Annotated in this window: 52 protein-coding genes and 1 pseudogene; 52 read left to right on the forward strand and 1 reads right to left on the reverse strand. The window is 68.8% G+C overall.

The window, feature by feature from the left end; genetic code table 11:
* Positions 1-90: 90 nt before the first annotated feature.
* From flgB to CEK69_RS13650, 31 genes are all read left to right on the forward strand, one after another.
* Positions 91-489, forward strand: a complete 399-nt coding sequence (flgB, locus tag CEK69_RS13500; RefSeq protein ID WP_017908569.1) for a flagellar basal body rod protein FlgB — start codon at positions 91-93, stop codon at positions 487-489.
* Positions 490-491: 2 nt separating this feature from the next.
* Entirely contained in the window at positions 492-899 is a 408-nt protein-coding gene (flgC, locus tag CEK69_RS13505; protein WP_017908570.1) for a flagellar basal body rod protein FlgC, read from the forward strand.
* Between the two features lie 41 nt (positions 900-940).
* A complete protein-coding gene (locus tag CEK69_RS13510; RefSeq protein ID WP_152246124.1) occupies positions 941-1,615 on the forward strand; it encodes a flagellar hook capping FlgD N-terminal domain-containing protein in 675 nt (224 codons plus the stop codon).
* A gap of 30 nt (positions 1,616-1,645) precedes the next feature.
* The gene (flgE, locus tag CEK69_RS13515) at positions 1,646-2,869 is read left to right on the forward strand and encodes a flagellar hook protein FlgE (RefSeq protein ID WP_152246126.1); all 1,224 of its coding nucleotides are present in this window, start codon (positions 1,646-1,648) and stop codon (positions 2,867-2,869) included.
* Positions 2,870-2,975: 106 nt separating this feature from the next.
* Complete coding sequence (locus tag CEK69_RS13520; RefSeq protein ID WP_017908573.1) at positions 2,976-3,731, forward strand: flagellar basal body rod protein FlgF; 756 nt, start codon at positions 2,976-2,978, stop codon at positions 3,729-3,731.
* Between the two features lie 102 nt (positions 3,732-3,833).
* Positions 3,834-4,619, forward strand: a complete 786-nt coding sequence (flgG, locus tag CEK69_RS13525; protein WP_017908574.1) for a flagellar basal-body rod protein FlgG — start codon at positions 3,834-3,836, stop codon at positions 4,617-4,619.
* 23 nt (positions 4,620-4,642) lie between these two features.
* Complete coding sequence (gene flgH, locus CEK69_RS13530) at positions 4,643-5,344, forward strand: flagellar basal body L-ring protein FlgH (protein WP_017908575.1); 702 nt, start codon at positions 4,643-4,645, stop codon at positions 5,342-5,344.
* 8 nt (positions 5,345-5,352) lie between these two features.
* Positions 5,353-6,471: a flagellar basal body P-ring protein FlgI gene (locus tag CEK69_RS13535; protein WP_017912877.1), complete on the forward strand. Its 1,119-nt coding sequence runs from the start codon at positions 5,353-5,355 to the stop codon at positions 6,469-6,471.
* Between the two features lies 1 nt (position 6,472).
* Positions 6,473-7,681 carry a flagellar assembly peptidoglycan hydrolase FlgJ gene (flgJ, locus tag CEK69_RS13540; RefSeq protein ID WP_152236877.1) on the forward strand — a complete coding sequence of 403 codons (1,209 nt, stop codon included), beginning with the start codon at positions 6,473-6,475 and terminating at the stop codon, positions 7,679-7,681.
* Between the two features lie 11 nt (positions 7,682-7,692).
* Positions 7,693-9,567 (forward strand): flagellar hook-associated protein FlgK, encoded by a 1,875-nt coding sequence (gene flgK / locus CEK69_RS13545; RefSeq protein WP_150411396.1) that lies wholly within the window; start codon positions 7,693-7,695, stop codon positions 9,565-9,567.
* The gene (flgL, locus tag CEK69_RS13550; protein WP_017915411.1) at positions 9,564-10,769 is read left to right on the forward strand and encodes a flagellar hook-associated protein FlgL; all 1,206 of its coding nucleotides are present in this window, start codon (positions 9,564-9,566) and stop codon (positions 10,767-10,769) included. The genes flgK and flgL overlap by 4 nt, the downstream gene beginning before the upstream one ends.
* 332 nt (positions 10,770-11,101) lie before the next feature.
* The gene (locus tag CEK69_RS13555) at positions 11,102-12,286 is read left to right on the forward strand and encodes a flagellin (protein WP_043091972.1); all 1,185 of its coding nucleotides are present in this window, start codon (positions 11,102-11,104) and stop codon (positions 12,284-12,286) included.
* Between the two features lie 829 nt (positions 12,287-13,115).
* Positions 13,116-14,300, forward strand: a complete 1,185-nt coding sequence (locus tag CEK69_RS13560; RefSeq protein WP_152246128.1) for a flagellin — start codon at positions 13,116-13,118, stop codon at positions 14,298-14,300.
* A 97-nt stretch (positions 14,301-14,397) separates the two neighbouring features.
* Positions 14,398-15,582 (forward strand): flagellin, encoded by a 1,185-nt coding sequence (locus CEK69_RS13565; RefSeq protein ID WP_148829021.1) that lies wholly within the window; start codon positions 14,398-14,400, stop codon positions 15,580-15,582.
* A 200-nt stretch (positions 15,583-15,782) separates the two neighbouring features.
* Positions 15,783-17,105 (forward strand): flagellar filament capping protein FliD, encoded by a 1,323-nt coding sequence (gene fliD / locus CEK69_RS13570; RefSeq protein WP_043091362.1) that lies wholly within the window; start codon positions 15,783-15,785, stop codon positions 17,103-17,105.
* A gap of 146 nt (positions 17,106-17,251) precedes the next feature.
* Positions 17,252-17,671, forward strand: a complete 420-nt coding sequence (gene fliS, locus CEK69_RS13575; protein ID WP_010341674.1) for a flagellar export chaperone FliS — start codon at positions 17,252-17,254, stop codon at positions 17,669-17,671.
* Complete coding sequence (locus CEK69_RS13580; RefSeq protein ID WP_150411152.1) at positions 17,668-17,967, forward strand: hypothetical protein; 300 nt, start codon at positions 17,668-17,670, stop codon at positions 17,965-17,967. The genes fliS and CEK69_RS13580 overlap by 4 nt, the downstream gene beginning before the upstream one ends.
* Complete coding sequence (locus CEK69_RS13585) at positions 17,964-18,542, forward strand: PilZ domain-containing protein (protein WP_152246130.1); 579 nt, start codon at positions 17,964-17,966, stop codon at positions 18,540-18,542. Before CEK69_RS13580 ends, CEK69_RS13585 begins: the two co-directional genes overlap by 4 nt.
* 92 nt (positions 18,543-18,634) lie before the next feature.
* On the forward strand, positions 18,635-19,267 hold the full coding sequence (locus CEK69_RS13590; RefSeq protein ID WP_017908534.1) for a response regulator transcription factor: 633 nt from the start codon (positions 18,635-18,637) through the stop codon (positions 19,265-19,267).
* A 267-nt stretch (positions 19,268-19,534) separates the two neighbouring features.
* Complete coding sequence (gene rpoN, locus CEK69_RS13595) at positions 19,535-20,938, forward strand: RNA polymerase factor sigma-54 (protein WP_152246132.1); 1,404 nt, start codon at positions 19,535-19,537, stop codon at positions 20,936-20,938.
* A gap of 15 nt (positions 20,939-20,953) precedes the next feature.
* Positions 20,954-21,337, forward strand: coding sequence for a response regulator transcription factor (locus CEK69_RS13600; RefSeq protein ID WP_010341669.1), 384 nt, complete (start codon positions 20,954-20,956; stop codon positions 21,335-21,337).
* Positions 21,334-22,818 carry a sigma-54 dependent transcriptional regulator gene (locus tag CEK69_RS13605; RefSeq protein ID WP_017916430.1) on the forward strand — a complete coding sequence of 495 codons (1,485 nt, stop codon included), beginning with the start codon at positions 21,334-21,336 and terminating at the stop codon, positions 22,816-22,818. Before CEK69_RS13600 ends, CEK69_RS13605 begins: the two co-directional genes overlap by 4 nt.
* A gap of 289 nt (positions 22,819-23,107) precedes the next feature.
* Positions 23,108-24,286: a DegT/DnrJ/EryC1/StrS family aminotransferase gene (locus CEK69_RS13610; protein WP_150411150.1), complete on the forward strand. Its 1,179-nt coding sequence runs from the start codon at positions 23,108-23,110 to the stop codon at positions 24,284-24,286.
* Positions 24,283-24,507, forward strand: coding sequence for an acyl carrier protein (locus tag CEK69_RS13615; RefSeq protein ID WP_017908530.1), 225 nt, complete (start codon positions 24,283-24,285; stop codon positions 24,505-24,507). The genes CEK69_RS13610 and CEK69_RS13615 overlap by 4 nt, the downstream gene beginning before the upstream one ends.
* A 1-nt stretch (position 24,508) precedes the next feature.
* Entirely contained in the window at positions 24,509-25,549 is a 1,041-nt protein-coding gene (locus CEK69_RS13620) for a ketoacyl-ACP synthase III (protein WP_152246134.1), read from the forward strand.
* 2 nt (positions 25,550-25,551) lie between these two features.
* A complete protein-coding gene (locus CEK69_RS13625) occupies positions 25,552-26,313 on the forward strand; it encodes an SDR family oxidoreductase (RefSeq protein WP_017908528.1) in 762 nt (253 codons plus the stop codon).
* Between the two features lie 14 nt (positions 26,314-26,327).
* Entirely contained in the window at positions 26,328-27,089 is a 762-nt protein-coding gene (locus CEK69_RS13630; protein ID WP_017908527.1) for an SDR family oxidoreductase, read from the forward strand.
* Positions 27,086-27,733 carry a NeuD/PglB/VioB family sugar acetyltransferase gene (locus CEK69_RS13635; RefSeq protein ID WP_026144293.1) on the forward strand — a complete coding sequence of 216 codons (648 nt, stop codon included), beginning with the start codon at positions 27,086-27,088 and terminating at the stop codon, positions 27,731-27,733. Before CEK69_RS13630 ends, CEK69_RS13635 begins: the two co-directional genes overlap by 4 nt.
* Positions 27,734-27,758: 25 nt before the next feature.
* Positions 27,759-28,898: an aromatic ring-hydroxylating dioxygenase subunit alpha gene (locus CEK69_RS13640; protein WP_152246136.1), complete on the forward strand. Its 1,140-nt coding sequence runs from the start codon at positions 27,759-27,761 to the stop codon at positions 28,896-28,898.
* Positions 28,895-29,512 carry an acetyltransferase gene (locus CEK69_RS13645; RefSeq protein WP_017912569.1) on the forward strand — a complete coding sequence of 206 codons (618 nt, stop codon included), beginning with the start codon at positions 28,895-28,897 and terminating at the stop codon, positions 29,510-29,512. Before CEK69_RS13640 ends, CEK69_RS13645 begins: the two co-directional genes overlap by 4 nt.
* A gap of 293 nt (positions 29,513-29,805) precedes the next feature.
* On the forward strand, positions 29,806-30,939 hold the full coding sequence (locus CEK69_RS13650; protein WP_152246138.1) for an FkbM family methyltransferase: 1,134 nt from the start codon (positions 29,806-29,808) through the stop codon (positions 30,937-30,939).
* 369 nt (positions 30,940-31,308) lie between these two features.
* Here the strand turns inward: CEK69_RS13650 and CEK69_RS13655 are convergent, their stop codons facing one another.
* Positions 31,309-31,758, reverse strand: coding sequence for a hypothetical protein (locus CEK69_RS13655; RefSeq protein ID WP_152239298.1), 450 nt, complete (start codon positions 31,756-31,758; stop codon positions 31,309-31,311).
* Positions 31,759-32,063: 305 nt separating this feature from the next.
* Here CEK69_RS13655 and CEK69_RS13660 point away from each other — a divergent pair.
* The 21 genes and pseudogenes from CEK69_RS13660 to flhF form a co-directional block, all read left to right on the forward strand.
* Positions 32,064-32,660: pseudogene (locus tag CEK69_RS13660) on the forward strand (leucine zipper domain-containing protein); the annotation flags it as partial.
* A 137-nt stretch (positions 32,661-32,797) separates the two neighbouring features.
* Positions 32,798-36,322 carry a glycosyltransferase gene (locus CEK69_RS13665; protein WP_152246140.1) on the forward strand — a complete coding sequence of 1,175 codons (3,525 nt, stop codon included), beginning with the start codon at positions 32,798-32,800 and terminating at the stop codon, positions 36,320-36,322.
* Positions 36,323-36,578: 256 nt separating this feature from the next.
* Positions 36,579-36,941, forward strand: a complete 363-nt coding sequence (gene fliE / locus CEK69_RS13670; protein ID WP_010341655.1) for a flagellar hook-basal body complex protein FliE — start codon at positions 36,579-36,581, stop codon at positions 36,939-36,941.
* Between the two features lie 12 nt (positions 36,942-36,953).
* On the forward strand, positions 36,954-38,675 hold the full coding sequence (fliF, locus tag CEK69_RS13675; RefSeq protein WP_043091960.1) for a flagellar basal-body MS-ring/collar protein FliF: 1,722 nt from the start codon (positions 36,954-36,956) through the stop codon (positions 38,673-38,675).
* Positions 38,676-38,685: 10 nt separating this feature from the next.
* On the forward strand, positions 38,686-39,675 hold the full coding sequence (gene fliG, locus CEK69_RS13680) for a flagellar motor switch protein FliG (RefSeq protein WP_017912588.1): 990 nt from the start codon (positions 38,686-38,688) through the stop codon (positions 39,673-39,675).
* On the forward strand, positions 39,672-40,295 hold the full coding sequence (locus CEK69_RS13685) for a FliH/SctL family protein (RefSeq protein ID WP_017908680.1): 624 nt from the start codon (positions 39,672-39,674) through the stop codon (positions 40,293-40,295). Before fliG ends, CEK69_RS13685 begins: the two co-directional genes overlap by 4 nt.
* Complete coding sequence (locus tag CEK69_RS13690; protein ID WP_152246142.1) at positions 40,292-41,668, forward strand: FliI/YscN family ATPase; 1,377 nt, start codon at positions 40,292-40,294, stop codon at positions 41,666-41,668. Before CEK69_RS13685 ends, CEK69_RS13690 begins: the two co-directional genes overlap by 4 nt.
* Before the next feature lie 3 nt (positions 41,669-41,671).
* Positions 41,672-42,133, forward strand: a complete 462-nt coding sequence (gene fliJ, locus CEK69_RS13695; RefSeq protein WP_010341649.1) for a flagellar export protein FliJ — start codon at positions 41,672-41,674, stop codon at positions 42,131-42,133.
* Positions 42,130-43,449, forward strand: a complete 1,320-nt coding sequence (locus tag CEK69_RS13700; protein ID WP_152246144.1) for a flagellar hook-length control protein FliK — start codon at positions 42,130-42,132, stop codon at positions 43,447-43,449. The genes fliJ and CEK69_RS13700 overlap by 4 nt, the downstream gene beginning before the upstream one ends.
* A 249-nt stretch (positions 43,450-43,698) precedes the next feature.
* Positions 43,699-44,217 carry a flagellar basal body-associated FliL family protein gene (locus CEK69_RS13705; protein WP_017909004.1) on the forward strand — a complete coding sequence of 173 codons (519 nt, stop codon included), beginning with the start codon at positions 43,699-43,701 and terminating at the stop codon, positions 44,215-44,217.
* A 13-nt stretch (positions 44,218-44,230) separates the two neighbouring features.
* Positions 44,231-45,238 (forward strand): flagellar motor switch protein FliM, encoded by a 1,008-nt coding sequence (fliM, locus tag CEK69_RS13710; protein WP_148830048.1) that lies wholly within the window; start codon positions 44,231-44,233, stop codon positions 45,236-45,238.
* Positions 45,235-45,573: a flagellar motor switch protein FliN gene (fliN, locus tag CEK69_RS13715; protein ID WP_148830047.1), complete on the forward strand. Its 339-nt coding sequence runs from the start codon at positions 45,235-45,237 to the stop codon at positions 45,571-45,573. The genes fliM and fliN overlap by 4 nt, the downstream gene beginning before the upstream one ends.
* Positions 45,570-45,998, forward strand: coding sequence for a flagellar biosynthetic protein FliO (gene fliO, locus CEK69_RS13720; protein WP_150411290.1), 429 nt, complete (start codon positions 45,570-45,572; stop codon positions 45,996-45,998). The genes fliN and fliO overlap by 4 nt, the downstream gene beginning before the upstream one ends.
* Positions 45,999-46,000: 2 nt before the next feature.
* The gene (gene fliP / locus CEK69_RS13725) at positions 46,001-46,831 is read left to right on the forward strand and encodes a flagellar type III secretion system pore protein FliP (protein WP_152246146.1); all 831 of its coding nucleotides are present in this window, start codon (positions 46,001-46,003) and stop codon (positions 46,829-46,831) included.
* A gap of 4 nt (positions 46,832-46,835) precedes the next feature.
* Complete coding sequence (locus tag CEK69_RS13730) at positions 46,836-47,105, forward strand: flagellar biosynthetic protein FliQ (RefSeq protein ID WP_010343869.1); 270 nt, start codon at positions 46,836-46,838, stop codon at positions 47,103-47,105.
* A 41-nt stretch (positions 47,106-47,146) separates the two neighbouring features.
* Positions 47,147-47,659 (forward strand): hypothetical protein, encoded by a 513-nt coding sequence (locus CEK69_RS21070; protein WP_193313988.1) that lies wholly within the window; start codon positions 47,147-47,149, stop codon positions 47,657-47,659.
* Entirely contained in the window at positions 47,659-48,450 is a 792-nt protein-coding gene (gene fliR / locus CEK69_RS13740; protein ID WP_017909008.1) for a flagellar biosynthetic protein FliR, read from the forward strand. Before CEK69_RS21070 ends, fliR begins: the two co-directional genes overlap by 1 nt.
* A gap of 222 nt (positions 48,451-48,672) precedes the next feature.
* Positions 48,673-51,573: a diguanylate cyclase gene (locus tag CEK69_RS13745; RefSeq protein ID WP_226975161.1), complete on the forward strand. Its 2,901-nt coding sequence runs from the start codon at positions 48,673-48,675 to the stop codon at positions 51,571-51,573.
* A 104-nt stretch (positions 51,574-51,677) separates the two neighbouring features.
* Entirely contained in the window at positions 51,678-52,808 is a 1,131-nt protein-coding gene (flhB, locus tag CEK69_RS13750; RefSeq protein WP_017909010.1) for a flagellar biosynthesis protein FlhB, read from the forward strand.
* A 17-nt stretch (positions 52,809-52,825) separates the two neighbouring features.
* Positions 52,826-54,886, forward strand: coding sequence for a flagellar biosynthesis protein FlhA (flhA, locus tag CEK69_RS13755; protein WP_026143395.1), 2,061 nt, complete (start codon positions 52,826-52,828; stop codon positions 54,884-54,886).
* 170 nt (positions 54,887-55,056) lie between these two features.
* Positions 55,057-56,384: flagellar biosynthesis protein FlhF (flhF, locus tag CEK69_RS13760; protein WP_152246150.1), on the forward strand; the 1,328-nt coding region annotated here is incomplete at its 3' end.

Genomic DNA, 56,384 nt, shown 5'->3' on the forward strand with positions numbered 1-56,384 from the left:
CCCGAGGCCCCCCTGATCTCACGGGCCCCCGCGCCCGCCTTTGGCACACGCCTTGCCTGTGGTTTCGGCAACGAACCGCGGGATCGTGCCATGTCCAATCCGATCACAGCCTACTTCGGCGTCCATGGCGACGCCCTGCCACTGCGCGAGCAGCGCATGAAGCTGATCGCCAGCAACCTCAGCAACGTCGACACGCCCGGGTACAAGGCCCAGGACCTGGATTTCGACGCGGCGATGCGTGCCGCGCAGGGACAGCGCGAAGGCACCCAGCTCGCGGTCGACGACAGCCGCCACATCGCGGTCGGCGGCGATGGGCTGAATCCGTTCCAGATCACCCGGGCCGCCAGCCAGCCCAGCATGGACGGCAACACGGTGGATCCGGACGCCGAACGCGCCGCCTACGGCCGCGCCGCGCTGGAGTACCGCGCCTCGCTGAGCTTCCTCGAATCCAAGGTGCGCAGCATGCTCACCGCGATCACGGGCCAATAAGCATGAGCAACCTGCCGATCTTCGACGTCGCCGGCTCCGCGCTGCAGGCGCAGTCGGTGCGCATGAGCACCATCGCCAGCAACCTGTCCAACGCCGATTCGGTGGCCGGTTCGGCGGAGGCGGCCTACAAGCCGATCGAGCCGATCTTCCAGGCCGTGCGCAACCCGCACGACAGCAGCCTGACCTCGGTCAACGTCAAGGAAATCGCCCAGACCAACGCACCGCCGATCAAGCGCTACGAACCCGGCCATCCGCTTGCCGACGCCGAGGGCTACATCTATTCGCCCGATGTGGACCCGGTCTCGCAGATGGTCAACCTGATCTCCGCCTCGCGCAATTACCAGGCCGGCGTGGAGGTGCTCAACACCGCCAAGGAACTGGCGCTGGCCACTCTGACCATGGGCCGCTGATCCGCCCTCCTTCCGCCGCGTCACGTCCCAGGACCGCTTCCATGAGCAGCGTCACCACCTCCACCGACACCTATTCCAGCCTGGGCCTGAGCGCCTCGGCCAACACCAGCACCACCAAGAACAAGGCGCTGCAGCAGGCGGACTTCCTGAAGCTGATGACCGAGCAGCTGCAGCACCAGGATCCGCTCAAGCCGATGGACAACAGCCAGATGGTCGCGCAGATGGCGCAGCTGTCCACGGTGCAGGGCATCGGCGACCTCAACAAGACCGTCACCGCGCTGTCCTCGTCGATGAGCACCGACCAGGTGCTGCGCGGCGCCAACCTGATCGGCCACAAGGTGCTGGTGCCGTCGGCGACGCTGCCGCTGGGCGCCGAGGGCAACACCGGCGGCCTGGTCGCGGCCAAGGCCGCCGGCGTGGTCGATGTCACCGTCAGCGACGCCACCGGCCAGCCGATCAAGAAGATCAGCCTCACCGCGGACAAGGCCGGCCAGCTCGATTTCGCCTGGGACGGCACCGACGCCAGCGGCAAGCGCATGCCGGCCGGCAGCTACAGCATCACCGCTGGGCAGACCGATACCCAGGGCAACCAACTGTCCCTGTCCACCTACGTCCAGGCGCCGGTCGAGAGCGCCATCATCGGATCGGACGGCATCTATCTCGATCTGACCGGGCTCGGCACCACGCCGCTGACCAACGTCCTCCGCGTCAGCTAACGCCACGCCGACAATCCACAGGAGTCCACCATGGGTTTCAATACATCGCTGTCCGGCCTCAGGGCGGCCAATACCGACCTCAACGTCACCGCCAACAACATCGCCAACGCCAACACCACCGGCTTCAAGGGCTCGCGCGCCGAGTTCGCCGACCAGTTCACGCTCAACGGCTACGGCCTGGCGCGCAACGCGGTGGGGTCGGGCGTGCGCGTCAGCAACGTCGCCCAGCAGTTCTCGCAGGGCACCATCGATCCGACCGGGCGCAGCCTGGACCTGGCCATTTCCGGCTCCGGCTTCTTCACCCTCTCCAACAACGGCGCCCGCGTGTATTCGCGCGCCGGCAACTTCCAGACCGACGCCAACGGCTATGTGGTCAATCCGCAGGGCGCGCGGCTGCAGGTGTTCCCGCCGGCGAGCAACGGCAACGGCTTCGCCGCCGGCACCCTGACCGACCTGCAGCTGCTGACCACCGACAGCCCGCCCAAGCAGACCAGCACGGTCAACCTGACCTTCACCCTGCCCGGCAACACCCAGCCGCCGACGGTGACCACGTTCGATCCGAACGACGCCAACAGCTACAACAACTCCAGCGGCGGCACCACGGTGTACGACTCGCTGGGCGTGGCCCACGTGCAAACCTCGTACTTCGTCAAGACCTCCACGCCCAACCAGTGGACCGTCTACAACTACGTGGACGGCGTCGCCGCCGGCGGTGCCAGCACGCTGCAGTTCTCCAACAGCGGCGCGCTGGTCAGCCCGGCCGACGGCAAGATCGCGCTGGGCACCTTCACGCCCTCCACCGGCGCCGGCACCCTCTCGCTGAACTTGAATGTGTTCGGGTCCACCCAGTACGGCGAAGCCTTCGCCCTGCGCGGCGCGACCCAGGACGGCTACGCCAGCGGCAAGCTCAACTCGATCAGCATCGACGAGAAGGGCATCGTCTACGCGCGCTACTCCAACAACGCCGACAAGGCGCTGGGCCAGATCGCGGTGACCAACTTCGTCAATCCGCAGGGCCTGAGTTCGCTCGGCGACAACGCCTGGGCGGAAAGCTCGGCCTCGGGCATCGCCCGCACCGGCTCGCCTGCGACCTCGGACTTCGGCAGCGTGCAGTCCGGCGCACTGGAATCCTCGACCGTCGACCTGACCGAGCAGTTGGTCAACATGATCGTGGCCCAGCGCAACTTCCAGGCGAACTCGCAGGTGATCTCGACCCAGGATCAGGTCACGCAGACCATCATCAATATGCGTTGATGACCGCCGGGAATCGGGAACGGGGAATCGGGAATCGTAAACGCGGTTCCCGCCACCGACCTCCCGCTTTCCGCCATTCCCGATTCCCCATTCCCGGTTCCCTCCAATGGACAAAGCCCTCTACGTCGCCATGACCGGCGCCCGCGCGTCGCTGCAGGCGCAGGCCACCGTGTCGCACAACCTGGCCAACGTCGAGACCTCCGGGTTCAAGGCGGCGCTGGCCAATACCGAGGCCTATCGGATTCCTGGCGCCGGTTATCCGTCGCGGATCGATGCGCTGCACATCGACCAGGGCTTCAACCGCGACGTCGGCGCGCAGCACCAGACCGGCAATCCACTGGATCTGTCGCTGGATGCCGATCGCTGGCTGGCGGTGCAGTCCGCCGACGGCAAGGAGGCCTATACGCGCGGCGGCGAATTGGCGCTGACCCCGAACGGCCAGCTGGTCACCGCCAGCGGCCATGCGGTGCTCGACGACCAGGGCAATCCGGTGGCGATTCCGCCGCACCAGTCGCTGGAGATCGGCAACGACGGCACGGTGTCGATCGTGCCGCTGGGCGAAGCGCCCACCGCGATGAGCACCATCGCCACGCTGAAGGTGGTGCAGGCGCCGGCGGACCAGCTCACGCGCCGGCCCGACGGCCTGATGCGCAACGTCAGCGACGATCCGGCCAAGGCCTTTGCGCCGGCCACCGGCAATTCGCTGCGAACCGGGGTACTCGAGGGCAGCAACGTCGATGCCGCCGGCGCGCTGGTGCAGATGATCCAGTTGCAGCGCCAGTTCGAAATGCAGGTGAAGGTCATCAAGAACGGCGACGAGAACGCGCAGTCGGCCAACACCCTGCTGCGTCTGAACGGCTAAGGCACGCCGCGGCGCCAGCGGCGCCGGTTTGGCACGGCACGTGCATCACTCCCTGCGCCCCCGGCGCGTCGTGCCGGGGCCACCATCAGAGGAACTCGGGTCATGAATCAGGCTTTGTGGGTCGCCAAGACCGGACTGGATGCGCAGCAGACGCGCATGTCGGTCGTCTCCAACAACCTGGCCAACACCAACACCACCGGTTTCAAGCGCGACCGCGCCAACTTCGAGGATCTGCTGTACCAACAGCTGCGGCAGCCCGGCGGCGCCAGCTCCTCGCAGACGCAGCTGCCCTCGGGCCTGCAGGTGGGTACCGGCGTGCGCGTGGTCGCCACCGCCAAGGATTTCGAGCAGGGCAGCCAGCAGCAGACCGATCGCGCCCTGGACGTGATGGTCAACGGCCGCGGCTTCTTCGAAGTGCAGATGCCGGACGGCACCTCGGCCTACACCCGCGACGGCAGCTTCCAGATCGATGCGCAGGGCCAACTGGTCACCAACAGTGGCTACCCGATCCAGCCGGGCATCCAGATCCCGGAAGGCGCGCAGTCGGTGACCATCGGCTCCGACGGCACGGTGAGCGTGCAAGTCGCCGGTACCGCTGCGGCGCTGCAGGTCGGCGCGCTGACCCTGACCGACTTCATCAATCCCTCCGGCCTGCAGGCCCAGGGCCAGAACCTGTACGTGGAAACCGCCGCCTCCGGGCCGGCGACGAACGGCACGCCCGGTCTCAACGGCCTCGGCAAGATCGCGCAGGGCGCGCTGGAAGGCAGCAACGTCAATGTGGTGGAAGAGCTGGTGAGCATGATCGAGACCCAGCGCGCCTACGAGATGAACGCCAAAGCCATCTCCACCACCGACTCGATGCTCGGCTATCTGAACAACAACGTCTGATCCCCTCGCCTCCGGAATCCGCCATGTCGCGCCTGTCCTCTCTCTCCTTCTCCGCCGCGCTGCTGCTGCCGGTCCTGCTCGGCGGTTGCGCCGGTCTGGGCGTGGCCGCCGGCGACGTGCGTCCGTACGCGCCGATGGCGCCGATCGTGCCGGTGATGGCGCCGCAGGCGCAGCCGACCGCGGGTGCGATCTACGCCGCCGGCCCCGGCCTGCAGCTGTACTCCGATCGTCGCGCCCGCGACGTCGGCGACCTGCTGACCATCACCCTGGTCGAAAGCACCAACGCCAGCAGCACCGCCAACACCAGCATCAGCAAAAAGGATGCGGTGACCATGGCCACGCCGACCCTGCTGGGCGCGCCGCTCACCGTCAACGGCACCAACATCCTCAACAACTCCACCAGCGGCGACCGCAGCTTCGCCGGCAAGGGCAACACCGCGCAGAGCAACACCATGCAGGGCAGCATCACCGTGACCGTGATGCAGCGCCTGCCCAACGGCAACCTGGTGATCCAGGGCCAGAAGAACCTGCGCCTGAACCAGGGCGACGAACTGGTGCAGGTGCAGGGCGTGGTCCGCGCCGCCGACATCGCCCCGGACAACACCATCCCCTCCAGCAAGGTGGCCGAAGCCCGCATCGCCTACGGCGGCCGCGGCGCGGTCGCGCAGTCCAATGCGATGGGCTGGCTGAGCCGCTTCTTCAACTCGCGCATCTCGCCGTACTGAGGCCCGCCATGACTCTCCTGTCCCTGCCCTGCCGCCTGCTCGCCGCCGTCGCCCTGTGCGCCGGCCTGGCCGCGCCGGCCGCGGCCGAACGCATCAAGGACCTGGCCCAGGTCGGCGGCGTGCGCAACAACGCGCTGGTCGGCTACGGCCTGGTCGTCGGCCTGGACGGCAGCGGCGACCGCACCAGCCAGGCGCCCTTCACCGTGCAGAGCTTGAAGAACATGCTCGGCGAGCTGGGCGTCAACGTGCCGGCCAACGTCAACCCGCAGTTGAAGAACGTGGCCGCGGTGGCGATCAGCGCGCAGCTGCCGGCGTTCGCCAAGCCGGGCCAGACCATCGACATCACCGTCTCCTCGATCGGCAACGCCATCTCGCTGCGCGGCGGCACCCTGCTGATGGCGCCGCTGAAAGGCGCCGACGGCCAGGTCTATGCGGTGGCCCAGGGCAATCTGGTGGTCGGCGGCTTCGGCGCGCAGGGCAAGGACGGTTCGCGGATCTCGGTGAACGTGCCCAGCGTCGGCCTGATCCCCAACGGCGCGACGGTGGAACGTGCGCTGCCGGACGTGTTCGGCAACACCGGCGAGATCACCCTGAACCTGCACCAGCCCGATTTCACCACCGTCTCGCGCATGGTCTCGGCGCTGGAAAGCACCTTCGGCCCCGGCAGCGCGCATGCGGTGGACGGGTCCACCGTGGCGGTGCGTTCGCCCACCGACCAGAGCGCGCGGATCGGCCTGCTGGCAAGGATCGAGAACGTCGAGCTGTCGCCGGGTGCGGCACCGGCCAAGGTGGTGGTCAACGCCCGCACCGGCACGGTGGTGATCGGCTCGCAGGTCCGGGTCAGCCCGGCGGCGATCTCGCACGGCTCGCTGACGGTGACCATCAGCGAAGGCACCCAGGTCAGCCAGCCGAATGCGCTGAGCGGCGGCCAGACCGTGGCCACGCCCAAGTCCACCATCACCGCCACCAACGAAGGCAGCCGCATGTTCAAGTTCGAGGGCGGCACCTCGCTGGATCAGATCGTGCGGGCGGTCAACGAGGTCGGCGCCGCGCCTGGCGACCTGATCGCGATTCTGGAAGCGCTCAAGCAGGCCGGTGCCCTGAGCGCGGAGCTGGAGGTGATCTGACATGCGTATCTCGGCCGCTCCCTTCGACCTGCACGCCTCTACCCAGAACGATCCGGCCAAGATCGACAAGGTCTCGCGCCAGCTCGAAGGGCAGTTCGCCAACATGCTGGTCAAAAGCATGCGCGAGGCCAGTTTCGGCAATTCGCTGTTCCCCGGCGAGAACCAGACCTTCCGCGACATGTACGACCAGCAGCTCGCCAAGGGCCTGACCGACGGCAAGGGGCTGGGCCTGGCGGCGATGATCTCCAAGCAGCTCGGTGGCGGCCAGCCGGCGGCGACCACGCCGGCCAATACCTCGCTGGGCGCGGCCAAGGCGGCCAAGGCCTACTCGCTGGTGTCCGGCCAGTCCGGCAACGGCCCGATGGCGCTGCAGGGCGAGGCCGCGCTTGCCGCCGGTGCCACGGCCGGCGCCGGCGTCGGCCCGTGGAGCGGCGCCGAGGCGACCGCCGCCCCGCAGCAGCAGGTGCTGGACATGATCGCCGGCCGCGAGAGCAGCGCCATGCACCAGGCCATCGGCAGCAGCCCGGCCGACGGCAGCGCCGGCCTGTCCTGGGCCGGTGCCGACGACCGCTGGTCGAACGTGCAGGCGGCCGCCGACAGCGGCACCGCCATCGATCCCAGCGCCGCCGCGGCCGCCAACGCCGCCGCGGCCAGCCTCGGCGAGCGCACCCCGGAAGGCTTCGTCGCCAAGATCTGGAACCATGCGCAGAAGGCCGCGCAGGAACTGGGCGTGGACGCGCGCGCCCTGGTCGCGCAGGCCGCGCTGGAGACCGGCTGGGGCCGCCGCGGCATTTCCCGCGGCGACGGCGCCAGTTCCAACAACCTGTTCGGGATCAAGGCCACCGGCTGGAACGGCGACCGCGTGACCACCGGCACCCACGAGTACGTGGACGGGGTCAAGCAGTCGCAGACCGCCGATTTCCGTGCCTATTCCTCGCCGGCGGAAAGCTTCGCCGACTACGTGCGCCTGCTGAAGACCAATCCGCGCTACCAGCAGGCGCTGAAGGCCGGCACCGACATCCGCGGCTTCGCCCAGGGCCTGCAGCGCGCCGGCTACGCCACCGACCCCGCCTACGCAGCCAAGATCGCCGCCATCGCCGGCGGCCCGACCATCGGCCGTGCGGTCGCCGCGATCGGCAGCGCCGCCGCCGGCGGCATCGAGCGCGTGCTGGCCAGCACCGTCGATCCGTCCGGCCTCGTGCGCCGTTGAGGTAGCCGTCCATGTCCATACTCTCCACCGGTACCGGCGCCCTGCTCGCCTTCCAGCGGGCCCTGTCCACGGTCAGCCACAACGTCGCCAACATCAATACCGACGGCTACAGCCGGCAGCGGACGACGTTCGCGACCACGGTCCCGAGCCAGTACGGCAGCGAGTTCATCGGCAACGGCACCCAGATCACCGACGTCTCCCGCGTCGCCGACCAGCTGGCGATCTCGCGCCTGTTCGACAGCACCGGCGAAGTCGCCCGGCTGAAGCAGCTCTCCAGCCTGTCCAGCCGCGTCGACGGGCTGTTCTCGGACAAGGCCACCAGCATCGCCGGACAGTGGTCGAACTTCTTCGACGCCACCACCGGCCTGTCCTCCAACGCCTCGGCCAGCGCCAACCGGCAGAACCTGCTGGACGCCGGCAATTCGCTGGTCACCCGCTTCAAGCAGCTCAACGGCCAGCTCGACTCGCTCGGCAGCGAAGTCAACAACGGCCTGCTGGCCGGCACCGCCGAAGCCAACCGCCTGGCCACCGAGATCGCCAAGCTCAACGGCCAGATCGGCTCCAACGCCAATGCCGCCGCACCGGACCTGCTCGATCGCCGCGACCAGATGATCGGCCAGCTCATCGGCTACACCGGCGGCAGCGTCATCCAGCAGGACGGCGGGATGATGAACGTCTACACCTCCGGCGGCCAGGCGATGGTGGTCGGCACCAATGCGTCGACCCTGGTCACCAGTCCCGATCCCTACCAGCCGGAAAAGCTGCAGATCGCGCTGAAGACGCCGGGCGGCTCGACGCCGCTCACCAGCAAGGCGCTGGGCGGGCAGATCGGCGGCTTCCTGGAGTTCCGCAGCAACGTCCTGGATCCGACCAAGGCCGAACTCGGCCGCATCGCCACCGGCGTGGCCAGCAGCTACAACCAGCAGCACCACGCCGGCATGGACCTGTACGGCCAGATGGGCGGCGATTTCTTCAACCTGCCGGCGCCGACCGTGGACGGCAACAGCGCCAACACCGGCACCGCGGCGTTCACCGCCAACGTCAGCGACTTGAGCAAGCTCGACGGGCAGAACCTGCTGCTGACCTACAACGGCACCGCCTGGAGCGCCAGCCGCGCCGACACCGGCGCCAGCGTCCCGATGAGCGGCTCCGGCACCAACGCCGATCCGTTCGTGGTCAACGGCGTGACCCTGCAGGTCTCCGGCACCGCCGCCAGCGGCGACAAGTTCCTGCTGCAGCCCACCGCCAATGCCATCAGCAAGCTGTCCGTGGCCATCAGCGACCCCTCGCGCATCGCCGCGGCGACGCCGATCCAGGCCAGCGCCACGCTCAGCAACCAGGGCACCGGCAAGGTCAGCAACGTCGCCGCGACCAACGCCAGCAATGCCAACCTGCTGACGCCGGCGAACATCGCCTTCATCGATTCCACCCATTACTCGATCAACGGCGGCGCGCCGCAGACCTACACCGCCGGCCAGACCATCAGCGCCAACGGCTGGAGCCTGACCATGGACGGCGTCCCGTCCGCCGGCGACAGCTTCGCGGTGGGCCCGACCGGGGTCGGCTCGAGCAACAACGGCAACGCCCTGCTGCTGTCCAACCTGGACGATGCCAAGGCCTTCAACGGCGGCACCATCACCCTCAACGGTGCGGTGGCCGGCCTGACCACCACGGTCGGCTCGGCGGCGCGCCAGGCCAAGTACGCGGCCGATGCGCAGGACGTGATCCAGAGCAGCGCCCAGGACGCGCGCGACTCGCTGTCCGGCGTCAACCTCGACGAGGAAGCGGCGGACATGTTGCGGCTGCAGCAGGCCTACCAGGCGGCCTCGCGCCTGATCTCCACCGCCGACACCCTGTTCCAGTCCATCCTGAGCGCGGTCCGATGAGCAATCGCATCTCCAGCGGCATGATCTTCAATCAGTCGCTCAATACCATGCTCGGCAAGCAGGCGACGATCTCGCACCTGCAGCAACAGCTCTCCACCGGTCAGCGCATCGTCAGTGCGGCCGACGATCCGGTCGCCGCGGGCACCGCGGTCAGCCTGGACCGCACGGTGGCCGCGCTGGCGCGCTTCGGCGACAACGCCAACAACGTGCAGAACCGGCTCAACCTGCAGGAAAACTCGCTGGCGCAGGCCGGCGACCTGATGGCGCGGGTCAAGGATCTGACGGTGGAAGCCAATAGTTCGGCGCTGACCACGCCCGACCGCAAGGCCATCGCCGCGGAGCTGAAGACCCTGCACGACAGCCTGCTGAGCCTGTCCAACAGCACCGACGGCTCCGGCCGCTACCTGTTCGGCGGCACCGCCGACGATGCGGCCCCGTTCGCCGTGGTCTCGGGCAACGTGGTCTACAGCGGCAACCAGACCCAGCGCAGCGTGGAAGTGGCACCGGACACCAAGGTCTCCGACACCCTGCCCGGCAGCGAGATCTTCATGCGCGTGCCCACCGGCGACGGCACCGTGGACGCGCATGCGGCCGCCGGCAACACCGGCACCGGCCTGCTGCTGGATTTCAGCCGCGACGGCTCCGGCAGCGCCTGGAACGGCAGCAGCTATAGTGTCGTGTTCACCGCCGCCACCACCTACGAGGTGCGCGACAGCAGTGGCGCGGTGGTCAATACAGGCACCTATGCCGCCGGCGAGAGCATCGGCCTGCCCGGCTTGAAGATGCGCGTGGACGGCGCCCCCGCCGCCGGCGACAGCTTCCAGATCGGCGCCTCGACCACCAAGGACGTGTTCTCCACCATCAGCAACCTGGTCAACCTGCTCAACACCGATCCGATCACCCCGGCCGCCAAGGCTGCCCTGCAGAATGGTCTGCAGTCGTCGATGCGCGACATCACCCAGGCCTCGTCGAAGATGATCGACGCGCGCGCCGCCGGCGGCGCCCAGCTCGCGGCGATCGACAACGCCACCGACCTGCGCGCCTCCAACGACGTCACCCTGAAGACCACCCTGTCCTCGCTGCGCGACCTCGACTACGCCCAGGCGATCTCCCAGTACCAACTGGAACAGTCGGCGCTGAAAGCGGCACAGACCATCTTTACCCAGATGCAAAGGATGTCGCTGTTCGACCGGCTCGGCTGATCGGCGATATACCGGATATACAGAAAGGCCCGGAGCGCGGCGACGCTTCCGGGCCTTTCGCGTTATACAAAGATCGTCATCGCCGCTGGATAGGTAGACAACGCGCAGGCAGCCCTAAAGTTTGCCGAAGTGCGGCCGAGAAAGGCTCTCCGCGGTGTTCCTGGTGTTTTGCGCATCGCCGGAACGGCAAATTTTCTGCAGTAAATCGCTAAAGGTTGCGAGCCCGTCGCCGTTACTTATATCACCAGCCGCACTGGCCAAATTGATGGCCCCCTGCGGAGACTCCAGGCACCAACCGGTTGCCGGACAAATCGCTTAGAGGAGATATCAAAATGGCACAGGTCATCAATACCAACGTAATGTCGCTGAACGCTCAGCGGAACCTCAACACCACCAGCGCCAGCCTGGCGACGACGATCCAGCGCCTGTCCTCGGGCCTGCGCATCAACAGCGCCAAGGACGACGCGGCCGGTCTGGCGATCTCCGAGCGCTTCACCACCCAGATCCGTGGTCTGGATGTGGCCTCGCGCAACGCCAACGACGGCATCTCGCTGGCGCAGACCGCCGAAGGCGCGATGGTCGAAATCGGCAACAACCTGCAGCGTATCCGCGAACTGGCGGTGCAGTCGGCCAACGCCACCAACTCCACCACCGACCGCGGCGCGCTGAACTCGGAAGTCAAGCAGTTGGCCTCGGAAATCGACCGCGTCTCCAGCCAGACCAACTTCAACGGCACCAAGCTGCTGGACGGCTCGTTCTCCGGCGCGCTGTTCCAAGTCGGCGCCGACGCCGGCCAGACCATCGGCATCAACAGCATCGTCAACGCCAGCGCCGCCTCGCTGGGCAAGGCCGGCTTCGCCGCTACCCAGACCACCACCAACGCCCTGGCCTCGGGTACCGCCACCGCCAGCGGCAGCTTCTCCGGCATGTCCGTCAACGGCGTCAGCATCGCCTCGGTCTCGGTGGCCGTCGGCGACGTGGACACCGATGTGGCCAAGAAGATCGCCTCGGCGATCAACGACAAGCTGGCCCAGACCGGCGTGTACGCCTCGGTGGACAGCAGCAACAAGCTGAAGCTGGAATCGGTCAAGGGCGGCCAGGACTTCTCGTTCACCGCGGGCTCGGCCACCGGCGCCACCGGCATCACCTTCGACCAGAGCGGCATCGCCGCCAGCGCCACTGCGGCCGCCGGCACCACCAACTTCCTGAAGGACGTGGACATCTCGACCTTCCAGGGCGCGCAGAAGGCGCTGAGCATCATCGACAACGCGCTGACCTCGGTGAACTCCTCGCGCGCGGACATGGGTGCGATCCAGAACCGCTTCACCTCCACCATCGCCAACCTGAGCTCCACCTCGGAGAACCTGTCGGCCTCGCGCAGCCGCATCCGCGACACCGACTATGCCAAGGAAACCGCCGAGCTGACCCGCACGCAGATCCTGCAGCAGGCCGGCACCGCCATGCTGGCCCAGGCCAAGCAGGCGCCGCAGAGCGTGCTGAGCCTGCTCCAGGGCTAAGCGTCGCCAGCTGCATTGCGCCACCGAGGCCCCTCCGCAAGGAGGGGCCTTTTTTGTTTCCTCTTCCCGCGACGGGCCGTCGCATCCCGGAGGAAGCGCCATCTCCGCGCGTTGCCGGTCCTCGACGCCGAAGGCGAACGCTGCCATGACTGGCAGGGCGACGGCCAGCTGACGGCGTGGCCATGCTATTCGCGGCGATCCCGTGCATGCGACCCGTTATGCGGGATCGACGGGAGACAGCCATGGCCACCGACCGCCTGCGCTGTCGCGCGACACGTGACCAGTGGGCTGGATGGCGGTCAGCAGTTGGCGATGACCGTGGCCGCACTTCAAGATCGCCTGTCATGCGTCATCAACGCAGTGCACGACCTGAAAGCGCGCCGGCATTGCCTACATCGCCGGACAACCGACGCTCCTTCTACTTCATAGTCATGGACGGCCGTAAGGCGATCAGACAGGTAGAGGGAGAGATGGCCAAGCCCTCGCGTCGCGATGCGCTGCGTACCGGCAGGTCAAGCGTTCGCGTCGTCGACGCGACACACGATCGAGAACATCGCGCGCATCGCCCTCGGCGCGATCCAGGCCGCTCTTTCCCCGACTTGTGCAAGACGCCTAAAGTTTGACGAAGCGCGGCCGAAACAAGCCTTTCGCCGCGTTTCTGGTGTCACGCAAATCGCCGAAACGCCAAATTTTCGGCAGTAAATCCCTAAAGGTTGCGCACCGACTGCCGTTACTTATACCAGCAGCGGCACTGGCCAATTGATGGCCCCCTGCGGAGGCTCCAGGCACCAATGGGTTGCCGGACAAATCGCTTAGAGGAGATATCAAAATGGCACAGGTCATCAATACCAACGTAATGTCGCTGAACGCTCAGCGGAACCTCAACACCACCAGCGCCAGCCTGGCGACGACGATCCAGCGCCTGTCCTCGGGCCTGCGCATCAACAGCGCCAAGGACGACGCGGCCGGTCTGGCGATCTCCGAGCGCTTCACCACCCAGATCCGCGGCCTGGACGTGGCCTCGCGCAACGCCAACGACGGCATCTCGCTGGCGCAGACCGCAGAAGGCGCGATGGTCGAAATCGGCAACAACCTGCAGCGTATCCGCGAACTGGCGGTGCAGTCGGCCAATGCGACCAACTCCACCACCGACCGCGGCGCGCTGAACTCGGAAGTCAAGCAGCTGGCCTCGGAAATCGACCGCGTCTCCAGCCAGACCAACTTCAACGGCACCAAGCTGCTGGACGGCTCCTTCTCCGGCGCGCTGTTCCAGGTCGGCGCCGACGCCGGCCAGACCATCGGCATCAACAGCATCGTCAACGCCAGCGCCGCCTCGCTGGGCAAGGCCGGCTTCGCCGCCACCCAGACCACCACCAACGCCCTGGCCTCGGGTACCGCCACCGCCAGCGGCAGCTTCTCCGGCATGGTCGTCAACGGCGTCAGCATCGCCTCGGTCTCGGTGGCCGTCGGCGACGTGGACACCGATGTGGCCAAGAAGATCGCCTCGGCGATCAACGACAAGCTGGCCCAGACCGGCGTGTACGCCTCGCTGGACAGCAGCAACAAGCTGAAGCTGGAATCGGTCAAGGGCGGCCAGGACTTCTCGTTCACCGCGGGCAGCGCCACCGGTGCCACCGGCATCACCTTCGACCAGAGCGGCATCGCCGCCACTGCCACTGCCGCCGCGGGTACCACCAACTTCCTGAAGGACGTGGACATCTCGACCTTCCAGGGCGCGCAGAAGGCGCTGAGCATCATCGACAACGCGCTGACCTCGGTGAACTCCTCGCGCGCGGACATGGGTGCGATCCAGAACCGCTTCACTTCCACCATCGCCAACCTGAGCTCCACCTCCGAGAACCTGTCGGCTTCGCGCAGCCGCATCCGCGACACCGACTACGCCAAGGAAACCGCCGAGCTGACCCGCACGCAGATCCTGCAGCAGGCCGGCACCGCCATGCTGGCTCAGGCCAAGCAGGCGCCGCAGAGCGTGCTGAGCCTGCTCCAGGGCTAAGCGCGCGGCAAGCCGCGACGCACCGCCGAGGGCTTCTACGCCATTAGGAGCCCTCGAGCGGAAACGATATCAAACACGTTAAAACCAAGGCGTACAAATGGCACAGGTCATCAATACCAACGTAATGTCGCTGAACGCTCAGCGGAACCTCAATACCACCAGCGCCAGCCTGGCGACGACGATCCAGCGCCTGTCCTCGGGCCTGCGCATCAACAGCGCCAAGGACGACGCGGCCGGTCTGGCGATCTCCGAGCGCTTCACCACCCAGATCCGCGGCCTGGACGTGGCCTCGCGCAACGCCAACGACGGCATCTCGCTGGCGCAGACCGCCGAAGGCGCGATGGTCGAAATCGGCAACAACCTGCAGCGTATCCGCGAACTGGCGGTGCAGTCGGCCAACGCCACCAACTCCACCACCGACCGTGGCGCGCTGAACTCGGAAGTCAAGCAGCTGGCCTCGGAAATCGACCGCGTCTCCAGCCAGACCAACTTCAACGGCACCAAGCTGCTGGACGGCTCGTTCTCCGGCGCCCTGTTCCAGATCGGTGCCGACGCCGGCCAGACCATCGGCATCAACAGCATCGTCAACGCCAGCGCCGCCGCGCTGGGCAAGGCCGGCTTCGCCGCCACCCAGACCACCACCAACGCCCTGGCCTCGGGTACCGCCACCGCCAGCGGCAGCTTCTCCGGCATGGTCGTCAACGGCGTCAGCATCGCCTCGGTCTCGGTGGCCGTCGGCGACGTGGACACCAGCGTGGCCAAGAAGATCGCCTCGGCGATCAACGACAAGCTGGCTCAGACCGGCGTGTACGCCTCGGTGGACAGCAGCAACAAGCTGAAGCTGGAATCGGTCAAGGGCGGCCAGGACTTCTCGTTCACCGCGGGCTCGGCCACCGGCGCCACCGGCATCACCTTCGACCAGAGCGGCATCGCCGCCACTGCCACTGCCGCCGCGGGTACCACCAACTTCCTGAAGGACGTGGACATCTCGACCTTCCAGGGCGCGCAGAAGGCGCTGAGCATCATCGACAACGCGCTGACCTCGGTGAACTCCTCGCGCGCGGACATGGGTGCGATCCAGAACCGCTTCACCTCCACCATCGCCAACCTGAGCTCCACCTCGGAGAACCTGTCGGCCTCGCGCAGCCGCATCCGCGACACCGACTACGCCAAGGAAACCGCCGAGCTGACCCGCACGCAGATCCTGCAGCAGGCCGGCACCGCCATGCTGGCTCAGGCCAAGCAGGCGCCGCAGAGCGTGCTGAGCCTGCTCCAGGGCTAAGCACGGACGCACCGCAACGCACCACGGGGCCCCTCCGCAAGGAGGGGCCTTTTTTTTGACGCCCTGGATGCGGCACAGGATTTGCATGGCAACGGGGAGCCGTCGCAACGCGCAGGCGCCGCTCAAGAAGCGCTCCCGCGCGCCGATACCCCCCTCAGCCGCTGGCGCACCGCGTGCCGGCCACCTCAAGGACCGCCACCATGTCCACCACTGGAATCGGCTCAGGCCTGGACATTCCCAGCTTCGTCGCCAAACTGGTGGCGAAGGAACGCCAGCCGCAGGAAGACCGGATCAACCGCGACGGTACCGCTTCCAGCGCGCAACTGTCGTCCTTGAGCACGATCAAGAGCGCGCTGTCCAACCTGCAGACGGCGATGAGCACGGTGTCCGACAGCGCCGACAAGGGCGCCTACAAGGCGACCATCGACGACGGCGCCGGCTATACCGCCACCGTGACCTCCAGCGCCAACGCCGGCAAATACGGCATCGAGGTGGTGAAACTGGCGCAGTCGCAGAAACTGACCTCGTCGGCCTACGCCAGCGGCGCCGTCGTCGGTGGCGGCACCCTGACCATCGCCTATGGCAGCACCACGCTCAACATCAACGTCGATGCCGGCAGCAAGCTCAGCGACGTGGCCGCCTTCATCAACAAGGCCGCTAACGGTGCCGGCGTGACCGCCAGCGTGGTCACCGCCGACGATGGCGACCATCTGGTGCTCAACGCGGTCGACACCGGCACCAAGGGCGCCCTGACCATCACCACGTCCGGTGGCGACGGCGGCCTGGCCAAGCTCACCTACCCGCCCGGCAACAACGGCGGGCTGACCCAGACCATCGCTGCCGCCGATGCGGTGGTGAAAGTGGACGGCTTCCAGCGCACCTCCAGCAGCAACACCATCGCCGATCTGGTACCCGGCGTGGCGATCAATCTCACCAAGGCGGTGGCCGGCACCAGCTTCAATCTCAACATCACCAACGACAACACCCCGCTGAAGGCCAATCTGACTGCCCTGGTCAGCGCCTACAACTCCGCCAACAGCGTGCTCAAGTCGTCCAGCGCCTACGACGCCACCAACAAGAAGGCCTCGCCGATGACCGGCGATGCGATGGTGCGCGGCCTGCAGCAGTCGCTGCGCCGGCTGGTCAGCGACAACGTGAGCGGCCTGATGGCGATGGGCGTGACCATCGACAAGGACGGGGTGATGAGCTTCGACAGCGCCAAGTTCGACACCGCGGCGGCCGCCGATCCGTCGGCGGCCAAGACCCTGCTCGGCAACAACGGCAGTTTCGGTACCGGCATGAGCACGCTGCTGAAGAGCAACCTGGACAGCACCAGCGGCACCCTGACCCAGCGCACCAACTCGCTCAACAAGCACATCTCCGACCTGACCGACCAGCTCAGCGATCTCGACAAGCGCATGCAGACCCTGACCGATCAGTACACCGCACGCTTCACCGCAATGAACCAGTTGGTCACCCAGATGCAGAGCGTGAGCGACAGCCTGACCAAGCAGTTCAGCTGACGCGCGCGGCCGCGCGGCTCAAGTCGAGACGCGTGGCGGCCGATAGAAAGAGTATCGACAGTCATTACGGATTGGCCGCAGCAACCGCAGCGTCGCCGCTCACCGGCGCGGCGCGGAGGCCAGCCGATCCACCCGAGGAGTTTTCCATGTACGGTTCCAGCCGCCAGTACGCCGAGCAATATCGCAAGATGGGCATTTCCACCAGCGTCACCGATGCCGATCCGCACAAGCTGGTCGCCATGCTGTTCGCCGGCGCCTGCCAGCGCATCCGCCAGGCCCAGGCCTGCCTCGCGCAGGGCGACCAGGCACGCAAGGGCAAGGCGATCGGCGAGGCCTGCGCCATCGTCGGCCATCTCAACGGCTCGCTCGACCACGAGGCCGGCGGCGAGATCGCCGGCAATCTGTCGGCGCTCTACGACTACGTGATGCACCGGCTGACCGAAGCCAACCTGCACAACGACGACGCCGCGCTGACCGAAGCGCTGGAACTGCTCAGCGAGATCGACGCGGCCTGGGCCGCCATTCCCGCGCAGCAGCGCGAACTGGCCACGGCGAACGCGTCGTGAGCATCCAGCTCGCCGACCTGCACAACGACCTGCACGAGTTGCGCGAGGTCCTGCGTGGCGACGACTACGCGCTGGCACAGGCCATGGTCGCCGACCACGCGCGGCACCTGCAGGCGTATCTGCAGCAGGACGGCGCCGACCGCTCGCGCGAGGCGTTGAAGCCGTTGCTGGCCCTGCAGCAGGCGGTGACCGCGCAGATGCGCATGGAGCGCGACCATGCCGCGGCCTGGCTGCGCAGCAGCCGCCAGTCCAGCCACGCCGCGCGGCTCTACTCGCAGGCCGGACTGCTGGGATGAACACCGGCTCGGACGGCGCGGCGCAGCACCCGGCCGACGCCGAGCTGTTCCACGACACCCTCAGTTGCGAACTGGCGCTGCCCGCGGATTTCCGCCTGGGCAACGGCGCCGGCCGGCTCGCTGCCGGCGAAGCGCTGTTGCGCAGCCTGGCGCAGATCGAGGATCTGCGCGGCGAGGACGGCAGCGACGACCGCAGCGAGTCCACCGCGCAGACCCAGCGGATGGAGGCCAAGCTCGACCTGATGCTGGTGCTGCTGGGCCGGCTGGCCCGCCAGCACGAGGATGCCCTGCCGCTGCGGCCGCTGTGCTGGTCGCGCCGGGGCGTGCGGCTGGAGTTGGGCGCGCGCTCGGGCGCCACGGCCGGCGCCTCCGGCCTGCTGCGCCTGCAGCCCTCGGACTGGCTCCCGGACCACCTGGAACTGCCGGTGCGGGTGCTGGCCGAGGCCGCCACCGCGGGCGTCGTGCAACTTTGGCTACGGTTCGAGACACAGCCGCCGGGCCTGGAAGAGGCCGTGGAACGCCACCTGTTCCGGCTGCACCGCCGGCAGATCGCCGACAGCCGGCGCGCGCGCTGAGCCGGCACACCGCCCCCCCGGACCGCCGCGGCGAGGTTGGCGGCGGCGGGCGGCTCGGCTAATGTGCGGCTCTGAATAGAAGGACCTGCACCGTGCGAGTCATCATCGTCGACGATCACACCCTGGTACGCGCCGGCCTGAGCCGGCTGCTGCAGACGTTTGCGGACGTCGACGTGGTCGCCGAGGCCAGCAACGCGCAACAGGCCGTGGACCTGGCCACCCTGCACCGCCCCGACCTGGTGCTGATGGACCTGTCCCTGCCGGGGCGCAGCGGCCTGGACGCGCTCACCGACGTGCTGCACAGCTCGCCCAAGACCCGGGTGGTGATGATGTCGATGCACGACGACCCGGTGCATGTGCGCGATGCGCTGGACCGCGGCGCCACCGGCTTCGTGGTCAAGGACGCCGCCCCGCTGGAGCTGGAGCTGGCGTTGCGCGCGGCCAGCGCCAACCAGGTGTTCCTGAGCCCGCAGATCTCCTCCAAGATGATCGCGCCGATGCTCGGCCGCGAGCGCCCGGTCGGCATCGCCGCACTGTCGCCGCGGCAGCGCGAGATCCTGCGCCAGATCGGCCGCGGCCAGAGCAACAAGGAAATCGCCTCGGACCTGGGCATCAGCGTCAAGACCGTCGAGACCCACCGCGCGCGGATGATGGAATCGCTGGGCTGCCGCCGCGCCAACGATCTGGTCCTGCTGGCCGCACGCCACCAGGGCGAGCTGAGCTGAACTGGGGACGGCATCCCGACACGGGACATTGGCATGGCGCTTGCCTTAATCGGTCAGCAGGCGTGACGCTTCCGCCGGACCACGCTGCATCAGGCATTTCGCCGTCGACTGTCCGGCGCCCACGCGCCGCATGTCGGGAAATCCCTGACACCCTGTCGGGAATTTGACTACCCTACTCAGGAACACCCCGATTCTGTTACCGTCGGGCGACAAGCACTATGCGTTCCACGGGCGCCAGAGGGTTGGCGCCGAACCGAGGAAGTCCGCATGAAGCCGACCGTTTCCGCCCAACTGGGCCAGCAACTGCATCTGACCCCGCAACTGCTGCAGTCGATCCGGCTGCTGCAGCTCGATGGCATGCAACTGGAACTGGAAATCCGCCGCGCACTGGAGACCAATCCATTGCTCGAGCTGGAAGAGCCCGAGGGCGTGATCGAGCCGGTGGTCAAGCATGAAGACGCCGCGCTGGAAACCGCGGCATTCGACGAACTGCCCGAATCCTCGATGTGGGACATCCCGGCCGCCGGCTGGAACGACGGCGAAGACGACCGCATGCAGCGCATCGCCGCGGGCGAGTCGACCGATCCGCACCTGCGCGTGCTGCAGCGGCTGGCCCTGGAACTGCCGGCGGCGGAACTGGCGGCGGCCGCGTTCTGGCTGGAACACTGCGACGATGCCGGCTACCTGGACGGCCCGCTCGACACCCTGCAGCAACTGGCCAGCGCCCGGCTGGGCCTGTCGGTGGCGCAGGCCGAAGCCGTCCGCCAGCGCCTGCTGCATGGCGACCCGGGCGGCCTCGGCGCCTGCGACCTGCGCGAGTGCCTGCAGGCGCAGCTGAGCGACCTGCCCGGCCGCGTGCCCGGCCGCCACCTGGCCGCGCGCATCCTCGCCGGCGACCTCGACCTGCTCGCCAGCCACGACTACGCCCTGCTCGGTCGCCAGCTCGACGCCGAGACCGACGACGTGCGCGAGGCGGTGCGGCTGATCCTGTCGCTGCAGCCGCGCCCCGGCGACAGCCTGCAGCCGCAGGATCTGGGCCATGTGCTGCCGGACGTGGTCGCCTGGCATGCCGACGGCACCTGGCGGGTGGCGCTGAACCCGGCCACCACCCACCGCGTCACCGTCAACCCGATGCACGAGCGCGCCCTGGCCGAGGCCGGCGACGCCGCGCAACCGCTGCGCGAAATGCTGCAGGAAGCGCGCTGGCTGACCCGCGGCCTGTCGATGCGCTACGAGACCCTGCTGCGCACCACCCGCGCCATCGTCGAGCGCCAGTCGGCGTTCCTGGTCAAGGGCGAGGAAGCGATGGCGCCGCTGACCCTGAAGGAAGTGGCCGAGGCGATCGGCATGCACGAGTCGACCATTTCCCGCATCACCACCGGCAAGTACCTGCAGACCCCGCGCGGCACGTTCGAGCTGAAGCACTTCTTCGCCGTGCGCCTGGAAGGCGCGGCGGTGTCCGGCCAGGCGGTGCGCGCCATGGTCCGGCGCCTGATCGAATCCGAGCCGGCGGGGCGGCCGCTGGCCGACGAGGCCATCGCCGGGCTGCTGTCGCGACAGGGCGTGAACGTGGCACGGCGCACAGTCGCCAAGTATCGTGAACAATTGGACATCGCTCCCGCACGCGAACGCCGCCGCGGCAGCAAACCGCTGCTGGCCCGTGCGGGCTAAGGAAAAACGACGCATATGAACAAACTGTCCGTGCTTCTGGTCGACGACCACGAAGGTTTCATCAACGCCGCCATGCGCCACTTCCGCAAGCTCGACTGGATGGAAGTGATCGGCAGCGCCGCCAATGGCCTGGAGGCCATCGAGCGGTCCGAGTCGTTGCGCCCGCAGGTGGTGCTGATGGACCTGGCCATGCCCGAGATGGGCGGTCTGCAGGCCACGCGCCTGATCAAGACCCAGGATCAGGCGCCCTACATCGTGATCGCCAGCCATTTCGACGATGCCGAGCACCGCGAGCACGCCATGCGCGCCGGTGCCGACAACTTCGTCAGCAAGCTGTCCTACATCCAGGAAGTAATGCCGATCCTGGAGGGGCTTCGGACCGAAGGAGTGCCGGCATGAGCGAATCGCGGATCCTGGTGATCGATGACGACGCGGTGCGCGCGGAGCGGACCGTCAGCCTGCTCGAATTCATGGACCTCAACCCGCGCTGGGTCACCGACGTGGCGGACGTCCAGCCCGGCCGGCATCGGCAGACCGAGTGGATGGCGATCCTGGTCGGCGGGCTCGACGACCAGGACCAGGCCGATGCCTTCTTCGGCTGGGTGGCGCGCAGTTCGCTGCCGCCGCCGGTGCTGCTGCTCAACGGCGATGCGCAGGCCTTCGCGCAGCGCCATGGCCTGCACGAAGCCAACGTGTGGCAGCTGGAAGCGCCGCTGCGCCACGCGCAGCTGGAAACCCTGCTGCGCCGCGCCAGCCTCAAGCGCCTGGATGCCGAGCACCAGGCCGGTGCCGCGCAGGACAACGGCCCGACCGGTACCAGCGCGGCGGTGACCCGCCTGCGCCGGCTGATCGACCAGGTCGCCGCCTTCGACACCACCGTGCTGGTGCTGGGCGAGTCCGGCACCGGCAAGGAAGTGGTGGCGCGGGCGATCCATCAGCAGTCGCCGCGCCGCGACGGTCCGTTCGTGGCGATCAACTGCGGCGCAATTCCGCCGGATCTGCTGGAAAGCGAACTGTTCGGCCACGAAAAGGGTTCGTTCACCGGCGCGCTGAGCGCGCGCAAGGGCCGTTTCGAGATGGCCGAGGGGGGCACCCTGTTGCTCGACGAGATCGGCGACATGAGCCTGCCGATGCAGGTCAAGTTGTTGCGCGTCCTGCAGGAGCGTAGCTTCGAGCGGGTCGGCGGCAACGTCACGATCCGCTGCAACGTGCGGGTGATCGCCGCGACCCACCGCAACCTGGAAGAACGCATCGCCGGCAACCAGTTCCGCGAGGACCTGTTCTACCGGCTCAACGTGTTCCCGATCGAGATGCCGGCGCTGCGCGAACGCAGCGACGACCTGCCGGCGCTGGTGCACACCATCGCCGCGCAACTGGCGCGGACCGGGCGCGGCGAAGTGCGCTTCTCCGAAGAGGCCTTGCAGGCGCTGCGCAGCTACGAGTGGCCGGGCAACGTGCGCGAGCTGACCAATCTGGTCGAGCGCCTGGCGGTGCTGCACCCGGGCGGCCTGGTGCGGGTGCAGGACCTGCCGGCACGCTACCGCGGCGACTTCGCCTCGTCCATCGACGTCTCGGCCCCGCCGGCGCCGATCGCAACGGATCCGCGGCGGGTACCCAACGTGGTCGACCTGCACGTCGGCGGCAAGCCGGGGACGGACGCGGATGCGCCGACCCAGGCCGTGGCGACGCTGCCGGAAAGTGGCCTGGACCTGCGCGGGCACATGGCCAACATCGAGCTGGCGCTGATCAACGAGGCGCTGGAGCGCACCCAGGGCGTGGTCGCGCATGCGGCGCAGCTGCTGGGCCTGCGGCGCACCACCCTGGTCGAGAAGCTGCGCAAGTACGGCATCGACCGCGACCAGACCGAACTGGCGAGCTAACTGGCGAGTTGAGCCGGCGCACGGCGTCGGGTGCGGCCGCACCCGACGCGCCCCTTGTCCCTCGGAACGCCACGCCCTCTTCCCTTTCCCCGCCACCTGCCGGCCCGACGCGGGCGCTGTCGCAGCGTGCGCGCTCGCGGCGGCCAAGCCAGGTTTCGCCTGCACCGCATCCCGATCGGCACCGCCGGCAGTGGACAGGCACCTTTGGCATGTGGCTTGCTTCACGTTTCCACAGCACCGGGCGGCACGTTCCGCACCGGGGACTTCCACCCGTCGCCAGGCAGGTCCCATGTCCATCCCCGTCACCAGTCCGCTGCTGCCGCCCCTGGAGGCGTTCGTCCCCTACCTGGAGCAGATCTGGCGCAGCCGCATCCTGACCAACGGCGGCGACATGCACCGCGCACTGGAGAAGGCGCTGGCCGAGTATCTGGGGGTCAACCACCTGGCGCTGCTGACCAACGGCACCCTGGCGCTGCTGACCGCGCTGCAGGCGCTGCGCATCACCGGCGAGGTGATCACCACGCCATACTCGTTCGTCGCCACCGCGCATTCGCTGCTGTGGCGCGGCATCAAGCCGGTGTTCGTGGACATCGATCCGCAGACCATGAACCTGGATCCGCTCAAGATCGAGGCGGCGATCACCCCGCACACCACCGCGATCATGCCGGTGCACTGCTACGGCACGCCTTGCGACACCGCCGCGATCGAGCGCATCGCCGATACCTACAACCTCAAGGTCATCTACGACGCCGCGCATGCGTTTGGGGTCAAGGACGCCGGCGGCTCGATCCTGCGCCACGGCGACCTCAGCGTGCTCAGCTTCCACGCCACCAAGGTGTTCAACACCTTCGAGGGCGGCGCCATCGTCTGCCCGGACGCCAAGACCTACCAGCGCATCAGCCGCCTGAAGAACTTCGGCTTCGTCGACGAGACCACGGTGGTGGCCACCGGCATCAACGGCAAGATGAGCGAGATCAACGCCGCCTTCGGGCTGCTGCAACTGCAGCACATCGACGACGCACTGGCGCAGCGCGGGGCGATCGACGCGCAGTACCGTCGGCGCCTGGCGCAGGTGCCGGGGATCCGCTGCCTGGCGCCGCGGGAACCGGGACTGTCCAACTACGCTTCGTTCCCGATCCTGGTCGAGGACGCCTTCCCGCTGGTGCGCGATGAACTGCACCGGCTGCTGCGCAGCCACGACATTCTGGTGCGCCGCTATTTCTACCCACTGATCAGCGACTTCCCGATGTACCGCGGCCTGCCCTCCTCGGCCCCGGCCGGCCTGCCGGTGGCGCGGCAGATGGCCGAGCGCGTGCTGTGCCTGCCGATCTTTCCCGGACTGGCGGCCGAGCAGGTGGACGCCATCGTCGACCTGATCGCCGCGGCGGGCGGCGTCATGCCCGCGTCCGATTCCCGTCGCACCCTGGTCCCTCCCTCCTTCGCCCAACCCGTGGAACCCGCAGCATGAGCCAAGAGACGTTTATCGAGAATTTCCTGTCGGCCACGGATTTCCAGAATCCGGTCGAGGTGACCATGGACACGGTGTTGCGCGAGCTGCCCGAATGGGATTCGCTGGCCGCGCTGGGCGTGATCGTGATGTTCGACATGGAGTACGGCAAGACCATCACCGGCGAGCACCTGGCCGCCGTGGTCACCCTGGGCGATCTCTATCAGCTGACCGAGGCATAGCATGCCGACCTCCACGTTGCACAACGTGCGCTTCGCCGGCATGGCGACCTGCGTGCCCAGGCGCGTCGTCTCCAACCTCACCGATTGCCGGCCGCAGATCCGCTCCGAGCGCGAGCGGCTGGTGCGCAACATCGGCATCCACACCCGGCGCATGGCCGCGGACTGGCAGTGCTTTTCCGACCTGGCCTTCGACGCGGCGCAGGTGCTGCTGGAGCGCCTGCAGTGGCAGCGCGAGGAGGTCGATGCGCTGATCGTGGTCACCCAGTCGCCGGACTACCCGATCCCGGCCACGGCGATCATCCTGCAGGACCGCCTGGGCCTGTCGCACGCCACGGTGGCGTTCGACGTCAACCTGGGCTGCTCGGCCTACCCGTTCGGCATCAACCTGCTCGGCTCGATGATCGCCGCCGGCGGGGTCAAGAAAGGCCTGCTGCTGGTGGGCGACCGCAGCGCCACCTTCGACGATCCGATCTTCTCCGATTCCGGCACCGCCACCGCGCTGGAGTTCAGTGCCGACGCGGCGCCGATGCATTTCGACCTCAACAGCGACGGCAGCGGCTATCGCGCGATCATCCTGCCGGTCGGCGGCCATCGCGAGCCGGTCGGGGTGCAGCACCTGATCCCGTATCGCGCCGACGAGAACGACCACTGGCACCGTGGCGTGGACCTGCAGCTGGACGGCGTGGCGGTGCTGAGTTTCTCCACCCAGCGGGTTCCGCCAGCGGTGCAGAAGCTGCTCGACTACAGCGGCGTGTCCAAGGACGAGATCGACTACTTCGTGTTCCACCAGGCCAACCGGATGATCAACGAGACCATCCGCAAGAAGCTCGGCCTGCCGCCGGAAAAGGTGCCCTCCACCCTGCACGATTTCGGCAACACCAGCGGCGCCTCGCTGCCGGTGACCATGACCGCGCGGATCAACAAGCAACTGGAAGAGAGCCGCAAGCGCGTGCTGCTGTGCGGCTTCGGCATCGGCCTGTCCTGGGGCACCTGCCTGGTCGATATCGACGGTGCGGTGTTCCCCGACCTGATCGAGTCCTGACGATGGCGCCTGTTGCAACGACCGATGCCTTCGGGCTGCAGGGCAAGACCATCCTGGTGACCGGTGCCTCTTCGGGCATCGGCGCCGCCGTGGCCGCGCTGTGCGCGCGCCTGGGCGCGACGCTGGTCCTCAACGGACGCGATGCGGAACGTCTGCAGGCGGTCGCCGCGGCGCTCCCTGGCGAGGGCCACCGTAGCGTCGTCGGCGACCTCACCGAGGACGCCACCCGCACGGCCTTGCTGGAAGCGGCCGAGCGCTACCACGGCCTGGCCTCGTGCGCCGGCATCGCCGCGCTGGTGCCGTTCCGGATGGCCGCCGAGAAGCACCTGCAGCAGATGCTGTCGGTGAACTACCTGGCGCCGGTCATCCTGACCCAACAGTTGCTGGCCAAGCGCCGGCTGCACGAGGGCGCCTCGCTGGTCTACGTCTCGGCGCTGACCGCGCGCGCGGCGCCGCAGGCCAGCGCCGGCTACGCCGGGTCCAAGGCCGCGCTGGAGGCCGCGGTACGCTCCTTCGCGCTGGAACAGGCCCGGCACCGCATCCGCGCCAACTGCATCGCTCCAGGCTACGTCGACACGCCGATGCTGAGCAGGCTCGGCAGCACCGCGGACATGGACGACAAGATCGCCCTGACCCCGCTGGGCCGCATCGACCCGGCCGACGTCGCCAATGGCGCGGTCTACCTGCTGTCCGACGCCAGCCGCTGGATCACCCGCAGCACCCTGACCATCGACGGCGGGCTGTCCCTGCCGATCCGCCTATGAGCCCGGAGACCCCCATGTCCGTTGCGGAAACGCCCGCCGCGCTGCTGCAGACGCTGTACGGCGTGCACGGCAAGCGCATCCTGGTGACCGGCGCCTCCAAAGGTATCGGCGAGGCGGTCGCCAAGGCCTGCGCCGGCGCCGGCGCACGCCTGCTCGTCGCCGGTCGCGACGTTGATCGACTGCAGGCCCTGCTCGACGCCTTGCCGGGCGACGACCACCGCCTGTTCGCCGGCGACCTGTGCGACGCCGCCACCGTGCAGCGCCTGGCCGCCGAGAGCGGGCCGCTGGACGGCGTGGTGCACAGCGCCGGCATCCGCGGCCTGTCGCCGATGAAGCTGGTCAGCGAGCGTTTCCTCACCGAGGTGATGACGATCAACTACGTGGCGCCGACGATGCTGACCCGCCACCTGCTCGCGCGCCAGGCGCTGCGCCCCGGCGGCTCCATCGTGTTCCTCGCCTCGATCGCCGCGCTGACCGGCACCGTCGGCGTCGGCCCCTACGCCGGCTCCAAGGCGGCACTGATCGGCATGCTGCGGCCGTTGGCGCTGGAACTGGCGCGGCGCCAGATCCGCGCCAACGCGCTGTGCCCAGGTCTGGTCGAGACCACTCTGATCAACGAGGACAAGGCCTGGTTCGAGGAGAGCCGCAAGCGCTATCCGCTGGGCATCGGCGACCCCGAGGACGTGGCCCTGGCCTGCCTGTACTTCCTCTCCGACGCCAGCAGCAAGGTCACCGGCCAGGCCTTCAGCATGGACGGCGGCGTGGAGTTCGCATGAGCGCTGCGCCTCCGCAACATGTCCTGATCGTCGGTGCCGGCGGTTTCGGCCGCGGCGTCGCGGCGATGGCCTGCAACGACGATCCAGGCCATGGCCAGGCCTGGGACATCAAGGGTTTCCTCGACAGCCGCAGCGCGCTCGGCGCCGGCCTGCGCTGGCCGCTGCTGGGCGACCCGGACACCTATCAGCCGGTGCCCGGCGACCTGTTCGTCTGCGCGCTCGGCGATCCGGCCGCGCGCCGCCGCTACAGCCAGCCGTTGCTGGCGCGCGGCGCCGACTTCATGGTGCTGCGGCCACGCCTGCGCGAGGCCTCAGAGACGCCGATCGGGCGCGGCAGCCTGTTCGAGGTCGGCGTGTCGATCGGCGCCGACAGCCGCATCGGCGAATTCGTCACCATCCTCGCCACCACCATCGTCGGCCACGACGTGGTGATCGGCGACTACGTGCAGATCGGCAACTTCGTGTTCGTCGGCGGCGGCGCGCGCATCGGCCACGATGTGGTCATCCACCCGCACGCCACCATCCTGCCCGGCATCGCGATCGGCGACGGCGCGGTGATCGGCGCCGGCAGCGTGGTGGTCAAGGACGTGCCGCCCAACGTCACCGTCGCCGGGAATCCGGCACGGACCATCTTCAGCCGTTGACCCCGCCCCCAGGACGCCGTTCCGCATGACCCGCCACGCCCTCGACGCCGAGCACTACATCAGCCCGCACAGCCTGCGCCTGGAACAACAGCGCCTGTTCGGCACACTGTGGATCTTCGCCGGCTTCGCCTCGATGGTGCGCGAGCGCAATCAGTTCTTCGCCAGGCAGATTGCCGGGGTGCCGGTGCTGGTGCAGCGCACCGAGGCCGGCATCCGCGCCTTCCTCAACCAGTGTCCGCACCGGCAATCGGCGATCCAGACCGAATCGCACGGCAAGCGCCCGCTGGTGTGCCCGTACCACGCCTGGTCGTTCGGCGCCGAGGGTGAGTTGCGAGGGCTGCCCAATTCCGGGCTGTACCAGTTCACTGCCGAGGAGAAGGCCGGCATCTGCCTGACCAGGCTGCATGTGCAGCAGGTCGGCGAACTGCTGTTCGTGAACATGGCCGAGCAGCCGCTTCCACTGGAGGAGCAGTTCGAGACGGCCTTCCTGGAGGATCTGCGCGCGGCGGCATCGCACGTGGACTCGCAGCTGATCTACAGCTGCCACCGGGTGCGCTACAACTGGAAGCTCAATATGGAGAACGTGAAGGATTACAACCATATCCCGTTCATCCATCCCAAGACCTTCAACCCGTTGATGACCGCCGCGCCCAAGCCCTCGGCGCATGTCGAGCGCTCCGCCGAGGTGCCCTCGGTGGTGGAACAACTGCTGCACGGCGGCGCGCCGATCCCCCTGCAGGCGCTGAGCTTCCCGGCCAAGGCCGAGATCGCGGTGCAGGATCACTGGTATCGGCCACTGTGCGAGCGCTACGGCGAGGACTCGGCGTTCTACAACTGGTTCCTGTATCCGAACGTGAACTTCTACAGCGTACGCGGCGACTCCTTCGTGCTGCAGCAATACGACCCGGTCTCGCCCGATGAGACCGACTACCACCTGTGGGTCGCCACCGCCCGGCGTAAAAGCGAGCGGACCGATTTCACCGCCCTGTTGAGCACGCTGATGCGCATCGAGCACCAGGTGATCGCCGAGGACACGGCGGTGCTGGAACGCCTGCAGGCTGGTTTCGGCCCGCATTCGCGCTCCTTCATGCATGGCGACTACGAGACCGAGCTGGTGCGCCAGCACCTGTGGTACCGCGCCAATGTGCTGGAGCAACCGGCATGAAGACGCTGGTGCTGATCGGCCAGGGCCATGCGCTGGAGCAGGCGCAACGCACCGCACAGGCCTGCGGCCTGGCGCACGTGGGCATCGCCCTGGAGTCGCCTGACCGCTACAACTTCGACCTGGGCGCCCTGCACGCCAGCCATGCGCCCGCCGCGACCGACGTGTTCGTCGCGATGGACGAGCGCGCAGTCAACCAGTCGCGGCACAAGCTGCTCGCCGACGTGCGCCTGGCGGGCTACGGCAGCGTCGATCTGGTGTGGCCGCAGTCGCATGTCGACGACGGCGTGCGACTGCTCGGCAACGTACACGTCGGACCGGGCTGCAACCTCGCGGCCGGCAGCAGCATCGGCGCCGGCAGCTGGCTGGAACGGCAGGTGATCGTCGAACAGGACGTCCGTGTCGGCGCCTGCGTCACCCTGCATGCCGGCGTCCACCTCGGCCGCGGCACCCAGATCGGCCAGGGCAGCACCCTGGGCGGCGGCAGCATGACCCGCAGCGACGCGAAGATCGGCCGGCACTGCGAATGGCTGCTGCCCGGCACCGTGCCGGACCTGCTGCCGGACCGCTGCTTCTATGACGCGCTGATGCCTGGCGGCGCCCGCATCCTGCGTTGATGCAGGCGCGCGCCAACGCGCGAGTCGCGGTGCCGTTCAACTATACGTTCCGCCAGTGACGGAAGCGGCGTCGCTGTGCCGACGTCTCCGATTCACTTTGCCAAAAGCGGCGCCACGTGCGACAGCACGCCGGGCTGGGATGCATGCACGCTTCCGGCGCAACTAGCTTCGCTAGGATCGCTCGCGGGCGGCAATCGCCGCGCGGCCTGATCGCGCTACCACGCGACATGCCCCTCTTATCCGTCTTTCCAGCATTCGCACGCCTCCTTTCGCGTGCCCTTTCGAGTGGACCCATGACCGACCACCTGGCCGCGCGTCAGCGCGAAGCCGACCTGATCGATGCCTGCAAGCGCGCCAGCGGCGCGATCTTCCTGGCCCCCAGTTCCAGTCTCGGCGGTCTGTACGCGGCCCGCGCCGCCGCGCTGTTGGCCGAGCGCGTCCCTGGCATCCGCATCGTCGCCCTGGACGATGTGTTTCACGAACGCCGCATCACCGATGCGGGCTTCGACGACGTGCGCCCGACAGCGACCTTCCTGCGCGACCCGGACCTGGCCGGATTGCCCACGATCAACTGCGCCTACATGCCGACCGCATGGCTGCACTTCGACCAACTGCAGCGCCTGGGCAGCGGTCGTCGCGTCGATCTGCCGCAGTTGATGTACGCCCTGGACATTCCGCTGGTGTATCAGAGCGGACAGGTGACGCGGGAACAGACGCTGGCGCACGCCGCGCAGTTCGACGCGATGCGCGGCCGCTTCGCCGATGCACTGAGCGTGCGTACGCTGGACGCGATCCTGCAGATGCGCATGGACGGCGACCGGCAGCCGCTGCTGGACGTCCTGTGCCCGATGGAGCAGGAGTACTACTCGGTGTATTCGGCCGTAGAGCATCCGCTACGCATTGGTGCGGGCGAACACTACGTGGATATCGGCGCCTATCGCGGCGACACGGTCAAGAAGTTTCGTGCGGCATCGCGCCACCGCTACGCCGCCATCCATGCCTTCGAGCCGGATCCGGAGAACTTCGCCGCCCTGCAGCAAGGGCTGGCAGACGATGACGGCCGCACGACCCTGTACAACGCCGCCGTCAGCGATGTCGCCGGGCCGGTGGCGTTCGACGCACGGGGCACCATGGGCAGCCGGATCGACGGCAGCGGCGCCGCGCGCGTGGACGGCGTGCGCCTGGACGATCTGATCGAAGAGGTCAGTGTCCTGAAGATGGATGTGGAAGGCGCCGAGGCCAGGGTGCTGCGCGGCGGCGCGGCGCTGATCGGGCGCTGCCGGCCGCGCATGGCCATCACCTGCTACCACCATGCGCTCGACCTGCTGGACATCGTCGCCGAACTCGACCGGATCCTACCGGACGCCAAGCTGCGCCTGCGTCAGTATGCTTTCTATTTCTACGACACCGTGCTCTACGTCGAATGACACGGCGATGCGCAGCGGCGCGATTGAGTCGCTCGGAGATCGCGCGGTCGCACCCTGCGGGTCTACCCGGCGCCGTTCAAGCGTAACTGAGCTACATCACCCATAGATGACGCGCCAGGCGGTCGTCGCGCTCGATCCTCCTCCGAGCGATGCGCAGGGCAGTACCGGTTGCTTGAGGCGATGGCGGCAAAGGGCAAAGCAGGCGATGCCAGCGATTGGAAAGGGTGTGCCTGTGTAACGTAACCCAGGCAACACCCCGCAAACGCGCCAGAAACGGCAAAAACTGAGGACCCGAGCGCCGTAAGCTTTTCCGAATGGCGTTGATCAGACCATCTTCAAAGGCCACCCAATGTCATAAGAAAATTAAAATCATTCAACGTACCAGCGCATGGCATACGTATATTTCGTATTCGACAGCAACTCCCCGTTCGAAACTCGGATATTTGCTTGAACAAACTGACCTGACGTATTAAGCAAAAAGTGCGCAGAATATGCAGGATTGCTCACAGCACCGAATTGCGAACCCATTGCCACATTCATTGACAAGTCCTGATCGCTCGAACACACCACGGCTTGCGACGAATCCAGCCTCAGCGAGGTATTCGTGCATAGCAAACCCCATACATGCTCCGGATTATTGTTTGGCGCCGTAATCAAAACTCTCACACTTGCCCCAGAATCCACCGCGGTGCGCAAGGTTTGCAGCGATCCGGACGATATGTTCCCGTTTGAATCGGTCGCGTAAACCAATGTCCATGCCTGCGCAGATCCGGCAGCCAAAGCGAGTGTGGCGATCGCTGCAATTTTACCAATGATCATTATTCCCCCTGTCGTTCAGTTGAAATTTCTCCGAAAAACTGCCATGAGCTGATCGTGCAAGCATGCCATGCAGCGCCCCATGCGAGCAGCCTCGCAAGCAGCATCAGGAGCGATGCGACTCATTGCGATGGAGCCCACGGATCGATCCTAGCAAAAATTTTTTTCAGAAAAATAGACCGCTTGCGACACATTCACTTCGATCAATAACATTAACAAGAAGCTCATGTAATCTCTCAGCAGGCTGTTCATCCGCGGCCGATCTGGAAGATGGGGTTACTAAGCCAACCCAGCCCCCGGAGCCCAGGATGGACCTGCATAAACATGCGGTTTGAGCCCGCGAGGTCGAGCATTGCTGGTGGACCGTATCCTGGTGCAGGGTTTGCGCGTGGCGGCGGCGGCGTATGCGGCAGGGGTCAGCGTGCGCACGGCCTACAAGTGGCTCAGGCGATTCAAGGAAGAAGGGACGCCAGGGCTGATGGATCGCCCCTCGCGGCCACGTCGTTGCCCGCACGCCACCCCGCAGCCCATTGTCGATCAGGTACTTGAGCAACGCCGCTGCCGGCAAAACTACCGTCAGATTGCCTGGCAGCTTCGAGCGTGTTCTAACCGAAAATGGTGCCTGCTACGAATCCCGTCGCTTCCGCGGCCTGGTACGCAGGCTCGGCATGCGTCACCTGCGCACCAAGCCCTATACCCCGCGTACCAACGGCAAAGCCGAGCGACTCGTACAGACCAGCCTGGGCGAATGGACCTACGCGGGGCCTTACCTCAACTCCCAACAGCGCGCCGATGCCTTCCCCGACTGGGCGCACCACGACAACTGGCAGCGCCCTCACGCCAGCCTCGGATACCTGCCGCCCATCTCCCGTATCCCAATGAACAACGTAGTGGGTTTACACACAGTGGATACGCCCAACCCGTCGGCGCGGACCGCGGCAAACATCTATCGGCATGCTTATTGCATCATCAGGGGATTGCTCCGCTCGATCGCGACTGCGCTCGCTGCCGAATCCGCCCCCTTCGACACGGTCCATCGTTCATGCCCCACCCGCCCCTGGTCAGCGTGGTCATGCCGGCCTACAAGCTGCGCTACTTCGAGCAGGCGCTCGACAGCGTGCTGGCCCAGACCTATCCGGCGCTGGAACTGGTCATCTGCGACGACAACCCCACCGAGGCGATCGCCGAGGTGGTGGAACGCCGCGCCGCGATGGCCCCGTTCCCGATCCGCTATCACCGCAATCCGGAGCGCTACGGCGAACTCGGCAGCACCGCGCGCGCCATCGCGCTTGCCCAGGGCGAGTACGTCAAGTTCCTGCACGACGACGACGTGCTGGCGCCGGATTGCGTGGCCGCGCTGGTCGCGGCGATGCAGAGTGCACCGAACGTCCTGCTGGCGTCCTCGCGGCGGCAGCGCATCGACAGCCACGGCGCGCCGCTGGAGGACATCCACGCCACTGCCTTCCCGTTCGCCGGCGATGTGCTGCTGGACGGGCCGGAGCTGCTGTCGTTCCTGGCCGACCACACCATCAACTTCGTCGGCGAGCCCAGCTGCGTGCTGTGCCGGCGCAGCGACCTGCTGGAGATCGGCGACGAACTGATGACGCTGGCCGGCAAGGTCATCAACTGGGTCGGCGACCTGGCGCTGTACGCCAAGCTGCTGCACCGCGGCCATCTGGCGCTGCTGGCAAAGCCGCTGACCGGCTTCCGGGTGTCTGAGGAGCAATACAGCCAGGCCGGCCGCGACCAGCCCGGCATTGGCGACCAGGGGCACGCCAATTTCCGCCAGGGCGTGCGCGCCATGGGCTGGTACCGCGGCGATGGCGACGTCCGCCAGGTCACGGTGACGCCGCTGGGCGGCGGCCCCGGCACGCCGGTGGACCTGCTGCAGGCGATCCAGGACGCCTACGCGCGGGTCTGCGTACAGGCGACGCTGCACGACTGGCAGGCGCGGCGGACGGTGACGCCCGCGCAACGCGACCTTCTCGACGCGCGCCTGGACGCCCTCGGCGGCGCGCCGCGGCTGGCCGTGCTGGTCGACGCACGCGGCGCCGACCGTGCCGCGCTGGACGCCACGCTGGACAGCCTGCTGCTGGAGGGCGCGCCGTTCGCGCAGGTGCAGGCGCTGGTGCTGGGCGACGCCCCCCTCCCCGCGTGGCCGGACCCGCGGGTCCGGATCCTGCCCCCGCTGCCGGCCGAGGCCGATGCCGCGGCGCTGTCCGCCGCGCTGGACGCCTCGCCGGCCAGCGACTGGTGCCTGCGCGTGGTCGCAGGCAGCCGTTTCTACGCCGGCGGCCTGCTGCGGCTCCTGCTGGAACTGGCGCAGCAGCCGCAGTGCAACGCACTGTATGCGGACGAATGGCTGGCCGTGGACGCGGACACCCTGGCGCCGCTGCTGCGGCCCGACCCGGACCTGGACCTGCTGTTGGGCAATCCGCTGGTCACCGCCGGGCACTGGGTGTTCCGCCGCGCCACGGTGCAGGCGCTGGGCGGCTTCGATCCGGCCTACGACGGCGCCAGCGAATTCGAGCTGATCCTGCGCCTGTTCCTGCGCGACGGCGGCGACGGCATCGTGCACCTGCCCGAGCCGCTGCTGGTCGCCACGCCGGCCAGCGCCGAGGCCGGCGGTCCGGCTCGCCAGCGCGCGATCGCCGCGCACCTGCAGGCCCGCGGCTATCCGCAGGCCACGGTCGAGCCGTTGCCGGGCGGCCTGTTCCGCATCGACTACGGCCACCCCGCGCAGCCACCGGTCTCGATCGTGCTGTTGGCGCAGGACAATCTGCCGTCACTGCAGCGCGCGGTGGTCAGCCTGCTCGAACAGACCGCCTACCCCGCCTACGAACTGCTGCTGGTGGACAACGCCAGCCACGCCCCGGAGATCACCGCGTGGATGCAGGCCGTGGCCGAGCTGGGCAACGGCCGCATCCGCGTGTTCGCGCTGGAACAGCGGGTGTGCCAGGCCGAGGCGCACAACCTCGCCGCCACCCAGGCGCAAGGCGAGTACCTCTTGTTCCTGGACGCCGACAGCGCCGCGGTGCAGGACGGCTGGCTGCACGCACTGATGAACCACGCGCAGCGGCCCGAAGTCGGCATCGTCGGCGCCAAGGGCGTGTCTGCCGACGGCCGCATCACCCATGCCGGCCTGCTGCCGGGCCTGCTGGCCGGCGCCGGCCACGCCTTCGCCGGCGAGGCGATGGCGCAGCCGGGCTACATGGGCCGGCTGCAGGTGGCACACCGCTACAGCGCGGTGTCGGCGCATTGCCTGCTGGTGCGGCGGGCGCTGTTCGAGCACCTGTCCGGCTTCGACACGGCCGGCTTCGCCGCCGGCGGCGCCGACGTGGACCTGTGCCTGCGCGCCGCGGCGACAGGCGCCTGGACCGTGTGGACGCCGCAGGCGCTGCTGCTGCAGCCGGCCCCGGCCACGCGCAGCGAGGCGGCCGACGAGGCGCTGCTGCAGCGCTGGCTGCCGGCACTGGCGCAGGATCCGGCGTATTCGCCGAGCCTGGGCCTGGACCGGCCCGGCGGTTTCCAGTTGACCGAGTCCGAATTCTCCTGGCAGCCGCTGGCCTGGAAACCGCTGCCGCGGGTGCTGGCCCATCCCGGCGACACCTTCGGCAGCGGCCAGTACCGGGTGATCCAGCCATTCCAGGCGCTGGCCGCGGCCGCGCAGATCGACGGCCTGTACTACGCGCGCCTGCTCGACCCGGTGGAGCTGCAGCGCATCGGCGCCGACGTGGTGGTGCTGCAGCGCCGCGTCGGCGACGCGGAACTGGCGCGGATGGAGCGCATGCGCCGTTTCGGCCCCGCCTTCATGGTCTACGAGCTGGACGACTACCTGCCGAACCTGCCGTTGAAGAGCGCGCATCGCGAGCACATGCCCAAGGACGTGCTGCGCTCGCTGCGGCGCGCCGCCACGCTGGTGGACCGGGTCACCGTCTCCACGCCGGACCTGGCCGAGGCGCTGGCCGGCCTGCACGGCGACATCCGCGTGGTGCGCAACCGGCTGGAGCCGCAGCTGTGGGGCGCGCTGGCGCCGCCGGCGGCATCCGCCTCGGCCAAGCCACGGGTCGGCTGGGCCGGCGGGCTTAGCCACACCGGCGACCTGGAACTGATCGCCGACGTGGTGCAGGCGCTGGCCGGCGAGGTGCACTGGGTGTTCATGGGCCTGTGCCCGGAGCGGCTGCGCCGGCATGTGCACGAGGTGCACGCGGGCGTGGACTTCGCCCGCTATCCGCAGGCGCTGGCCGCACTGGGCCTGGACCTGGCGCTGGCGCCGCTGGAAGACAACCTGTTCAATCGCTGCAAGAGCAACCTGCGCCTGCTCGAGTACGGCGCCTGCGGCTATCCGGTGGTGGCCAGCGAGCTGCCGCCCTACCGCGATGGCGCGCTGCCGGTCACCCTGGTCAAGAATCGCTTTCGCGACTGGGTCAATGCGATCCGCGCGCACCTGGCCGACGCCGACGCACGCACCGCCGCCGGCATGGCCCTGCGCGCGACGGTGCAGCGCGACTGGTTGCTGCAGGGCGCCAATCTGCAGGAGTGGCGGGCGGCCTGGCTGCCGGACTGAGTCGGCCCCCTCGTCCACCGTGAGGCCGCCGCGCGGCACCCGCGTCCGACCGTGACGCGGCGCACGGCGTCAACCTGCCGACACCTTGCCGGCGCGCGGTCCGTGCCGGCCGTGCCGCCGGCGCCAGGAACCCGTCACCGGGTGCCGGCCTTCCCCGCGCATGCCTGTCCGGAGGCTGCGCGACAGGTGAGTGCCGTTTCGGCACACCGCTTGCATTGCATACGGGCAAGCCGTCTCCCGGCAGGGACTTCACCGTATGAGCGACTCCATCAGCTCCATCCTTTCGCAGATCCGCAGCTACCAGGGCCAGGTCGGCCAGGCGGCGCAGACGCGGGTGGGCGATGTCGGCCGCAGCAATGCGATCGAAGGCCTGGGCGGCAGCCAGGGCGTGCAGGGCCCGAGCTTCACCGAGACCCTGCGCAACGCGATCGGCGGCGTGAACGAGGCCCAGCAGAAGTCCGGCGACCTCGCCAAGGCCTTCGAACTGGGCGACCCCAGCGCCGACCTGGCCAAGGTGATGCTGGCCGCGCAACAGTCCCAGGTGGCGTTTCGCGCTACCGTGGAAGTCCGCAACCGACTCGTCCAGGCGTACCAGGACGTGATGAACATGCCGCTGTAAGGGTAGAAGACGATGGCGCTTGCGATCAGCAAAGACACATTCAACAGCGAAAAGGCCGGGGCCTGGTTCGACCGCCTGCAGAGCCTGCAGCTCACCCGGCGCATCGGCCTGATGGCGATGATCGCGGTGGCCGTGGCCGCCGGCCTGTTCGTGTTCTTCTGGTCGCAGAAGCCGGCCTACACGCCCCTGTACACCGGCCTGGACGAGAAGGGCACGGCCGAGGCCACCGATCTGCTGCGCACCGCGCAGATTCCGTTCAAGCTCGACCAGGCCACCGGTGCGATCACCGTGCCGGAGGACAAGCTGTACGACGCGCGGCTGAAGCTGGCCGGCGCCGGCCTGACCGACAACGGCAACATGGGCTTCGAGGTGATGGAGAAGGATCCCGGCTTCGGGGTCAGCCAGTTCGTGGAGAACGCGCGCTACCAGCACGCTCTGGAAACCGAACTGGCGCGCACCATCGCCAGCCTGCGCCCGGTGCGCGAGGCGCGGGTGCACCTGGCCATCCCCAAGCCGAGCGCGTTCACCCGCCAGCGCGAGGCCGCCAGCGCCTCGGTGGTGCTGGAACTGCGCGGCGGCACCACCCTGGAACGCAACCAGGTCGATGCGATCGTCAACATGGTCGCCTCCAGCATCCCCGACCTGGCGCCGGACCGCGTCACCGTGGTCGACCAGAGCGGGCGCATGCTGACCATCGCCGACCCCAACAGCGACGCCGCGCTCAACGCCGCCCAGTTCGACCAGGTGCGGCGCCAGGAAAGCGCCTACAACCAGCGCATCCGCGAACTGCTGGAGCCGATGACCGGCCCGGGCCGGGTCAACCCGGAAGTGAACGTGGACATGGACTTCTCGGTGGTCGAGGAAGCGCGCGAGCTGTACAACGGCGACCCGCCGAAGCTGCGCAGCGAGCAGGTCAGCGACAGCAGCACCAGCACCAGCGGTCCGCAGGGCGCGCCCGGCGCGACCAGCAACTCGCCGGGCAGCGCGCCGGGCCAGCCGGGCGCCACCGGCGCCCCGCCCGCCGCGGGCACCGCCGGCACCCAGCAGGCCGCCGCCGCGACCCCGACCGAAAGCTCCAAGAGCGCCACCCGCAACTACGAGCTGGACCGCACCCTGCAGCACACCCGGCAGCCGGCCGGGCGGATCAAGCGCGTCTCGGTGGCGGTGCTGGTGGACCACGTGATGCGGCCGGGCGCCAAGGGCAAGATGACCGAGCAGGCGCTCAGCGCCGCCGAGCTGACCCGCATCGAAGGCCTGGTCAAGCAGGCGGTGGGCTTCAACGCCGAACGCGGCGACACCGTCTCGGTGATGAACGCCCCGTTCGTCCGCCAGGCCCCGGAAGCGGCCGACAAGCCCGGTTGGTGGGAAGATCCGCGGGTGATGAACGTCGCGCGTCTGGTGCTGGGTGCGGCGGTGGTGCTGGCGCTGCTGTTCGGCGTGCTGCGCCCGGCGCTGCGCCAGATCGCCGGTCCGGCGCCGGCCGCGTCGGTGGGCCACGACCGCGACGGCAACGAGCCGCGCGACGCCAAGCTGTCGATGCTCGACGACGACAACCCGCTGCTGCCGTCGCTGGGCGAGGACACCGCCAGCCTCAGCGGCGGCGCTGGCGGCAACCCCGCCATCGCCCTGCCCGACGCCTACGAGGAACGGTTGCGTCAGGCCCGCGAAGCGGTCAAACAGGATTCCAAGCGCGTGGCGCAGGTCGTGAAGGGATGGGTCGCCAGTGAAGCCTGATGCGAATGCAATGAATGGCACCCAGCGCGCTGCCGTGCTGCTGCTGTCGCTCGGCGAGGCCGACGCGGCCGAGGTGCTCAAGCACATGGACCCCAAGGAGGTGCAGAAGATCGGCATCGCCATGGCGACGCTGAGCGGCATCTCGCGCGATCAGGTCGAGAAGGTCATGGAGGAGTTCAACGCCGAGCTGGGCAGCAAGACCTCGCTGGGCGTGGGCGCCGACGACTACATCCGCAACGTGCTGGTGCAGGCGCTGGGCGCCGACAAGGCCGGCAGCCTGATCGACCGCATCCTGCTGGGCCGCAACACCACCGGCCTGGACACCCTGAAGTGGATGGACCCGCGCTCCATCGCCGACCTGGTGCGCAACGAGCATCCGCAGATCATCGCCATCGTGATGGCGCACCTGGACAGCGACCAGGCCGCCGAGGCGCTGAAGCTGCTGCCCGAGCGCACCCGCGCCGACGTGCTGATGCGCATCGCCACGCTCGACGGCATCCCCCCGCACGCGCTCAACGAGCTCAACGAGATCATGGAGCGGCAGTTCTCCGGCAACCAGAACCTGAAGTCGTCCAACGTGGGCGGGGTCAAGGTCGCGGCCAACATCCTCAACTTCCTGGACAGTGGCTCGGACCAGGGCGTGCTGTCGGCGATCAGCAAGATCGACGCCGACCTGGGCAGCCGCATCCAGGACCTGATGTTCGTGTTCGACAACCTGGTGGAGCTGGACGACCGCGGCCTGCAGACCATGCTGCGCGAAGTCAGCGGCGACCGGCTCGGCCTGGCCCTGCGCGGCGCCGACATCAAGGTGCGCGACAAGATCACCAAGAACATGTCCCAGCGCGCCGCCGAGATCCTGCTGGAAGACATGGAAGCGCGCGGCCCGGTGCGCCTGTCCGACGTGGAAGCCGCGCAGAAGGAGATCCTGGCGATCGTGCGGCGCCTGGCCGACGAAGGCGTGATCAGCCTGGGCGGTAGCGGTGCGGAGGCCATGGTATGAACGGCAACGTGGTGCGCTGGCTGGCGCCGGAACTCGATGCCCCGTCCGCGCTGGCGGCGCTGCCCTACGAAGACGCGCTGCCGGACGAGCCGGTGCTGCGTCCGCCGAGCCTGGAGGAGATCCAGGCGATCGAGGCCGCGGCCCAGCACGAAGGCTTCGAACGCGGCCACGCCGAGGGTCTGGCCCAGGGCCAGGCCGAGATCCGCCGCCTCACCGCACAGATCGAAGGCATCCTGGACAACTTCTCGCGGCCGCTGGCGCGGCTGGAGAACGAGGTCGTCGGCGCGCTCGGCGAGCTGGCCGTGCGCATCGCCGGCAGCCTGGTCGGCCGCGCCTACCAGGCCGACCCGGTGCTGCTGTCGGAACTGGTCGCCGAGGCGCTGGACGCGGTCGGCGGCGCGCGCCGCGACGTCGAGGTGCGCCTGCACCCGGACGACATCGCCGCGCTGACCCCGCTGCTGACGCTGATGGATCAGGGCATCCGGCTGGTGCCGGACCTGAGCCTGAGCCGCGGCGACCTGCGCGTGCACGCCGAATCGGTGCGCATCGACGGCACCCTCGAGGCGCGCCTGCGCGCGGCCCTGGAAACGGTGATGCGCAAGTCCGGAGCGGGCCTGTGAGCGCGCTGTCCGGCACCCACCCCGCCGACTGGCTGGATGCGCGCAACCTGCGCCTGGCCGGCCGCCTCGGCAAGCTCGATCTGGACGTGGCCGCCGGCCGCGGCCTGATCCGCGAAGGCATCCTGCGCCGCGCGGTCGGCCTGACTCTGGAAGCGGTCGGTTGCGAGGCGCCGATGGGCGCCACCTGCAAGGTCGAGGTCGACGGCGGCTGGGTCGACGCGGAAGTGGTCGGCTTCTCCGGCGACCGCACCTCGCTGATGCCCAGCGCCGAAACCCACGGCCTGCTGCCCAACGCGCGGGTGGTGCCGCTGCACCGCCGCGGCGGCGTCGAAGTGGGCGAAGGCCTGCTCGGCCGGGTGATCGACTCGGACGGCGTGCCGCTGGACGGCAAGGGCCCGATCCGCGCCGAAGGCTCGGTGGGCATGGCCGGCGTGTCGATCAACCCGCTGGCGCGCGAACCGATCACCACCCCGCTGGACGTGGGCGTGCGCGCGATCAACGCGCTGCTGCCGATCGGCCGCGGCCAGCGCGTGGGCCTGTTCGCCGGCTCCGGCGTCGGCAAGTCCACCCTGCTGGGCATGATGACCCGCTACACCGCCGCCGACGTGATCGTGGTCGGGCTGATCGGCGAACGCGGCCGCGAAGTGCGCGATTTCGTCGAGACCACCCTGGGCGAGGAAGGCCTGCGCCGCGCCGTGGTGGTCGCCGCCCCCGCCGACCGCCCGCCGCTGGCGCGCCTGCACGGCGCTTACCGCGCCACCGCCATCGCCGAGTGGTTCCGCGACCAGGGCCTGAACGTGCTGCTGCTGATGGACTCGCTGACCCGCTTCGCCCAGGCCCAGCGCGAGATCGGCCTGTCGGTGGGCGAGCCGCCGACCACCCGCGGCTATCCGCCGTCGGTGTTCGCCAAGCTGCCGGCGCTGGTCGAACGCGCCGGCAACGGCGCCAAGGGCCGCGGCTCGATCACCGCCTTCTACACCGTGCTCACCGAAGGCGACGATCCGCAGGACCCGATCGCCGATGCCGCGCGCGCCATCCTCGACGGCCACATCCTGCTGTCGCGGCGCGTCGCCGACAGCGGCCTGTACCCGGCCATCGACGTCGAGTCCTCGGTCAGCCGCGTGGTCCAGGACATCGCCGACGAGCCGTGGCGCCTGCGCATCCGCTCGCTGAAGCGGTTGGTGGCCGCGTACTCGGCCAACCGCGACCTGATCACCATCGGCGCCTACCAGCGCGGCAACGATCCGGCCGTGGACGAAGCGCTGGAGCGCTGGCCGGAGATCATGGAATTCCTCGGACAGGACGTCGCCAAAGCCGCAGATCTGCCCCACAGCCAGGCCGCCCTCAAGCGCCTGGTCGACCGCGAGAACTAAGCCATGATGCAATCGCAACGTCTCGATCCCCTGCTCCGCCGCGCCCAGCAGCACGAAGACGAGGTCGCGCGCGATCTCGCCGAGCGCCAGCGCGCCCTGGCCACCCACGAGTCGCGGCTGGAGGAACTGCGCCGCTACGCCGAGGAGTACGCCAACAGCCAGATGGCGGCGACCAGCCTGGCGCAACTGGCCAACCGCCGCGCCTTCCTGGACCGGCTGGAGAGCGCGGTGCAGCAGCAGTGCCAGACCGTGGACCGCAACCGCGAAAAGGTGGAGATGGAGCGCAGCCGGCTGCTGCTGGCCAGCCGCGACAAGCAGGTGCTGGAACAGCTCGCGGCCAGCTACCGCGCGCAGGAACGCAAGGTCGACGACCGCCGCAGCCAGCGCGAGATGGACGACCTGGGCGCGCGCCGCGCGCGCCTGGCGGCCACCGCCGACGAACACGATGACGGAGACGGACGATGAACAACGCGCTTTCCGCGCTGGGCGGCAGTGGCCGCGCCAGCCAGATCGGCGGCGGCAACGACACGCAGGGCACCGACCGCGCCGGCGGCAAGGACAAGGACTTCGCCAAGCTGCTCGGCGGCGGCGGCGGCTCGGCGCGTACCACCGCGCCCAAGCCCGCCGCCCGCGAGACGCCCAAGCCGGCGCAGAACGCCGGCAAGGACCAGGCGGACAAGCGTCCGGCCGCCGCGGACGACACCGCCAGCGGCCCCGCGCGCACCGCGCAGGCCGGCGACAAGGTCGCCCAGGACGCCGAGAAGAGCAGCACCGAGACCAAGGCCTCGGGCAGCGACAAGGGCAAGGCCAAGACCGAAGACAAGCACGAGGACGCCAAGCCCGACGACAGCGCCTGGCCGCCGGCCGGGCTGGCCGGCATCGGCCTGGGCCTGCTGCCGGCGATCGGCGCGGCGGTGCTGCCGGCGGCCACCGCGACCCCGCTGGGCGCAGCGGCCGGGCTGGCGGTCGGCGTCGCCGGCGCCGTGGCCAACGGCGTGGGCGCCCTGCTCGGCGGCGACGCCGCGGCCCAGACCGCGGCCGGCGCCACCGATCCGACTGCCGCCACCGCCGGCACTGCCGCGACGGCCGGCACCGCCCCGGCCTCCGCGGCCGGCGGCTTCGGCGCGATGCTGTTGGCGCAGGCCGGGTCCGCCGACAAGGCGAGCGGCGCCGACACCGCGGCGCCGTTGGCGGCGCTGGCCGCCATCGCCGCCGCGGCCGGCGGCAAGAGTGGCGAGAGCGGCGACGCCGCGCCCGCCGCCGATCCCAGCGCGATCGTGCCGACCGCGGCGGCGGCCCCGCTGCACGCCACGGCGCGGCTGGCCGATCCGCAGCCGTTCACCGGCTCGCCCACGCCGACCCCGAACCTGCACGGCAACCAGTTCGACGAGGAACTGGGCGCGCGCATCAGCTGGCTGGCCGACCAGAAGATCGGCCACGCCCACATCAAGCTCAATCCGGCCGAGCTCGGCCCGGTCGAAGTGCGCCTGCACATGGCCGGCGACCAGGTCAACGCCAGCTTCAGCAGCAACCAGGCCGACGTGCGCCAGGCCCTCGAGAACAGCCTGCCGCGCCTGCGCGACATGCTCGGCCAGCACGGCTTCCAGCTCGGCCAGGCCGACGTCGGCCAGCAGCAGCCGCAGCAACAGCAGGCCAATGCGCAGGGCACGCCGCAGGGCGGCGGCCGCAGCGGCGGCGAGCTCGCCGACGACCTGTCCGGCAGCGTCGGGATTCCGGCGGTGGTGTTGCGCCAGCGCGGTCTGCTCGACGCCTACGCCTGACGATCCGGGGCGCGCCGCCGCCCCTTCACGGCGATCGAGGGAGTGGGACGGGTCTCGGCCTCGACGTTCGTCGGAAGGATACGTCGGGGTTGAGGCCCCTCCGCTGGGCCCGATCCCCTCTCCCACAACGGTCTCGGCCCGCGCCGGCATGGCGCGCAGCGGCGCCGTCAAACACCCGGCGCGCCAGGCGCCCGGTTTCGGCACGGCGATTGCATCCTCAGGGGCAGACCCCCTTCAGGAGCCCGCTCAGTGTCAGCCGCCGACAAATCCAAGAAAGACGCCAAGGACGCCCCGGAAGGCGGCAAGTCGAAGAAGAAGCTGCTGATCATCGTCGTCGCGGCGGTGCTGGTGCTGGGCGGCGGCGGTGCCGGCGCGTTCTTCTTCCTGAAGAAGCCCGAGGGCGGCCACGCCAAGGCCGAGGAAAAGACCGCCGAGATCCCCAAGCCGGCGCAGTACTTCGCGATGGACCCGGCGTTCGTGGTCAATCTCAACGGCGGCGCGGAAGACGGCCCGCATTACCTGCAGCTGGAAGTGCAGCTGATGACCCGCGACCCGGAAGAACTGAAGCTGATCACCGAGAACGCCCCGGCGATCCGTGCACACCTGCTGATGCTGTTCTCGCAGGTGCAGGCGCAGGACATCGCCAACATCGATGGGCGCAAGAAGCTGCAGGCCGCGGCGCTGGCCGACGCGCAGAAGCTGATGACCGCCGAGACCGGCAAGAAGTGCGTGGAAGAACTCCTGTTCACCAGCTTCGTCACCCAGTAAAGGCGCTGCCGCGATGACCGACCTGCTCTCCCAAGACGAGATCGATGCCCTGCTGCATGGCGTCGACGCGGGCGTGGTGGACACCGAGCCGGCGCCGCCGGAGCCGGGCGAAGCGCGCAGCTACGACTTCTCCAGCCAGGACCGGATCATCCGTGGGCGCATGCCGACCCTGGAGATGGTCAACGAACGCTTCGCGCGCCTGTGGCGGATCGGGCTGTTCAACCTGATCCGGCGCTCGGCCGACCTGTCGGTGCGCGGCATCGACCTGATCAAGTTCAACGACTACATGCACTCGCTGTACGTGCCGAGCAACCTGAACCTGATCAAGTTCAAGCCGCTGCGCGGCACCGGCCTGATCGTGTTCGAGCCGACCCTGGTGTTCACCGTGGTCGACAACTTCTTCGGCGGCGACGGCCGCTACCCCACCCGCATCGAGGGCCGCGAGTTCACTCCGACCGAGATGCGGGTGATCCAGCTGATGCTCAAGCAGACCTTCGCCGACCTGGCCGAAGCCTGGGCGCCGGTGATGGAGGTGGAGTTCGAGTACCTCAATTCCGAGGTCAACCCGCACTTCGCCAACATCGTCACCCCGCGCGAGTACGTGGTGGTCAGCCGCTTCCACGTGGAGCTGGAAGGCGGCGGCGGCGAGATCCACGTGACCCTGCCGTACTCGATGCTGGAGCCGATCCGCGAACTGCTCGACGCCGGCATCCAGAGCGACCGCGTGGACCGCGACGAGAGCTGGAACATCATGCTGCGCGAGCAGCTGTTCGGCTCGGAGGTGACCATTTCCAGCGTGCTGGCGCAGAAACAGATGAGCCTGCGCGAGCTGACCCGGCTGAAGATCGGCGACGTGCTGCCGATCGACCTGCCCAAGCAGGTTCCGCTGTGCGTGGAGAACATCCCGGTGTTCACCGGCGAGTTCGGCATCTCGCACGGCCAGAACGCGGTGAAGATCACCGCCACCCATCCCCCCGGCGCGCTGCGCCGCCGCCCCGCTCCCCAGGAAGACCTGCCATGACCCAGACCGATCCCACCCAGCCGGCGCCGGCCCAGTTCGACAGCCTGCAGCCGGACGCCGTGGCCGAATCCAACGACCTGAACCTGGACGTGATCCTGGATGTGCCGGTGACGCTGTCGCTGGAAGTCGGCCGCAGCCGCATCCCGATCCGCAACCTGCTGCAGCTCAACCAGGGCTCGGTGGTGGAGCTGGAGCGCGGCGCCGGCGAGGCGCTGGACGTCTACGTCAACGGCACCCTGATCGCGCACGGCGAAGTGGTGACCATCAACGACCGCTTCGGCGTGCGCCTGACCGACGTGGTCAGCCCCAGCGAGCGCATCCGGAGACTGCGGTGAGCCTGCTGCTCGCCGTCGCCGCGCAGGCTGCCACGCAGACCGCAAGGCACGGCACGGGCGTCGGCAACGCGGCGCCATCGGCGCCCAGCCTGCTCGGCGCGGTGTTCGCGCTGCTGCTGGTGCTGGGTCTGATCCTGGCCATGGCCTGGGTGCTCAAGCGCCTGCCCGGCAGCGGCTTCCGCCCGGCGCAAGGCCTGCGCGTGGTCGCCAGCCTGGCGGTCGGCGCCAAGGAGCGGGTGGTGGTGGTCGAGGTCAACGGCGAACAGCTGCTGCTCGGCGTCTCGCCCGGCGGGGTACGCACCTTGCATCAGCTGCCCGAGCCGCTGCCGCAGGCGCCTGCGCCGACCCTGCCCTCGATCAAGCCGTTCAAGCAGCTTCCCGATTTCGCCCAGCTTCTGGCGCAGAAGCTGCGCAAGGACAAATGACCATGCCGTTTTTCTGGAACCGCAACGCCCGCCGGCTGCGCCTGCTGCTGATCCTGCTGACGCTGAGCCTGCTGCCCGCCTTTGCCTGGGCGCAGGCCGCGCAGGCGCCCGCCGCCACGCCGACCGCGCAGAATCCGCAGAACGCCGCGCCCACCCTGCCCTCGCTGCCGGAGGTCAACGTCGGCAAGATCGGCGGGCAGCCGGTGAGCCTGCCGCTGCAGACCCTGCTGCTGATGACGGCCATCACCCTGCTGCCGTCGCTGCTGCTGGTGCTGACCGCCTTCACCCGCATCACCATCGTGCTCGGCCTGCTGCGGCAGGCGCTGGGCACCGGGCAGACGCCGTCCAACCAGGTGCTGATGGGCCTGGCGCTGTTCCTGACCGCGCTGGTGATGATGCCGGTGTGGGAAAAGGCCTGGGGCCAGGGCATGAGCCCGTATCTCAACGGCCAGATCGATTTCCAGACGGCGTGGACGCTGACCACGCAGCCGCTGCGCGCGTTCATGCTGGCGCAGGTGCGCGAGACCGACCTGATGACCTTCGCCGGCATGGCCGGCAACGGCACCTACAGCGGCCCGGATGCGGTGCCGTTCCAGGTGCTGGTGGCCTCGTTCGTGACCAGCGAGCTGAAGACGGCGTTCGAGATCGGCTTTCTGATCTTCATCCCGTTCGTGATCATCGATCTGGTGGTGGCCAGCGTGCTGATGTCGATGGGCATGATGATGATGTCGCCGATGCTGATCTCGGCGCCGTTCAAGATTCTGCTGTTCGTGCTGGTCGATGGCTGGGTGCTGACGGTCGGCACGCTGGCCGCCAGTTTCAACGGGGTCTGAGGCCATGAGTCCGGAACTGGCGCTGACGGAGTTGCGTGGCGGGTTGATCACGGTGTTGTGGGTGGCGGGGCCGTTGTTGCTGGCGATGTTGGCGGTGGGTGTGGTGATCGGTGTGTTCCAGGCGGCGACGCAGCTCAATGAGCCGACCATTGCGTTCATCGCGAAGGTGGTGGCGTTGACGGCGATGTTGTTTGCGACGGGGAGTATGTTGCTGGCGCATCTGGTGGAGTACACGACGATGCTGTTTCAGCGTATTCCGCATTTGATTGGGTAGCGGGGATGGCTGCGTCTGCCGCTACGCTTTCCAGCGTTTTGATGTCCTTCGTTGTTGGACAGAATCAGCAACGGCTTTCGCATTACGGCGAGCCGTTTGAAAAACAAAAGCTTTCGCCTGGCGGCGAGTCACTTTTCTTTGCTTGTGCAAAGAAAAGTAACCAAAAGAAAGCACACCCCGCCGCAGCGCCCGCTACGCGGGTTCGCTCCGCTGACGGGATTTTCGGACGGGGCATCCTGCCCCGGCCGAAAACGGCGCACATCCTTGTGCGCCGCCCCCCTACGGGGGGTTTTGCCCGCCATCTCCACCGCTGCGGAGGGGACCCGGTGGATCAAGGGCAAAACAACAGCAAAAACAACGGCAAAAACAACGGCAACGGCAACGGCAAAAGCGATAGCTGCGGGCATGGCGGCTATATCTTTGGCCGCGCTACCCGTCGTGCGGTGTCTGGTGCCGTTCGCGTGTTCGTCGGTCCGCCTTCGGCTGCAAACCGCTCGCGTCTGGCAGTTGGTGCTGGCCGTTCATTCGTGATGTCTGCCGGGGTCTCGGGCTGATGGATGCCGCCACGCAAATGGTCGTCGATGGGTCGCGGGCGTTCGCGATGATCGGGGCGGTGCTGTGGACGATGCTGCGGATCGGGGCGATGTTGACGGTGATGCCGATGGTCGGGAGCAAGGCGGTGCCGGGGCGGGTGCGGGTGATCCTGGCCGGGACGCTGGCCATCGCGCTGGCGCCGATCCTGCCGCCGGTGCCGGATTGGGACGGGTTCAATGCCGCGGTGGTGCTCAGCGTGGCGCGGGAGCTGGCGGTGGGGGCCAGCATGGGCTTCATGCTGCGGATGATCTTCGAGGCCGGGGCGATGGCCGGGGAACTGGTCTCACAGAGCACCGGCCTGGGCTTCGCGCAGATGGCCGATCCGCTGCGCGGGGTCAACTCGCCGGTGATCGGCCAGTGGTTCTATCTGGCCTTCGGCATGATGTTCTTCACCGCCAACGGGCATCTGGCGGTGGTGTCGCTGCTGGTGGACAGCTACAAGGCGCTGCCGATCGGCACCGCGCTGCCCGATGCGCAGGCCATGGCCTCGGTGGCGCCTAACTTCTTCATGAGCATCATGCGCGGGGCGGTGACCCTGGCGCTGCCGGTCATGGTGGCGATGATGGCGGTGAACCTGGCCTTCGGCGCGCTGGCCAAGGCGGCGCCGTCGCTGAACCCGATCCAGCTCGGCCTGCCGGTGGCGGTGGTGCTGGGCCTGGCGCTGCTGGCGGTGCTGGTCGGTGAGATGGGGGCGCCGGTGCAGCGGCTGTTCGATGCCGCCTTCAACGCCGCGCGCGCGCTGACCGCCTAGCCGGCGCTCAAGCTGCGCCGCGACGCGGCCGATACCGACGGCAGGCTACCGTTGGCGGGCCAGGATGGGCGGCGGCAGCGCCGACCGTCCCGGATCCCGTCGATCGCCGCGGTCCGTCCTTCCTTCCATCGCTCGCCGTACGCCATGCCCTATCGCCTGCCAGCGCCCGCTCGTGCCTGCCATCGCCGTGTCCCACGGCGGTGCAGCGGCGGCTGAGCGCGCATGCGCACGATCATGGGTCGATGCCTGTGGGGGCCGCTGTGGCTGCTGCTGTCGGCACTGACCTGCACCGGGGCGACGCAGGCCCAGGTGATCCCGTTGCGGCACTATGCGCAGGAACAAGGCCTGCTCGGCCTGGCCGGCACCTGTCTGCTGCAGCGTCGCGACGGCAGCCTGCTGGTCTGCAGCGAAAGCGGCCTGTATGCCTTCGACGGCGACCAGTTCCAGCAAGTGAAGCTGCAGGGCCACGGCGGCCATTACATCTCCGATGCCGCCGAGGACGCCCAGCGGCGGCTGTGGGTGGCCACCTTCGATGCGATCTACGTGGACGATGGCTCGCCGGCCGGCTGGATGCCGCTGGAGCACGGCAGCCTGCCCTCGCATCGCCCGCTCAACCGCCCGCGCCTGGCCGCGCCGGCCTGGGGCACGGTGGTGCTGGACGACCACCGCCTGCTGCGCGCGGTGCGCAAGGCCGATGCGAAAGGATGGGAGCTGCAGCCCCTGTTCGATGCGGCGACGATGGCGCGGCAACCGGAACTGGCCGACATCCACGACCTGTTCGTCGTCGACGACACACTGTGGCTGGGCTGCGCCAAGGCCTTGTGCCGCATCGATGCCGACGGTCGCGCCACCCGTTACGACCAGGCCCAGGGCCTGCCCCCCGAATTCTGGCGCAATGCGGTGCGCGACCGCGACGGGAATCTGTGGGTCGTCGGCAGCCGCAAGGTGATGCGGCTGCAGGCCGGCGCGACGCGCTTCCAGGAGCAGACACCCCCCGGGCTGGACGGACCGGCCCTGGTGACCTGGCGCACGCCGATCCTGCTGGACCCGCAGCACCGCGTGCTGGTGCGGACCAACCAGGGCCTGGCGCGCTGGGAACAGGGGCGCTGGCGCAGTTTCGACCGTCGCAACGGCCTGCCCGAGGGCAGCATCGTCGCCATGCACTTCGACCAGGCCGGCGACCTGTGGCTGAGCATGGATGGCGAAGGCGTGCTGCGCTGGAACGGCTACGGCTGGATCGAGAACTGGGATGTGTCGCAGGGCATCAGTCGCGCGCCGACCTGGAGCATCCAGCGCACCCAGCGCGGCGACCTGCTGGTCGGTAACGAGGGCGGCGTCGACCGCCTGCGCGAGGATGGCCGCTTCCAGCGCTGGCCCAGCGACAACGGCACGCAGATGATCGGCCTGCAACGCGCCGCGGACGGCACGCTGTGGAGCATCGGCTCGGTCGGTGCGCTGCGCCGATACGACGCGCAGGGCCGGCTGCTGCGCGCCTACCCGCCGCTGGACGGCATCGCCAAACAGCTGTTCGTGGATGCGAGCGGCCGGGTGTGGATCCTCAGCAACCGCGGGGTGTATCTGCTGGCGGCGGCCGACGCCGACGCGGTGCCGCAGAAGGTGCAGGCGCTGCCCGGTGGCGAGTATTCGGACATCCAGCAGCGTGGCGACGGCAGCGTGCTGGCGGTGGGTATGACCGGCGTGTTCCGACTGCGTGGCGAGACCTGGACGCCGATCCGGCTGGTCGTGGATGGTGCGCCGGCGCAACCCGTGCTCAGCAAGCTGCTGGTCCTGGACGATGACCAGGCCTGGGCCAGCCTGTATGGACCCGGGGCCTGGCAAGGGCGGCTCGACGGCGACACCCTGTACCTGCAGCCGGCCGATGCGCAGTTGAGCGGCATGCAGCTGTACAGCCTGCGCCGCACCCGCAACGGGTGGATCTGGATCAGCCACAACCAGGGCGTGGACGTCTACGACGGCCGCGCCTGGTCGCGGCTGACGCAGGCGCAGGGGCTGCTCTGGAACGACATGTCCGAATCGGCCTTCCTGGAAGACCACGACGGCTCGGTATGGCTGGGCAGCAGCCGTGGCGTCACCCATCTGCTGGATCCGGCGCGGCTGTTCCCGGCGCAGGCGCCAAGGCTGGCGCTCAAGGAGTTCAGCCGTGCCGGCGCCGCCATCGCCGCGGGCGCGCGCCTGCGCTGGAGCGAAGATCCGCTGCATATCGCGGTCGGCTCGCCGGACCTGTACGACGAGCGCAACCGCATCAGCTTCCGCTATCGCTTCGAGGGCGCACACACCCGCTGGCTGCACACGCCCAACTTCGAGTTCGAGCAACCGCCGCTGGCGCCGGGCCACTACGTGCTGGAGGTGCAGTTGCTGGACGCCTACCGGCGCAGCGCCTCGGCGCCGCTGCGGGTGGCGTTCTCGGTGGCGCCGGTGTGGTGGCGCAGCCAGCCGATGATCGCGCTGTACCTGGTGCTCGGCGGCGGCCTGGCGGTGGCCCTGCTGCACTGGCGCGAACGCCGCCTGCACCAGCGCCAGCGCGAACTGGCCGAACTGGTGGCGCTGCGCACCGAGGAGCTGGAACACGACAAGCGCGAACTGGAGATCGCCCGCGCCGCACTGGCGGTGAAGGCCTCGCACGACGCCCTCACCGGCCTGCTCAACCGCGCCGGCATCCTCGAGGCGCTGGCGGCGCAGATGCGCCGCAGCGACGCCGAGCAGACCCCGCTGGCAGTGGCGATGATCGACCTCGACCACTTCAAGCGGATCAACGACGAACACGGCCACCTGGTGGGCGACGCGGTGCTGATCGAGGTGGCGCGGCGCCTGGGCGCCAACCTGCGCGACGCCGACCTGGTCGGCCGCTACGGCGGCGAGGAACTGTTGGCCGTGCTGCCCGGCTTGCCGCCGAGCTGCGGCGAGCGGCTGCAGGCCCTGCGCGCCACCATCGCCGGGCAGCCGCTGCGCATCGGCGAGCGGCAGTTGGCGATCACCGCCTCGATCGGCGTGGCCTGGTATCGACCGGGCGAACCGCTGCAGCACCTGCTGGCGCGCGCCGACGCGGCGCTGTACCAGGCCAAGCGGCTGGGCCGCGACCGGGTCGAGCTGCAACTCGCCTAGCCACCGCCGCGGCCGAGAGGCGCGGCGGCAGCGCCCGGAATCCGGGCCAGGACCGGCACGGTCCTTGCAGTGCGCAGGGTCGATCCTGGCCGAGCGCACCCCCGATGTCCGAGAGCGAAGAAGGCGCAGAGCGCACAGAACAGCCAACAGACAAACGTCTGCGCGAAGCCCGCGAACAGGGCAACATCCCGCATTCGCGCGAACTGGCGACGGCCGCGGTGTTCAGCGCCGGCGTCTTCGCCCTGATGGGCCTGTCCACCTCCATGGCCGCCGGTGCGGTGGCCTGGCTGAAACAGGCGCTGCGCCCGGACCTGTCGCTGCGCGAGCATCCGCAGGCGATGTTCGGCCATTTCGGCGACTTGCTGCTGAACCTGCTCTGGGTGGTGCTGCCGCTGGTCGGCATCTGCCTGGCGGCCAGCTTCGCCGCGCCGGTGCTGATGGGCACCCTGCGTTTCTCCGGCCAGGCGCTGATGCCCAAGTTCGACCGGCTCAACCCGATGAATGGGCTGAGCCGCATGTACGGCGCCGAGACCATCGTCGAACTGCTCAAGTCGATCCTGCGCATGGGCTTCGTCGGCGGCGCCGCGATGCTGTGCCTGTGGGGCAGCACCGACTTTCTGCGCGGCCTGCTGCTGCAGCCGCTGGAGCAGGCCATCGGCCACGGCCTGGGCTTCACCCTGCGGCTGCTGCTGTACACCGCCGGCGCGCTGGCGCTGCTGGCGGCGATCGACGCGCCCTATCAGAAGTGGAATTACATCCGCAAACTGAAGATGACCCGCGAGGAAGTGCGCCGGGAAATGAAGGAAAACGACGGCAGCCCCGAGGTGAAGGGCCGCATCCGCCAGATGCAGATGCAGATGTCGCAGCGGCGGATGATGGAAGCCGTGCCCAAGGCCGACGTGGTGGTGGTCAACCCCACCCACTATGCGGTGGCGCTGAAGTACGAGAGCGGGCGCATGCGCGCCCCCACCGTGGTGGCCAAGGGCGTGGACGAGATCGCCTTCCGCATCCGCGAGGTCGGCGAGCAGCACCGCGTGGCGGTGATCTCGGCGCCGCCTTTGGCACGCGCCTTGTATAGGGAAGGCCAACTCGGCAAGGAAATTCCCGTGAGACTGTATTCCGCGGTGGCGCAGGTCCTCTCGTACGTCTACACGCTGCGCGCCTGGCGCAGCGGGCCGATGCCGCCGTTGCCGCCGCTGGAAGTGGATGAATTCGCCCCGGGGAGCCAGCCATGAGTCAGCCTGCCGCGCAGATGAACACGCGCAAAGTCATGGACATGATCAAGCACGGGCTCGGCGCCCCGGTGATCGTGTTGCTGATGCTGGCGATGGTGGTGGTGCCGCTGGCCGCGCCGGTGCTGGACGCCCTGTTCACCTTCAACATCGCCATCTCGCTGATGGTGCTGCTGGCGGTGGTGTACGTGAAGCGGCCACTGGAGTTCAGCATCTTCCCGATCGTGCTGCTGATGACCACGATGCTGCGCCTGGCGCTGAACGTGGCCTCCACCCGCGTGATCCTGATCAACGGCCAGGGCGGCCACGGCGCCGCCGGCAAGGTGATCGAGGCCTTCGGCGAATTCGTGATCGGCGGCAACTATGCGGTCGGCATCGTGGTGTTCGCGATCCTGACCATCATCAACTTCGTGGTCATCACCAAGGGTGCCGGGCGCGTATCGGAAGTGACCGCACGCTTCATCCTCGACGCCATGCCCGGCAAGCAGATGGCGATCGACGCCGACCTCAACGCCGGCCTGCTGACCCGCGAGGAAGCCAAGGCCCGCCGCGAGGAAGTGCGCGAGGAAGCGGACTTCTACGGCTCGATGGACGGCGCCAGCAAGTTCATCCGCGGCGACGCCATCGCCGGCATCCTGATCCTGTTCATCAACCTGATCGGCGGCATGGCGGTCGGCGTGCTGCAGCACGGCATGCCGGTGGCGCAGGCCGCCTCCACCTACACCCTGCTGTCGATCGGCGACGGCCTGGTCGCACAGCTGCCGGCGCTGCTGGTGTCCTCGGCGGTGGCGATGCTGGTCACCCGCGCCTCGCGCTCGCAGGACATGGGCGCCTCGATGATGGGCCAGGTGTTCGGCCAGCATAAGGCGCTGGCGGTGGCCGCGGCGATCCTGGGCCTGGTCGGCCTGATCCCGGGCATGCCCAACGTCGCTTTCTTGACGCTGGCGCTGATCCTGGGCCTGCTGGCCTGGAAGATGTGGAAGCGCAGCCTGCTGCCGCCGCCGGCCGCGGCCGAGGCGGCACCACAGGCCGCGGCCGCCGCTCAGGCCAATGCCGAACTGGGCTGGGACGAACTGCGCCCGATCGACCCGCTGGGCCTGGAGGTCGGCTACCGGTTGATCCCGCTGGTGGACAAGACCCAGGGTGGCGAGCTGATGGCGCGGATCAAGGGCGTGCGTCGCAAGCTGACCCAGGACATCGGTTTCCTGGTGCCGCCGGTGCACATCCGCGACAACCTGGAACTGCCGGCCAACGCCTACCGCCTGCTGGTGCACGGCGTGCCGGTGGCCACCGCCGACATCCACCCGGACCGCGAACTGGCGCTGGACCCGGGCGGCGCGCTCGGCAAGATCGACGGCATCCCCGGCAAGGACCCGGCGTTCGGCCTGGATGCGATCTGGATCCAGCCGCACCTGCGCGCCCAGGCCGAGACCATGGGCTACACCGTGGTCGACCCGGCCACGGTGATCGCCACCCACCTTTCGCACCTGATCCGCGAGCACGCCCCGGAACTGCTCGGCCACGAGGAAGTGCAGCAGCTGCTGGCGACCCTGGCCAAGAGCGCGCCCAAGCTGGTCGAGGACCTCACCCCCAAGGCGCTGCCGCTGTCGGTGGTGGTGCGGGTGCTGCAGAACCTGCTCATCGAGAAGATCCCGGTGCGGCAGCTGCGCAAGATCGTCGAGGCCCTGGTCGAGCACGCCCCGCAGAGTCAGGAACCCGGCGCGCTCACCGCCGCCGTGCGCAACGCCCTGGGCCGGTTCATCGTCCAGGAAATCGCCGGCATGGCCCCGGAACTGCCGGTGTTCACCCTGGCCCCGCAATTGGAACGCGTCTTGCAGGACTCTACCCAGGGCAACGGCGCGGCGCTGGAACCCGGACTGGCCGAACGCTTGCACCAAAGTCTGGCGGACTGCGTGAGCAAGCAGGAGGCCCGCAACGAACCGGCGGTGGTGCTGGTGCCGGCGCAGGTCCGCGCCGCCCTCGCCCGCCTGGTCCGCCACAGCGTCCCCGCGCTGTCGGTCCTGTCCTACAGCGAAGTGCCGGAGGACAAGCGGCTGAAGCTGGTGGGCACGATCAGTTGAGATGACGGGAAACGGGAACAGGGAATGGGGAATCGCACCCTTGCCCCGGCAGCGGAGAGAGCAATGAACACGATCACGAAAAACCGGACACGACACCGCGGCCCGCCACGTATCGGCACCGATCACGCATCCATTCCCCATTCCCCACTCCCCATTCCCGGCTCCCACCCATGAAGATCAAACGCTTTGTCGCCCCCGACATGCGCACCGCCTTCCGGATGGTGCGCGACGAGCACGGGCCGGATGCGGTGATCCTGTCCAACCGGCGCACCGACGAGGGCATCGAGATCGTGGCCGCCAGCAACTACGACGAGGCCCTGGTGCAGCGGGCGCTGGATGCGGTGCGCCCGGACGAGGCGCCGCGCGCCGCCGCGGCGAGCCAGGCGCCGGCCGCTGCGGCCCCGCGTGCCGCGCGCGGCGACGCCGCCGCCAGCCCGGCGATGGCGATGATGGCCGCGATCAGCGAGCGCCGCGGCGGTGCCGCGCCGGCCGCCCCGGCCGCTTCCCCGGCACGGCCGCTGACCCAGCCGGCAGCGCTGGCCGCCTCGGCGATGCCCGCCGCGGCCGCCCCGGCTGCCGCCGCACGCCAGGCCGCCCCGGCCAAGGCCGCAGCGCCGGTCACCGGCCGCGCCGAGTTCAGCATCCCCGAGGACGTGTTCCGCAACGCCCCGATCAGCGTGCCCATGCCCAGTCCGTTCGCCGCCGCCACCGCGGCGCCGGCCGCCGAGGCCGTGCCGGCCTGGCGCGACGACGTGCCCGCGGTGGCGCTGACCCCGGTGGCGAGCCCGGCCCCGGCCGCGCCCGTCGCGACCGCCGATGCGCCGGCCGCTGCCGGGATCCCGGTGGCCGCGGCGCTGGCGGCAGTGCCGACCTTCCCCGCCCCGCAGAACGACGAACAATTGACGCAGCTGCGCGACGAACTGTCGCTGATGCGGCAGATGATCGAGCGCGAGATGAACCGCCTCACCGACGAGCGCCTGCGTGGCTCGCCGGTCCGCGCCCAGGCGCTGGAGCTGATGGACGACTACGGCTTCGACAGCGGCATCACCCGCGACGTGGTCATGCAGATCCCCGCCGACCTCGAGCTGCACCGCGGCCGCGGGCTGATGCTGGGCCTGCTGTCCAAGCGCCTGCCGATCGCCGCGCTGGACCCGCTCGAGGAAGGCGGCGTGATCGCCCTGATCGGCCCGACCGGCGCCGGCAAGACCACCACCATCGCCAAGCTGGCCTCGCGCTTCCTGGAGCGCCATGCCGCCCGCGACGTGGCCCTGGTCACCACCGACACCATCCGCGTCGGCGGCCGCGAACAGCTGCACAGCTACGGCCGCCAGCTCGGCATCGCCGTGCACGAGGCCGACAGCGACGCCGCGCTGCAGCAGCTGCTGGAGCGCCTGGCCGACTACAAGCTGGTGCTGATCGACACCGCCGGCATGGGCCAGCGCGACCGCGCCCTGGCCGCCCAGCTGCACTGGCGGCACTTATACATAGCTCCGAGCCC

This window comes from Xanthomonas sp. LMG 12462 (assembly GCF_009192885.1).
Lineage (GTDB): Bacteria > Pseudomonadota > Gammaproteobacteria > Xanthomonadales > Xanthomonadaceae > Xanthomonas_A > Xanthomonas_A sontii.

Excerpts from the sequence above, each read along its gene's own strand:
- flgB (WP_017908569.1), top strand. The coding sequence starts at position 91 with ATGTCCAATCCGATCACAGCCTACTTCGGCGTCCATGGCGACGCCCTG.
- flgC (WP_017908570.1), top strand. The coding sequence starts at position 492 with ATGAGCAACCTGCCGATCTTCGACGTCGCCGGCTCCGCGCTGCAGGCG.
- CEK69_RS13510 (WP_152246124.1), top strand. The coding sequence starts at position 941 with ATGAGCAGCGTCACCACCTCCACCGACACCTATTCCAGCCTGGGCCTG.
- flgE (WP_152246126.1), top strand. The coding sequence starts at position 1,646 with ATGGGTTTCAATACATCGCTGTCCGGCCTCAGGGCGGCCAATACCGAC.
- CEK69_RS13520 (WP_017908573.1), top strand. The coding sequence starts at position 2,976 with ATGGACAAAGCCCTCTACGTCGCCATGACCGGCGCCCGCGCGTCGCTG.
- flgG (WP_017908574.1), top strand. The coding sequence starts at position 3,834 with ATGAATCAGGCTTTGTGGGTCGCCAAGACCGGACTGGATGCGCAGCAG.
- flgH (WP_017908575.1), top strand. The coding sequence starts at position 4,643 with ATGTCGCGCCTGTCCTCTCTCTCCTTCTCCGCCGCGCTGCTGCTGCCG.
- CEK69_RS13535 (WP_017912877.1), top strand. The coding sequence starts at position 5,353 with ATGACTCTCCTGTCCCTGCCCTGCCGCCTGCTCGCCGCCGTCGCCCTG.
- flgJ (WP_152236877.1), top strand. The coding sequence starts at position 6,473 with ATGCGTATCTCGGCCGCTCCCTTCGACCTGCACGCCTCTACCCAGAAC.
- flgK (WP_150411396.1), top strand. The coding sequence starts at position 7,693 with ATGTCCATACTCTCCACCGGTACCGGCGCCCTGCTCGCCTTCCAGCGG.
- flgL (WP_017915411.1), top strand. The coding sequence starts at position 9,564 with ATGAGCAATCGCATCTCCAGCGGCATGATCTTCAATCAGTCGCTCAAT.
- CEK69_RS13555 (WP_043091972.1), top strand. The coding sequence starts at position 11,102 with ATGGCACAGGTCATCAATACCAACGTAATGTCGCTGAACGCTCAGCGG.
- CEK69_RS13560 (WP_152246128.1), top strand. The coding sequence starts at position 13,116 with ATGGCACAGGTCATCAATACCAACGTAATGTCGCTGAACGCTCAGCGG.
- CEK69_RS13565 (WP_148829021.1), top strand. The coding sequence starts at position 14,398 with ATGGCACAGGTCATCAATACCAACGTAATGTCGCTGAACGCTCAGCGG.
- fliD (WP_043091362.1), top strand. The coding sequence starts at position 15,783 with ATGTCCACCACTGGAATCGGCTCAGGCCTGGACATTCCCAGCTTCGTC.
- fliS (WP_010341674.1), top strand. The coding sequence starts at position 17,252 with ATGTACGGTTCCAGCCGCCAGTACGCCGAGCAATATCGCAAGATGGGC.
- CEK69_RS13585 (WP_152246130.1), top strand. The coding sequence starts at position 17,964 with ATGAACACCGGCTCGGACGGCGCGGCGCAGCACCCGGCCGACGCCGAG.
- rpoN (WP_152246132.1), top strand. The coding sequence starts at position 19,535 with ATGAAGCCGACCGTTTCCGCCCAACTGGGCCAGCAACTGCATCTGACC.
- CEK69_RS13600 (WP_010341669.1), top strand. The coding sequence starts at position 20,954 with ATGAACAAACTGTCCGTGCTTCTGGTCGACGACCACGAAGGTTTCATC.
- CEK69_RS13605 (WP_017916430.1), top strand. The coding sequence starts at position 21,334 with ATGAGCGAATCGCGGATCCTGGTGATCGATGACGACGCGGTGCGCGCG.
- CEK69_RS13610 (WP_150411150.1), top strand. The coding sequence starts at position 23,108 with ATGTCCATCCCCGTCACCAGTCCGCTGCTGCCGCCCCTGGAGGCGTTC.
- CEK69_RS13615 (WP_017908530.1), top strand. The coding sequence starts at position 24,283 with ATGAGCCAAGAGACGTTTATCGAGAATTTCCTGTCGGCCACGGATTTC.
- CEK69_RS13620 (WP_152246134.1), top strand. The coding sequence starts at position 24,509 with ATGCCGACCTCCACGTTGCACAACGTGCGCTTCGCCGGCATGGCGACC.
- CEK69_RS13625 (WP_017908528.1), top strand. The coding sequence starts at position 25,552 with ATGGCGCCTGTTGCAACGACCGATGCCTTCGGGCTGCAGGGCAAGACC.
- CEK69_RS13630 (WP_017908527.1), top strand. The coding sequence starts at position 26,328 with ATGTCCGTTGCGGAAACGCCCGCCGCGCTGCTGCAGACGCTGTACGGC.
- CEK69_RS13635 (WP_026144293.1), top strand. The coding sequence starts at position 27,086 with ATGAGCGCTGCGCCTCCGCAACATGTCCTGATCGTCGGTGCCGGCGGT.
- CEK69_RS13640 (WP_152246136.1), top strand. The coding sequence starts at position 27,759 with ATGACCCGCCACGCCCTCGACGCCGAGCACTACATCAGCCCGCACAGC.
- CEK69_RS13645 (WP_017912569.1), top strand. The coding sequence starts at position 28,895 with ATGAAGACGCTGGTGCTGATCGGCCAGGGCCATGCGCTGGAGCAGGCG.
- CEK69_RS13650 (WP_152246138.1), top strand. The coding sequence starts at position 29,806 with ATGACCGACCACCTGGCCGCGCGTCAGCGCGAAGCCGACCTGATCGAT.
- CEK69_RS13655 (WP_152239298.1), bottom strand. The coding sequence starts at position 31,758 with ATGATCATTGGTAAAATTGCAGCGATCGCCACACTCGCTTTGGCTGCC.
- CEK69_RS13665 (WP_152246140.1), top strand. The coding sequence starts at position 32,798 with ATGCCCCACCCGCCCCTGGTCAGCGTGGTCATGCCGGCCTACAAGCTG.
- fliE (WP_010341655.1), top strand. The coding sequence starts at position 36,579 with ATGAGCGACTCCATCAGCTCCATCCTTTCGCAGATCCGCAGCTACCAG.
- fliF (WP_043091960.1), top strand. The coding sequence starts at position 36,954 with ATGGCGCTTGCGATCAGCAAAGACACATTCAACAGCGAAAAGGCCGGG.
- fliG (WP_017912588.1), top strand. The coding sequence starts at position 38,686 with ATGAATGGCACCCAGCGCGCTGCCGTGCTGCTGCTGTCGCTCGGCGAG.
- CEK69_RS13685 (WP_017908680.1), top strand. The coding sequence starts at position 39,672 with ATGAACGGCAACGTGGTGCGCTGGCTGGCGCCGGAACTCGATGCCCCG.
- fliJ (WP_010341649.1), top strand. The coding sequence starts at position 41,672 with ATGATGCAATCGCAACGTCTCGATCCCCTGCTCCGCCGCGCCCAGCAG.
- CEK69_RS13700 (WP_152246144.1), top strand. The coding sequence starts at position 42,130 with ATGAACAACGCGCTTTCCGCGCTGGGCGGCAGTGGCCGCGCCAGCCAG.
- fliM (WP_148830048.1), top strand. The coding sequence starts at position 44,231 with ATGACCGACCTGCTCTCCCAAGACGAGATCGATGCCCTGCTGCATGGC.
- fliN (WP_148830047.1), top strand. The coding sequence starts at position 45,235 with ATGACCCAGACCGATCCCACCCAGCCGGCGCCGGCCCAGTTCGACAGC.
- fliP (WP_152246146.1), top strand. The coding sequence starts at position 46,001 with ATGCCGTTTTTCTGGAACCGCAACGCCCGCCGGCTGCGCCTGCTGCTG.
- CEK69_RS13730 (WP_010343869.1), top strand. The coding sequence starts at position 46,836 with ATGAGTCCGGAACTGGCGCTGACGGAGTTGCGTGGCGGGTTGATCACG.
- CEK69_RS21070 (WP_193313988.1), top strand. The coding sequence starts at position 47,147 with ATGTCCTTCGTTGTTGGACAGAATCAGCAACGGCTTTCGCATTACGGC.
- fliR (WP_017909008.1), top strand. The coding sequence starts at position 47,659 with ATGGATGCCGCCACGCAAATGGTCGTCGATGGGTCGCGGGCGTTCGCG.
- CEK69_RS13745 (WP_226975161.1), top strand. The coding sequence starts at position 48,673 with ATGCGCACGATCATGGGTCGATGCCTGTGGGGGCCGCTGTGGCTGCTG.
- flhB (WP_017909010.1), top strand. The coding sequence starts at position 51,678 with ATGTCCGAGAGCGAAGAAGGCGCAGAGCGCACAGAACAGCCAACAGAC.
- flhA (WP_026143395.1), top strand. The coding sequence starts at position 52,826 with ATGAACACGCGCAAAGTCATGGACATGATCAAGCACGGGCTCGGCGCC.